The organism is Pseudomonas sp. EZ-C24 (genome assembly GCF_014525325.1).
Taxonomy (GTDB): Bacteria; Pseudomonadota; Gammaproteobacteria; order Pseudomonadales; family Pseudomonadaceae; genus Aquipseudomonas; species Aquipseudomonas shirazensis.
Genome location: NZ_JACDIU010000008.1, coordinates 1 through 57671, shown reverse-complemented (window position 1 = coordinate 57671; position 57671 = coordinate 1). Strand labels below are relative to the sequence as shown.

Here is a 57671-nt window from a genome sequence, read left to right as displayed (position 1 = left end):
GTTTCACCAAGCCCCACCGAGGTGCCGGTGGCCGGCATGTTGGCCACTTCATCGGTAGCATCCTGCTGCCACACGGAAACGCGCGCCTCAGCGCCGTCGGACGGGCGGAACTTGACCCCCAGTTCTTTGCCGGTATTGATCGACGGGTCATAGCTGGCCTGGCCGGCGCTCAAGTAGGCCGGGAAACTGCTACCGGTAAGAATCTGGAACGTGCGTCCCCAGTTGGCGTAGACGTCGACGCTTTCGCTGACGCTGTAGACCACGCTCAACTTCGGCTGCTGGATCCAGCCGTAGTCCTGCAACGAGGCCTTCTGGCCGCCGAGGGTGGTGGTATTGCCGTCGAACTTGTCGACACGCATGGCCGGGATGATCTTCAGTGACTCGATCGGCTGGATGATCGCCTGCACATAGCCACCGAGGTTGCGCAAGGTGTAGTGGTCGTCGTCCTGAATGCGCGCGGGGGCTGCATCGAAATCGGTCGGCACGCCAAAGCTGTAGCGTTGCCGGCGATAAGTGTTGTCCTGCTCTTCAACGTTAATACCGCCGTCCAGGGTCAACAGGTCGTTGGCGCGCCAGGTCAGCGTGCTCAGCAGGCCGGTCTGCTGCTCGTCCCACATGCGGCGCTGGCGCGGGGCGTTGCCCAGCGGGTAGTCGGTGAAGGTGATGGTGCGATCATCGTTGTAACTGTTGTAGTAGAGCTTGTTGCTCATGCTCAATTGATCGCTGAGTTGCCAGTCCATGTGCAGGCTCAGCTGCTTCATGTCGCGGTCGTCGCCGTCGTTGGCGTTCTTGGCGGGCGACTGGGTGCGGCTGGCGCGCAGCTCATCGCGGGTGAGAAACCCGCTCTCCTCGGCCTGGTGGTGATACAGCCGGGCGATCAGACCAACGCGCAGGGTCTGCGCGTCATCAGTAACGAACCATTTGCCGCCGAGGGCGTATTTATTGGAGTTGCTGTTGTCGCGAAAGCCGTCCGAGTCCTGCTTGGCCAGAATGTAGTTCTGGGCGAAGTTACCCGCTTCATGGCCGATCGCCAGCTGTACTTCACGGGTATCGAAACTGCCGTAAGTGACTCGGCTGTCGATGTAGTTGCCACCCTGGCGGGTGACGTAGTTGATGTTGCCGCCGATGTTGTGCAGGCCGTAGCGCGGGTCGTTGGTACCGCGGACCACTTCGATGTAGCTGATGTCGAGCGGGAACACCATGTCGACAAAGCGCTGGTTGCCGCTGTTGACGTTGCTCGGGATGCCATCGATGAGCATCTTGATGCCGTTGATGTAACCCTCACCGTTGAAGGCGCGGAAAGTCGCCTTGCCCGACTCGGCGCCCTGCCCTGTCTCAGTCAACTGGATGCCCGGCATCTGCCCGAGCAACTGCCAGCTGTTCATCACGTTCTTGTCTTCGACCTGATCGCCGCCCAGCACATCGACCGAGGTCAGCACGTTCTCGGTGCGCAGCGCCGTGCCGGCTGCCTGCGAGACCTTGATCTCGCCCAGGGTGATGATCGAGCTACCGGTTTGATTGGCATGAAGGTCGGTCATGACCAGCGCGGTCAGCGCGGCAAGTGATAGCGGGGCGGTTCTCATTACAACTCCTGATCGAGCACAAGTGCGGCTAAAGACGAGGCGCGATTCTACGGTTGTTATAACGTAACAATCCACAATAAATTTTATGCCTGCACACCGTCCCCTGTAGGAGCGGCCTTGTGTCGCGAAAGGCCCGCAAAGCGGGCCCGGCGATTTTGCGGTGCTGCACAAATCCTGAGGCCGCTACACAGACCGCGTACCGCTGGCAAACGCGACCAACGCCTCCCCGCTCAAGCGATAGCCAATCCACTCATCCTGCGCCTTGGCGCCAATGGCTTCGTAGAATTCGATCGCAGGGGTATTCCAATCCAGCACCGACCATTCAAAGCGTCCGCACCCGCGTGCCACTGCCATCTTCGCCAGATGGCGCAGCAATGCTTTACCCGCGCCTGCACCACGCTGTTGCGGCGACACGTACAGGTCCTCCAGATACAAGCCGTGCTTGCCCAGCCAGGTCGAGTAATTGAAGAAATACACGGCAAAACCAATCGGCTCGCCGTCCAGCTCGCAGATCAGGCCATGGGTCGTACTGTGCTCGCCGAACAGGCTGCTCGCGATCCCGGCGACGTCGGTCTTGACCTCGTGTTCGGCCTTTTCATAGATCGCCAGTTCAGTGATAAAACGCAGGATCAGCGCAGCATCGGCGCGCTCGGCAGGGCGGATTGTCAGCGTCATTGCGAGGGTTCCGGTAGGGAGTGGCGGCTCAAGCTTAATTGAAAACGCTGCCGACAAGCGCTTGCCAGTCAACTGCATGCCTCCATGCAAGTGACTGGCAAGGCTCAAGCCCTGATGTTCGCGGCTTACAGCTTGAAGGTGCTGACCAGCTGATTGAATGATACCGCCAGGCGCGACAGCTCCTGGCTGGATGCGCTGGTCTGGTTGGCGCCTGCTGCGGTCTGGGTGGAAAGATCCTGAATGTTGACCAGGTTACGATCCACTTCCCGCGCGACGTTGGCCTGCTCTTCGGATGCGGTGGCGATCAGCATGTTGCGGTCGTTGATGCCAGCGATGTTCTGAGCAATGCGCTCAAGCGATTCGCCAGTGGCCTTGGCCAGTTCCTGGGTATTACTGGCCAGGGCACGGCTGTTGCCCATGGCCTTGACCGCGTCGTCGGCGCGCGATTGCACGCTGGCGATCATCGCTTCGATCTCGCCGGTGGAGGCTTGGGTGCGCGCGGCCAGCGCTCTGACTTCGTCGGCCACCACAGCAAAACCGCGGCCCTGCTCACCTGCCCGCGCCGCCTCGATGGCCGCGTTGAGTGCGAGCAAGTTGGTCTGCTCGGCGATACCACGGATGACGTCAAGGACTTTGGCGATATCGCGCACGCTGCCTGCCAACTCATCGACAATCACGGTCGACTGGCCGATCTCGGCATTCACACTGGTGATCGCCTTGACCGCCTCACGCGCCTGATCGCGGCCGCTGGCTGCTTCATTGCTGGTGTGGCGGGAAGCCTCGGAGGTCGATGTGGCGTTGCGCGCCACTTCGTCAACCGCAGCGCTCATTTCGGTGACGGCGGTAGCCGCCAGCTGGATTTCATCATTTTGACGGATCAGGCCGCGGCTGCTCTCTTCGGTCACCGCGTTGAGCTCTTCGGCCGCCGAGGCCAGTTGATCTGCCGCACTGGCAATCTGCTGGATAGTGCCCTTGAGCCCGCTTTGCATCGCGCCTAACGCCGCGAGCAACTGGCCGCCTTCGTCACGATGGCCGCTTTCAATGGTTTTGCTCAGATCGCCACCGGCAATTCGCTGCGCGTTGCCAACCGCCAATGCGATCGGCGCACTGATCACCCGGCTGATGAAAATACCCAGCAGCAGCGCAGTGATGAAGGAGGCACCGATGCCAAGGTAGAGGTTGAGCTTGGCAGCAGCCTCGCTGTCGCGAGCATCCTGTGCACCTTCACCGATCTGCCGGTTGTTGGACTTGACCATGATCTCCAACTCGTCCATCACGGTGCGATACGCCTGGTGCATTTCTCCAGCCATCAGCTGCTTGGCTGCGGCCAGATCACCACGCTCAATGGTCGCCGCCACACGCTCAATGATGGCCTGATACGCTGGCCAGTCCTTTTCCATGCGATCGCCCGCGGCACGCTCGTCATCCGCCAGCGGTGTGGCGCGGTAAACGGCGAAGGCGCGCTCGCTGGTTTGGCGGTTTTCATTCATGGAAGCAACAATGGCGCTGCGTTCAGCGGCGTCGCTGCCTGCGATGGAAGCTGCCAGCAGACGATACAAATCGCGGTTTTGGGCAATGGCATCGGACCGCGCCTCTGCGGTCTTGGCCACCGACACCAGGTTGTTGCTGAAGACCAACTGCAAGTTTGTAGACAACGAGCCAATTCCCTGGCTACCGATAATCCCAACGATCAACGTGATGGAAGCGCATAGCGCGAATGCAACATACAACTTGGTTGAAATCTTGGCGTCGTGGAACCAGTTCATATACGGACCTGCACGGGGAGAACGAGCTGCGATCGCCGCGGCGGGCGCATCGTCAGGCTATCGACCGTTCCCAGCAAGCCTGAAGGCCGTGGCGGGCTGTTTATTTCATCCTGAGCGGGGCGTGTTGGCGTGCCAGGGATCATCTGGCTCTGTAGTATCGGTAGACGTCGCGCAACTTGCACCAACCGAGCCAGACTGCCACTCCAAGCAACCATAGAAGTATCAATATCTTGGCTACGGCAGAGGCCACCTCGATCTGGAAGCCGGCGAGCTATTAAATATCAGCCATGGTAATCCACAACCGATGAGCAATAGATACGCCCCCTACTCTCAGGCACTGGTCTACCTCGGTAAAGCCTGGCTAGTGGTCATAAGCGCGCTGCTTGTGGCCTGCCAATCGCCACGCGAGGCGTTGCAGCACCTGGCTGACGCACAGGGTCGCCAGGTTGAGGTGCTGCCGGGACGCGCCTTCCCGCTGCTGGTACTGACACCGCACGCTGCAGGCAACCAGACTCGCCTGCGCGTCTACCTCGAAGGCGACGGCCATGCCTGGGCCACGGCCAGTCAACCCAGCCTGGATCCGAGCCCGCACAATCTGTTGGTGGCCCGGCTGGCGCTGGCCGACCCGGCACCAAACGCCTACCTGGCACGCCCTTGCCAGTTCGTCATGAGCGCGGCGTGCCGCCCAGAACTGTGGACCAACAAACGGTTTTCTCAGGACGTGGTCACTCGCCTCAGCCAGGCGCTGGACCAATTGAAACAGCGCTATGGCAACCAGGAATTCGAACTGGTGGGGTATTCAGGTGGCGCCGCGCTTGCCTTGCTGTTGGCAGCCCAGCGGACTGATGTGACCCAGGTGCAGACACTGGCTGGCAATCTCAGCCCGCGCTTGTGGGCCGCAATGAAAAACCTGTCGCCACTCGACGGCTCGCTGGAGCCACTGGACTACCGGTCTCAGCTCGCCTCTGTTCCACAGCGGCATCTGGTTGGAACAGCGGACCAGATCATTCCAGCGACTCTGGCTGACAAATACCAACAAGCGCTTGATTCCCCACTGTCCCACACAGTCCGCATTTACGGCGCCAGCCATGACCAGGGCTGGGAAGCGGCATGGTCTGAGTGGCTTGAAACTCCGCTGAAAAATGAGGCTTGGCAAAAAAAGACTACTGTTGACCATCTCACGAACAGCAAAGTTCCGGTTATTGCTGATTAATCCTGTATTTCTCTAGAAAATAGCTAGCTGGTCGCATTTCTTGGATTTTTCCCCTTAAAAAACCCGATCAAGGATGAATCATTCTAATGGTTTGGTGTAAATTCGCTCGCGCTTGACTCAGCACTTCACTGACAAGCTGGCAGGGATGCCTGAAACAGACGCTGACGCGTAGGTCCTCCCATGTCAGTTTCTGCCCTGTAAGGATACTGCCTTGAACATTTCTCCTATGCGTCGCTCATTGCTCGCGCTCGCCATTGCGGCTACCACGACTACCGCAGCCAATGCCGTTCCCGTGGCCGACGTCAATTACGACCTGAGCACCGGCCAATTCATCAGCATCGATGAGACCTTTGGCAACGCCACTTTCACCGGAACGTCGACGGGCGCGGGTGTATACCTGCAAGATGTGACCCTGGGTGGCAATCTGGTCAATCAGGGCAATATCAACCTGACAACCAAGAGCCTGACCGACTACGCGGGCGGTGTCTCCATGACCCTGAGTTCCACCGTCGCTGGTGACGTGGTAAACCAGGGCAACATCACGGTGGACGGCCCCGGCGCGATGGGCTTGGATCTGTACGGAGCGGTCATCGCCGGTGAAGTGAACAACAGCGGCAACATCAGCGTCACGGGTGAAAACGCCAACGGCATGATGATCACCTCGACTCAGGCACGCATCAACAACACCGGCATCATTACCGCGCGCGGCCTCGACTCGGCCGGTATCGAGATCGACCATGCTCAGTTCACTGGCCAGATCAACGACGTCTTCAAGACCGACGTCAATAATAGCGGGACCATCTCGGGCGAAGGCTTTGGCATTCACTTCGTCGGCCTGGATCCCGCTGCCGGTTTCGATACCTTCGCCATCACCCAGACAGCTGGCCTGATCGAAGGCGGCGAGGCTGCAATCAAGGCCAATGACGGTGCCGCTCCATCGTATTTTTACTGGCAAGGCGGCCAGGTAAAGGGTGATGTACTGGGCTTGAGTGGCGTGCTGGTGCAAGGCGAGGCGATGTTCGATGGCTCGACCATCCGCGCCGGCTTCGTCGATATCGACGGCGGCCGCCTGACCCTGCTGCGCCCGCAGACGACGATTGACGGCGACCTCGACATGGACAGCGACACCGCCCGCCTGCGCCTGCTGCTGGACAACGACACCCTGCCGAACAGGCCGATCCTGACTGTCACCGGCAATACCTTCTTCTCCGCCGGCAGCCAGATCGAACTGCAGGCGCGCTCCGACGACTTCCGCACTTCGGCCCAGGGCACCCGCTACACCCTGCTCAACTCCGGCACTTGGGAGGACCCAGAGAACCTCTCGGTGGTCTCCTCCTCGGCGCTGCTTGAAGTGAAGAACTTCGGCATCGAAGGCCAGGATGTGAAAGCTCTGGTTGCCACCCGCAGCGATGAGGTGATCACGGAAAACCTGCTGGAAGCGCGTGGTTCGCGCAACGCAGTGAACGCCATCAAGCCGTTCAAGAACACCGTCATGGGCCAACTGGACGAAAGCGACCCAGTGTTCCAGCGTTTCGCCAACGCCGCCACCAGTGAAGAGCTGGCCAAACTGGCCGAAACCCTGACCCCAGACGTCAGCGGTGGCGCAATCCACGCCGCCACCAACAGCCAGAACCTGGTCGCCGGTGCCATCAACCGCCGTGCCAGCAAGGCGCGTAGCGGCCTGTCCTCCGGTGACGTGCTGGCCGAGCAAGGCGTATGGCTGCAAGCGCTGACCAGCGATGCCAACCAGGACCGCCGCCACGGTATCGACGGCTACGACGCCAACACCAACGGCATCGCCGTGGGTGCCGACGGCAAGCTCAACGCCGACACCACCGTGGGCCTGGCCTACAGCTACCTGACCAGCGACGTCAAATCCGACCTGGGCAGCAAAACCGATGTCGAAGGCCATGCACTGACCTTGTACGGCAACTGGACCCACGACAACTTCTTCGTCGACACCTCGCTGATGTATGGCTGGAACGACAACGAGTCCAAACGCTACATTGCCGGCACCCGCGCCAAGGCCAGCTTCGACAGTGACATCTTCGGCGTCAACGCCCTGGCTGGCTACACCTTCCAGCTCGACAAGCAATGGCTGCTGGAACCTCAGGTCGGTGCACGCTATGCCAACGTGTCGATTGATTCGTACCGTGAAAAAGGCAGCTCGGCCGCCCTCAACGTCGGCAGCCAACGCTACGAAATCGGCGAAATGGGCCTCGGCGCTCGCCTGGCAGCAGCCTTTGATGTAGGTGTGGGCACGCTGGAACCAGAAGCCAAGCTGATGGCCTGGCACGACTTCATCGGCGACAAGACCGCCACCACTTCCACCTTCGTCCTCGGCGGTACGCCGTTCACCACCACCGGTGCGACACCTGCGCGTGATAGCTACGAGCTGGGCCTGGGCGCCAACTACCGCGTCGGCGCGTGGAGCGTGGGCGGTAACTACAGCTACCTGACCAGCAGTGGGTTCGACGCGGATACCTTCACCGCAAACGTGCGTTACGACTTCTGATAGAGGTCTGCGCCTGAAACGACAAAGCCCGCGAATGCGGGCTTTGTCGTTTCAGGCTGTGGTTGACTTGAGGACGCCAGGGCTGCTTCGTAGCCCTCGCTTACCGCCCGCAGATAGAGAAAAACCGGCCTAAGCCGGTTTCTCAATCGCTGCGCTAGCAGATCATTCCCACTCAATCGTCGCCGGCGGCTTGCTCGACACGTCATAAGTAACGCGCGAGATGCCTTCGATCTCGTTGATGATCCGCCCGCTGACCGTTTCCAGCAGCTCGTAAGGCAGGTGTGCCCAACGTGCGGTCATGAAGTCCACGGTCTCGACGGCGCGCAGGGCCACGACCCAGGCGTAGCGACGGCCGTCACCGACCACACCAACCGACTTGACCGGCTGGAACACTACGAAGGCCTGGCTGGTCTTGTGATACCAGTCGGCTTTGCGCAGTTCTTCGATGAAGATGTGGTCAGCGCGACGGAGGATGTCGGCGTATTCCTTTTTCACTTCACCAAGGATACGTACGCCCAGGCCCGGGCCTGGGAACGGGTGGCGGTAGACCATGTCGTACGGCAGGCCGAGTTCCAGGCCGAGTTTGCGCACTTCGTCCTTGAACAGCTCACGCAGTGGCTCGACCAGCTTGAGGTTCATTTCCTCTGGCAGGCCGCCGACGTTGTGGTGCGACTTGATCACGTGGGCCTTGCCGCTCTTGGCGCCAGCCGACTCAATCACGTCGGGGTAGATGGTACCTTGGGCGAGGAACTGGATGTTTTCCAGTTTGCTGGCTTCGGCATCGAACACGTCGATGAAGGTGCGGCCGATGATTTTGCGTTTTTTCTCCGGGTCGGCTTCGCCTTCCAGGTTGCCCAGGAACTGAGCTTCGGCGTTGGCGCGGATCACCTTGACGCCCATGTTCTCGGCGAACATGGCCATCACTTGCTCACCTTCGTGCAGGCGCAGCAGACCGTTGTCGACGAATACGCAGGTCAGCTGGTCGCCAATGGCGCGGTGCAGCAGCGCAGCAACCACCGACGAGTCGACGCCGCCGGACAGGCCGAGCAGAACGTTGGCAGTGCCGACCTGGGCGCGAACCTGAGCGATGGCATCTTCAACGATGTTGGACGAGGTCCACAGCGCTTCGCAGCCGCAGATGTCGAGGATGAAGCGCGACAGGATGCGTCCGCCCTGCTTGGTGTGGGTCACTTCAGGGTGGAACTGCACGCCGTAGTAGCCGCGGCTGTCGTCGAACATGCCGGCGATCGGGCAGCTTGGGGTGCTGGCCAGAACGTGGAAGTTCTCTGGCATGCGGGTGACCTTGTCACCGTGGCTCATCCAGACATCGAGACCGAATACGCCGTCGGCGTCTACATGGTCTTCGATGCCGTCGAGCAGGCGGCTCTTGCCGACCACGTCGACGCGGGCGTAGCCGAATTCGCGCAGCTCGGAGCCTTCAACCTTGCCGCCCATCTGCTCGGCCATGGTCTGCATGCCGTAGCAGATGCCCAGCACTGGTACGTTGAGGTCGAACACCGCTTGCGGTGCACGCGGGCTGTTGGCTTCGTGGACCGACTCTGGGCCGCCAGCGAGGATGATGCCGCGCGGGTTGAATTCGCGGATCGCTTCATCGTCCATGTCGAACGGGTGCAGCTCGCAGTAGACACCGATCTCGCGCACTCGGCGGGCGATCAGCTGGGTGTACTGGGAACCGAAGTCGAGGATCAGGATGCGGTGAGCGTGAATGTCGAGGGCCATGACTCAATCTCGTCAGTGGAAATCGGAAACAACACGGGGCTGTCGTAACAGCCCCGCTTGCTAATGATGCTGGAAGCCTCAGCCTACGCGGTAGTTTGGCGCTTCCTTGGTGATCTGCACGTCATGCACGTGGGACTCGGCCATGCCGGCACCGGTGATGCGTACAAACTCCGGCTTGGTGCGCATCTCTTCGATGGTGGCACTGCCGGTGTAGCCCATGGACGAACGCAGACCGCCCATCAGCTGGTGAATGATTGCAGCCAGTGCGCCCTTGTACGGTACGCGGCCTTCGATGCCTTCCGGGACCAGCTTCTCGGCGCCGGCCGAGGAATCCTGGAAGTAACGGTCGGACGAACCTTGCGCCTGAGCCATTGCACCGAGCGAACCCATGCCGCGGTAAGCCTTATAGGAACGACCCTGGAACAGCTCGACTTCGCCTGGTGCTTCTTCAGTACCGGCAAACATCGACCCCATCATCACGCATGAGGCGCCAGCGACGATAGCCTTGGACAGGTCACCGGAGAAGCGGATGCCGCCGTCGGCGATCAGTGGTACGCCGGTGCCTTCGAGGGCCGCGGCAACGTTGGCGATAGCGCTGATCTGCGGCACGCCGACACCAGCGACGATACGCGTGGTGCAGATCGAGCCTGGGCCGATACCGACCTTGACTGCGTCAGCGCCGGCGTCAGCCAGGGCCTTGGCGGCAGCACCAGTGGCGATGTTGCCGCCGATCACCTGCACGTGTGGATAGGTTTCCTTGACCCAGCGAACGCGGTCGATCACGCCTTTGGAGTGACCGTGGGCGGTGTCGACCACCACCACGTCAACGCCGGCAGCAACCAGCGCAGCAACGCGCTCGCCGGTGTCCTTGCCGGTGCCGACCGCAGCGCCGACGCGCAGACGACCCTGGTCGTCCTTGCTCGCCAGCGGGTAGGCCTTGGCCTTTTCGATGTCCTTGACGGTCATCATGCCCTTGAGGCTGAAGTTGCCGTCTACGATCAAAACTTTTTCCAGGCGGTGCTTGTGCAGCAGCTCGCGGACTTCGTTCTTGTCGGCGCCTTCGCGGACGGTGACCAGACGCTCTTTTGGCGTCATCACATCACGCACCTTGGCGTCCAGACGGGTCTCGAAGCGCACGTCACGGGAAGTGACGATACCGACCAGGTCGCCATTGGCCAGCACCGGAACACCAGAGATGTTGTTCAGGCGGGTCAGGTCGAACAGGTCACGCACGGTGGCGTCGGCTTCGATGGTGATCGGGTCCTTGACCACGCCAGCCTCGAACTTCTTGACCTTGCGCACTTCGCTGGCCTGTTGTTCGATGGTCATGTTCTTGTGGATGATGCCGATACCGCCTTCCTGCGCCATGGCGATGGCCAGGCGGGCTTCGGTAACGGTGTCCATGGCAGCGGATACCAGCGGAATGTTCAGCTCGATGCCACGGGTCAAACGGGTCTTGAGACTGACTTCATTGGGCAGTACCTCGGAATAACCAGGTACAAGGAGAATGTCGTCGAAGGTCAGTGCTTCTTGGCTGATACGCAGCATCGCGGGGGCTCCCGGGCGGGAAAATTGGAAGCGCGCCATTATACTCATCCACGGCGCGCCACTCAATGCAAAATAAGGGCCTTCGGTCAGGCCTGTGGCAGTTTTACCTGCACCACGGCTACCGGATGGTCGAGCCAGTCGGCAAACGCGGCGAGGAAGGTCGAGGTAAAACCGGCCTCGCCCCAGTTGTTGAAGATGAACCCCAGGTTGGAAAAGGCACATGGCTGCAGGAATAGAAAGCCATTGATATCGTCTTCGAAGGCGCACAGCGGGCAGGTGAAGTTGTCGCTCACCCCCGGCATCCACTCCTCCAGGCTGTCGAACAGCGGCTCGCCGACTTCGCGCCGGCACTCCGGGCAGCCGGCTTCTTCAAGAAAGCCTTCGGTCGGCGTATAGATGCAGCGCTTGAGCATGACTTCCAGGCCGTTGACCGGCTGATCGAACGGCAGCAGGTCAGGTCGCAGGGCGATCTTGCGCGCGCCTGGCGCCAGCGCGTAGGCCATGCGGTTGCCGCTGCGCCCACAGGTGCTCAACTGCTCCTCGACGATTTTCTCCCTGACCAGCCAGCGCAGGATCGCCCGCGCGCGGGCCTCGTGCACCGGGACGGTGGACAGTTTGGGGACGATGATGCTCTGGGTGTTCATGAACAAGGCAGGCCTGGGACTTCAATAATCGGCCAATTCTACCCCCTGCTCAGCTCGTCAGGTAGCGAACAATCAAGGCCACACCGCTGGCCAGTACCAGCCAGGTCACCAGCCGCACGAAGGCTTCGCGGGAGAGTTTGAAGCTCAACCGACGGCCAATCCAGGTGCCCAGAAACATCACTGGCAGCAAGCACGCCGCCAGCAACAGCAGGCTTAGGTCGGCATACACCCCGGCGATAACGAACAACGACAGGCGCACGATGGTGCTGCAGCTGATCAGGGCGCACTGGGTCGCGCGGGCCTCATCCTTGGAATCCAGCCGTGCATTCAGGTAGATCGCATAAAGGAAACCACCACTGCCGAACATGGCGCCGAACAGCCCGCCGACGGTTCCCATGGGCACCGCCCAGAGCGGATTCAGACGTGTCGGCCGGGTTTTGATCGCCAGGCCATAAATGGCATAGGCCGTAACAAACACGCCCATCAGCAGCAACAGCAGGTCTGATTTCAGCTGCAACAAAAACACCACGCCCAAAATGCAACCGATGGCCATGAACGGCAGCAGCCGCAGCAACTCGGCGCGGGCGACGTCCTTGCGCGACGGCAGCAAGTTACCGAACGCCGCGATGAAGTCGAGCAGCACCAGCAGCGGCACCACCTTGGACAGCGGCATGAAATGAATCAACACCGGCGCTGCAATCAACGCCGTACCAAAGCCGGCAATGCCGAACACAATGTAAGCCGCGCTGACCGCGAGCAGCACGGGTAGCCAGTCGAGGCCGGTAAACGGCAATTGAGCGAGCATGCAAGTCCCTCCCTGGGCAATGCGCAAAGGTAGCATTCCAGCGCATGCTCGGTGCAGAGGGCGATGCACAAGCTGGCCTTGTCCTTTATGATGCCGAACATGATCAAAGACCCTTTCGAACGACTCGGCCTCGACCGCGAGGTCCTCACCGTCAGCCAACTCAACGGCCGCGCCCGCGTGCTGCTCGAGGACGTGTTCCGCAACGTCTGGGTTGAGGGCGAGATTTCCAACCTGGCCCGGCCCGCCTCTGGCCACATCTACTTCACCCTCAAGGACAGCGGCGCGCAGGTGCGCTGTGCGCTGTTCCGGCAGAACGCCACGCGCGTGCGTCAGGCACTGCGCGATGGCCTGGCAGTGCGCGTGCGCGGCAAGGTCTCGCTGTTCGAGGGGCGTGGCGACTATCAGCTGATCCTCGATACGGTCGAACCGGCTGGTGACGGCGCCCTGCGCCTGGCCTTCGAAGCGCTGAAAGAGAAACTCAGCGCCGAAGGCCTGTTCAGCACCGAGCGCAAGCAGCCACTACCGGCGCACCCACAACGCATCGGTATCATCACCTCGCCGACCGGCGCGGTGATCCGCGACATCATCAGTGTGTTTGGCCGGCGCGCGCCGCAGGTCGAGCTGAACCTGATCCCGACTGCCGTGCAGGGTCGCGAGGCGATCAACCAGATCGTGCGCGCCCTGCGCCTGGCCGACAGCCGCGGCTTCGACGCCCTGATCCTGGCCCGTGGCGGCGGTTCTCTGGAAGACCTCTGGTGCTTCAACGAAGAAGCGGTAGCGCGTGCGATTGCCGCCTGCGTGACGCCCATCGTCAGTGCCGTAGGCCATGAAACCGACGTTTCGATCAGTGACTTCGTCGCCGACGTGCGCGCACCCACGCCGTCCGCTGCCGCCGAGCTGCTGGCCCCGGACAGCAGCGGTTTGCAACTGCGCCTTGAGAGCCTGCAACGGCGGCTGTTGCTACGGATGCAGAACCGCCTGAGCCATGACCGCCTGCGCGTCGAAGGCCTGGCCCGCCGCCTGCGACATCCCGGCGAACGCCTGCGCCAACAGGCGCAGCGTCTGGACGATCTGGACATGCGCCTGCGCCGCGCCTTTGCGCTGAACATGCGCGCACGTCAGGAGCGCCTCGGCCGCCTCGACACGCGCCTGGCCGCGCAGCACCCTGGACGCACGCTGAAGTTGCTCGGCCAGCGCCTGGACAGCCTCGCCGAGCGCCTGCCACGAGCCATGCGCGAAATCCTCAAGGACCGCCGCCAACGCTTCCAGGCCCAGTTGCAGACCTTGCAGGTGGTCAGCCCGCTGGCGACCCTGGCGCGTGGCTACAGCATCCTCCTGGATGAGCGCGGCCAGGCCATCCGCAGCGCGGCGCAGACGCGCAACGGTCAACGCCTGACCGCTCGCCTCAACGAAGGTGAGCTACAGGTGCGGGTCGAAGACAACCACCAGACTCCGGTCACCCTTTCGCTATTGGATTGACACATGCCCCGTTTGCTCGCCCCGCTGCTTGCCCTGTCCTTGCTGCTGCTGACCACTGCGGCCCAGGCCAGCTACATCACCCGCACCCTCAACAAGCCAGTGCCGGGCGGCGTCGCCGTGGTCGACCTGGGCCCTGCTGCCAACGCCCCACAAGCGCGCTTTGACGGCAAGCCGGTGCTGGTGGTCAAGGAGCAGGACAACTGGCTGGCGATCGTCGGCATCCCGCTGACACAGAAACCCGGCACTGCCACCCTCAGCCAGGGCAACCGCAGCCTGCCGTTCACCGTCGGCAGCAAGAAGTACCCCGAGCAGCACATCACCCTGAAGAACAAGCGCCAGGTCAACCCAGACCCGGCCGACCTCAAGCGCATCGACCGCGAGCTGGCCGAGCAGATCAAGGCCTACCGCAGCTTCAGCCCGGCCCTGCCGAGCAACCTGATCCTCGACAAACCGGTCAACGGGCCGCTGTCTAGCAAGTTTGGCGTGCGCCGCTTCTTCAACGGTGAAGAGCGCAATCCGCATGCCGGGCTGGACTTTGCCGTACCCGCCGGGACGCCGATCAAGACCCCGGCCAACGGTACGGTGATCCTGATCGGTAACTACTTTTTCAATGGCCAGACCGTGTTCGTCGACCACGGCCAGGGCTTTATCAGCATGTTCTGCCACATGTCGAAAATCGATGTGAAGAATGGCCAGCAGCTGCGCCGTGGCGACGTGGTTGGCCGGGTCGGCGCGACCGGTCGCGCCACCGGCCCGCACATGCACTGGAACGTCAGCCTGAACGATGCGCGGGTTGATCCGGCGATTTTCATCGGGGCATTCCAACCCTGAGCGCAGGCCAGGCAAGAGCTCCCCTGCCACCGGGAAGCTCTTGCGCTGATGAAATGGACTGCGCAATTTAATCGGGCTCTGAATTTGATCGCGGCGATTCAATCTCGCCAACTGCACATTCTTGAACATTTATCTCAATTTTTTTTCAAGGCTTGCCAACCCTCACCGCTGTGGTTAGGGTTGAAGCCATGAAAACCTCTAGCACCCTCATTTTGCTCCGCCAACACCGCAGCCTCTGCCTGGTCAGTGCCCGACTACCAGGGTGAATCGCGTCGCCTCGCCTATTCATCTCGTTATCGTCCGGCAGGCCCGATCTCGGCCGCACCCAAAAGGATTATTCGCATGACCATGCTCAAAGACCCGTCGAAGAAATATCGCGCCTTCCCCACCATCGATTTGCCCGACCGCACCTGGCCATCCAAGACCATCACCGAAGCGCCGATCTGGTGCAGCTCGGACCTGCGTGATGGCAACCAGTCGCTGATCGAGCCGATGGACGCGGAGAAGAAGCTGCGTTTCTGGAAGACGCTGGTGCAGGTTGGCGTGAAAGAAATCGAAGCGTCGTTCCCGTCTGCCTCGCAGACTGATTTCGACTTCGTGCGCACCTTGATCGAAGGCGGCCACATCCCGGATGACACCACCATCCAGGTACTGACCCAGGCCCGCGAAGACCTGATCGCACGCACCTTCGAGTCGCTGCGTGGGGCGAAAAAGGCCATTGTCCACCTGTACAACGCCACCAGCCCGTCGTTCCGCCGCATTGTCTTCAACCAGGACAAGCAAGGCGTCAAGGACATCGCCGTCAACGCCGCCAAGCTGTTCGTCAAATACGCAGCGCAGCAGCCCGAGACGCACTGGACCTTCCAGTACTCGCCAGAGACCTTCAGCGCCACCGAACTGGAGTTCGCCAAGGAAGTCTGCGACGCCGTGACCGAAGTGTGGAACCCGACGCCTGAGCACAAGATCATCTTCAACCTGCCAGCTACCGTTGAAGTGGCCACGCCGAATATCTACGCCGACCAGATCGAATGGTTCTGCCGCAACGTCAATCGCCGCGACAGCGTGATCATCAGCCTGCACTGCCACAACGACCGTGGCACTGGCATTGCTGCCACCGAGCTGGGCCTGATGGCCGGTGCCGACCGCGCCGAAGGCTGCCTGTTCGGCAACGGCGAGCGCACCGGCAACGTCGACCTGGTGACCCTGGCGCTGAACCTCTACACCCAGGGTATCGACCCACAGCTGGACTTCTCCGACATCGACGGCGTACGCAAGGTCGTCGAGGAGTGCAACCAGCTGCCGGTGCATCCGCGTCACCCGTATGTTGGCGACCTGGTCCACACCGCGTTCTCCGGCTCGCACCAGGACGCCATTCGCAAAGGTTTCACCAAGCAGCAGGAAGGCGAGCTGTGGGAAGTGCCGTACTTGCCGATTGACCCGGCCGACATTGGCCGCAGCTACGAGGCGGTGATCCGCGTCAACAGCCAGTCGGGCAAAGGCGGCATCACCTACCTGCTCGAGCAGGAGTACGGCATCAGCCTGCCACGCCGCATGCAGATCGAGTTCAGCCAGGTCGTACAGGGTGAAACCGATCGCCTGGGCCTGGAAATGACCGCCCAGCAGATCTACAAGCTGCTGCACAAGGAGTACCTCCAGGCCAACGCCCCGTACGCCCTGGTCAGCCACCGCCTGCAGGAAGAAAACGGCAGCAGCAAGGTCGAAGTGGAAGTAGCCGGTGAAGGCGAAACCAACCTGCACTGGCACGGCAAGGGCAACGGCGCGCTGGAAGCGCTGGCTGCCTGCATGCCGGTTGCGGTAGAAATCATGGACTACAACGAGCATGCCATCGGTGCCGGCACCAACGCCAAGGCTGCCGCCTACATCGAGCTGCGCGTTGCCGGTGGCCGCCCGGTGCATGGTGTAGGTATCGATGAAAACATCACTACTGCAAGCTTCAAGGCGCTGTTCAGTGCCCTGAACCGCTCACTGAGCCAGGAACAGGCGCAAGCCGCCTAAGGCCACGGCCTGTGCAAAAGCCCGCAGCGATGCGGGCTTTTTTGTGCGCTTGGGTTTTATTGCCGGGGCCATCATTTTGCCGCGAAGACTGGATATAATGCTGCAGCCTTTTCCCACTCATGCAAGGACCCCCATGAGCCAGCTGCAGGACTGCTACCGATGAGTGTCTCGCTAAGCGATCAGATGGCGGCAATGGCAATTGTCGACCAGCTTCGCCATCGCGAGATGGAAATCCAGGAGCACCTCGACCTGCCGCAACGCCGCACCGATGTGGCCGAGCGCATCCGTACCTACTACAAGAACAACGGCATCCGCTTTAACGACGCCCAGATCGAACAAGGTGTGCACCAGTTCTTCTCGAGCAGGCTGATGTTTGAAGCACCGCCCCTGAGTCGCAAGCAACGCCTGCTGGTGCGCCTGATCATGGCACGGCGGTTGCTGCTAACCTGGGCCTTCACCCTACTGCTGTTTGGCCTGCTGATCCTCGGCGGCAACGCCCTGATGGAGCAGCGCGAGAATCTCAGTGCGCTCAATGTCAGCGCAAGCCAGGACTATCAGCAGCGACTGCTTACCCGGCTCAACGCCACGGCGCTGCCCGCCAGCGACCGCCAGCGGATCTTCAGATGGAGCGAGAAAGCCAGCGAGAACATCGCTGCGGGACGCCTGAAGGCAGCCAACAGCAACCTCGATTCGCTCAAGTATTACCTCGATTACGCTGCCCAGCCGCTGACTATCCAAATAGTTGATCGCCCTGGGGTCAAGTCTGGGGTCGAACGCTGCTACGAGGCGGCTGGCTGCAGCAGCAACAGCACGCGCGGCAAGGCCTGGTACTTGGTGGTCGAGCCGCTCGACGTCGCTGGCAAGCCGGCGCTGATGGAGGTGACCAGCATAGAAACCGGTGAGACCCGCTGGAGCAAACTGTTCGCCGTGCGCGTCGGCTATGACAGCTACCTCAAAGTGCGCGAGGACAAGCTCGACGACGGCCATATCAGCGACCTGATGATGGGCATAAAACCCGTCAACAGTCTGGTGCCTTACTTCCCTAAGGGCACCATTCCCCTTCAAATGATCCTGGAGTGGTAACCATGACCCCGAGCGAACTCGCGCGCGCCCTCGAAGACAACTCACACCGGGCCGAACAGCGACTGCGCGAGGCCGAACAGGCGCTATATGCAGGGTCCGAGCACGAGGCCCAGCTCGAACACCAGATAGCCTCGAAGCTGGGCGACATCGCCAGCCTGCAATTGCACGACACCGCCGCACTGGATGCACGCACCCGCCAGCAGCTGGAACAACGCGAGCAGGCCCAGACCGCACTGGTTCAGGCCTTGAAGCAGGCTGAGCAAGTCATCGGCAATACGCTGCCCAAACACGATGCGCTGCGCCAGGATATCGCCCAGCTCGAAAAGCAGGTGCAGGAGCAGCTTGAACAGAATCCTGAGGCGCGCCTGTTGCTCACGCAGCTTGAGGCCGCCCAGCAGGCCGAACAAGGCGGCCGCAGCAGCTACGAAGAGATTCGCGATGAGTGCGAGACCAAGTTGCAAGGCTACGCCGGCAGCCGGCTGTACAGTTACCTCAAAGCGCGCGACTACGGCACCGACCGCTACCGCCCCAAGCCACTGCAGCGCCCGCTCGACAACTACCTGGCCAGGTGCGTCGACTTTCAGCGCAACCAAGCCAACGAGCAGATCCTGCTGACCATGCAGGCGCGCAACGAAAGCGCGCGCCAGGCCCGCAGCGCGATACGCGAGCAACTGCAGGCGCAGTATCAACCGCACCTGGAGCAAGCCTGCGAAAAGCTCGGCATGCCAAAACTGCAGACCGAGGAGCAGGCGCTGAGCACTCTGCTGAGCGAATCCAAGGCCCGCGCCACGTCCCTGCAGGCGCAGTTGATCGAATTCGCCGAACAGCGCGACCCCTACCTGACGGGCATCCGCCAGACCATCACCGAGCGGCTCAAGGCGCGCCCAATGGCCGAGCTGATCGCCGCCGCCGCACAAACGCCGGACCCTCGTGACGACGTGTTGGTGAGCGAGCTGCAACTGCTGCACGGGCGCCTGAATGCGTTCCGACAAGGCCAGAAAAGCCTGCAGGACCGGGTAGCGGATCGACGCCACTACTACGAACGCGCCAAGGCCATCGAGCACGGCCTGCGCGACCAGGACTTCCTGGACGATGAATGCGAGTACACGCTGGATCAGCCAATCAAGCACATTCTCGGCGAATACATGCGCGGCGCGCTGGATCAGGAGGCGGTTGAAGAAATACTTGATGAGGGCCGCGACTACGAGACGCAGTACTCTCGTAAATCTTCGTACATCTCGAACTCGTACTCCTCCGGAGGCTTTGCCGGCCGCTCCAGCAGCAGCGGCAGCGGCTTCAGCACCTCGCGCAGTTCCGGTGGCGGCGGATTCCGCACCACCGACAGTTTCTAGGCTATCCCATTCAGACCCCTACTCATGCAAGGACTCCCATGAGCCAATACCTCGAACGCGCCCTCGAAGGCCTGCGCAAACTTGGCATTTCCTTCGGCCAGCCAGCGCAACCTGCACCGGTACTGATGCTGCTGAACAAGGTCGCGCACTATGACAACCAGCGCATCACCGGCATCGCCGCAGTGTTGCAGCAGGCCACCCTGTTCAACCAGACCGTGCGTGAACAGATCGCCGGCATGGACATCTCCGACCGCTACATGAACGTCACCGACAGCTTCACCTCGATTCGTGAAGATGCCGCCGCCATGGCGTCGTGGATGGACGACGGTCGCCTCGACACCCTCGAGCGGCTGAAGATGGGCTGGATGCACATGGTCCGTGGCTCGATCCCGAGCCGCTTCGAGGACATCCGCAAGCACTACCTGGACGTCAGCGCAGCCGCCAGCGACCAGATCAGCCGCGAAAGCCAGATTCTGGAGTCGTACACGGACTTCCGCCTGGCGATGAAAACCGCCGAAGTGGACGCACAGGAAGTGCTCACCCTGGCCGCCAAGGCACTGCAGCAGCGCACCGAGGCACTGGACGCAGCCAACGTCAGCGTAACGGCCGCCGAAGGTGCAGAACCTGCCCGCCGCGCCGCGCTGGAACTGAGCCGCGACGAGGCAGTTCGGGCGTTGCAGGACGAAGACAAGCGCTACCAGATCATCAAGGACATCGCCGATGATCTGCGCGTGGGCTACAACACCGCCGAGATGGTGTTTGCCCGCATCAGCCAGGTGCATGTGGTCAAGGAGCGCCAGTACCAGCGCATGGTGTCGTTCTTTGCCACCAACGAAGTGGTGCTCACCAGCCTGGCCGTGTCGTTCACTGCCAACAAGGGCATGGCCGAAGCCACCCACACTCTGAACGCCACCACCGACGGCATCAACAAGGGCCTGGAAACCTTGGGCGAGTCGGGCAGCAAGCAACTGGAAGCAGCAGTCAAAGCCAGCTATGGCTCGACCCTGAGGGTGGAATCGGTGCGCGCCCTGGCCCAGGCTACCCTGGAGTTCCAGAGCGAAATGAAAGGCCTGACCGCCACCTACCGCGCCGAGTCGACCAAAGCCGCGCAGGAAATCGCCGACGCCGTCGAAGATGCCAAGCGTGCGTTCTCTGCGCTGCTGACCAAAGCAGCGCAGTAACACCCCGCTACCTGGCGGCCCCGTCCGGGGCCGCTTCTGGATTTGTCTGGAAACACCGCCCGCGCGCATACCCTGGCAGCGCTAAACGTCCAGCTATTTACTGTGACACGACAACTAATTAAACATGCACTGACATGGATCAACACTTTGTTTATTGCACTAAAGTTGGGCAGCAAATTCTCCGACGAAATACGTCGCTTATTACCTTCGCTTTATTTGATTAAACATTTAACATAGTGGCTGCGTGCCACCAATGACAACAACAGCTTCGGCACTCGCCATATTTACTTCTGCTCACAAGTATATCGAGGCCAAAGCCAATGTTGACCAACGCACCGCTACGCCAGAAACTGTTGTTGATATTGCTGTTCCCCCTGCTCGGCTTTCTGGTGCTAGCCGGCCTGTTTCTGAACGACAACCTGCGCACCCTGCGGGACATGCAGGCCACGGTCAGCGCCAGCGGCACCGCCCAGTCGATCAGCCAGCTGATCACCCGCCTGCAACGCGAGCGTGGCGCCAGCGGCGTGTTCATCGGTAGCCAGGGCAAGAACATGGGCGATCGCCTTGGTCAGTTTCGCCAGGACAGCAGCGCTGCACTGGAAACACTGCGCAACCTGCCGGAAAAATCCGCTGAGTTGAGCCAGACACTAAGCAGCCTCGAGCAACTTTCAGCGCTGCGTGGCCAGGTCGACGGTTTGAGCATCGACAGCACGCAATCCAGTCTGCGTTATACCGAACTTATTCAACAGCTGATCGGCTATACCCATTCATTGGAAAACCGCGTCACCGATACTGCCGTGGTACAAGCGCTCAGCGCGCTCAATCAATTTATCGAACTCAAGGAGCGCGCGGGCCGTGAGCGCGTTATCCTCGGCCTGGCATTCAATCAGGATCACTTCGATGCGGCACTGTTATCGCGCTTTAGCCGTAACCTGGGTGAATTCACCGCTTATAGCGAAGGTTTTATGCGCAAGGCACCCGCCGGCGTATTGAGCCAATACCAGAACGCTCTGCAAAGCCCGGCAGCTCTGGAAGTGGCAAAACTGCAGAAACTGGGTTTCGACGTACCGCTGGGCCAGCCTCTGAATACCAAGCCTGAAGCCTGGTTTGAACTTGCGACCCAACGCATCGACCAAATGAGCGAAGTCGAAACCAGCCTGGCGCAGACCGTCGGCCAACTTGCCGAGCAGGCCCGCAGCGGCGCCGCCCGCGCGCTCTGGCTGACCGCTATTGGTGCAGCGCTGGCGCTATTCTGCGTGGCTCTACTGGCATCGCTGATCATCCGCAGCATGGGCCGGGCGGTGCATGACATCAACGCCACCCTGAATGCCCTGGCCGGCCGCGATCTGACCGCACGCACCCACTATCGCAGCCAGGACGAATTCGGCCAGATCGCCGCCAACCTCAACCGCATGGCCCAGGAGATCACCGAGATCGTCCAGGAGATCGGCAGCGCGACTGCTCAGGTGGCCACGGCTGCCGAAGAGTCGTCGGCCGTCACCCTGCAAACCAGCCGCAGCGTCGAACAGCAACGCCAGAGCACCGAACTGGTCGCCACCGCGATCAATGAAATGAGCGCCACCGTGCGCGACGTGGCCCAGAGCACCAGCGATGCAGCCAACCTTTCCCAGCAGATCCATGGCAGCACCGTGGTGGGCCGCGAGGAGATCGAAACCACCATCACGCTGATCCGCGAGTTGTCCAGCCAGGCCCAGCAGACCGCCACCATCATCGATGAGCTCAAGGACGAAAGCGACGCCATCACCTCGGTGCTGGACGTGATTCGCGGCATCGCCGAGCAAACCAACCTGCTCGCCCTCAACGCCGCCATCGAGGCCGCCCGCGCCGGCGACCATGGCCGTGGCTTTGCTGTCGTCGCCTCGGAGGTGCGCACGCTGGCTCAGCGCACTCAGGAGTCGACCGGCAATATCCAGCAGATGATCAGCAACCTGCAGGCAGGCTCGGACCGCGCCAACGCCTCGATGCTGGAGACCCTGAGCAAGGCGCAGTCAGGCGCCGAACGTATCGGTCGGGCCGGCGAATTGCTCGGCAATATCGCCGAAGGCGTGGCCACCATCAACGACCGTACTATCCAGATCGCCTCGGCCGCTGAAGAGCAGAGTGCGGTCTCGGAAGACATCAGCCGCAACGTCAACGAGATCAACGACCTGGTCATCCAGGTCAGCGCCGGCGCCCAGCAGACCGCCGTCACCAGCCAGGAACTGGCGCGCCTGGCCGAGCATCAGCAGCAACTGGTCAGCCGCTTCCGCCTGGCCTGACCAATCCGCCCGTAGGAGCGGCCTTGTGTCGCGAAAGGGCTGCGCAGCGGCCCCTCGATTTGCGCAGCGCCGCGAGATTGCTGGGCACGCTACGCGCGCCTTTCGCGACGCAAGGCCGCTCCTACACAGAGCCGTTCGGCCCAAAAAAAAGGGGCGCTGACCAAGCGCCCCATAAGCCGTGCAGCACACAACGAATTCAATCAGTCGAACAATGCCAGCGCCTCGGCGCTGCATTCGGTAATGCGGTTCCAGTCGCCGTTCTTGATCCAGCTGCTGTCAAGCATCCAGGTGCCACCCACGCACATCACGTTGTTCAGCGCCATGTAGTTGCGCACATTGCCTGGATTGACGCCGCCGGTCGGGCAGAAGCGGATATCGCCAAACGGCCCGCCAAAGGCCTTGATCGCTGCCACGCCACCGCTGATCTCGGCCGGGAACAGCTTGAAGCGGCGGTAACCGAGGGCGTAGCCCTGCATGATCTCCGACGGCGTGCTGATGCCTGGCAACAGCGGAATGTCACTCTCTACACCGGCAGCGAGAATGTCGGCAGTGATCCCCGGGGTCACCACAAACTGCGCGCCTGCGGCCTGGACAGCAGTGAACATACCGCGATCGAGCACAGTGCCGGCGCCGATGCACAGTTCCGGGCGCTGCTCGCGCAGCACTTCAATGGCCTTCAAGCCATGCTGCGAGCGCAGGGTTACTTCCAGCGTGCGAATGCCGCCAGCGGCCAGCGCATCGGCCAGCGGCAGGATGTCCTGCTCACGGGCGATGGTAATCACCGGCAGGATCCGTGCAGCGGCGCAGATCACATCGATCCGCGCGGTTTTTTCGGCCATCGACAGCAAAGGCTGGGGGCGTTCAAGGGTGGTCATGACAGTGGATCCTTGGCTCATGGGCACCAGTAGATGCTCAGGGGGTCGTGAAGAAAGGCGCGAATCGGCATTTCGCTGGGGTCATCGCCCGCCAGCGCGGCGCGCAGGGTCGCCAGCTTGCCGGCCCCCTGCACAGACAAAGCAGTAAAGGCAGCGCTGGCCAGCAAGGCGCGGGTCATGCTCAGGCGCTGATGCGGGACGCTGGGCGCAAGCATCGGCAACACTCGCTGCTCGCCGACCTTGGCCAGGCCCTGGCGCAACAACGGGCTGGCCGGGAACAGCGAGGCGGTATGGCCATCGTCACCCATGCCCAGCACCAGTACGTCGATCGGCGGCAACTCGGCGAGGGCTTGATCGGCCTGCTCGGCGGCGGCCTCAAGGTTGCCGGCGTTTTGATACAGGCCGATGAAACGGGCCTTGGCCGCCGGGCCTTTGAACAGGTGCCGGGCCAACAGGCCAGCATTGCTGTCGGCATGCTCGACCGGCACCCAGCGCTCGTCGGCGAGGCTGACGGTGACTTTGCTCCAGTCCAGCTCGGCGCTGGCCAGCTGTTCGAGAAACGGCACCGGGCTACGCCCGCCAGACAACACCAGGCAGGCCTGGTCTCTACTGGCAATGGCCTGGCGCAGACGCTCGGCGACATCCGCCGCCAGGCGTGCAGCCAACGCCTTGGCATCAGCCAGTTGGTGCGTCGTGACGACGCTTGGCAGTTGCAGTTCAGATATCGCCATACCATGACCTCCCATCACGTGTGATCAGTGCAATCGAGCTCATCGGCCCCCAGGAACCGGCCGCATAGGGCTTGGGCGCGTCGCCGGCGTTTTTCCAGCCAGCGATCAGCTGATCGCACCACTTCCAGGCATATTCGATTTCGTCCTTGCGCACGAACAGGTTCTGGTTGCCGCGCATCACTTCCAGCAGCAAGCGCTCGTAGGCATCCGGAATCCGCGCACTGCGCCAGGTGTCGGAAAAATTCAGTTGCAGCGGGCCGCTGCGCAGTTGCATGCCCTTGTCCAGGCCCTGCTCCTTGGTCATCACCCGCAGCGAAATACCTTCGTCCGGCTGCAGGCGGATGATCAGCTTGTTGCCGATCTGCAAGCGCTGTTCCGGAGCGAAGATATAGTGCGGGGTTTCCTTGAAGTGGATGACGATCTGCGACAGCTTGCCGGGCATACGCTTGCCGGTGCGCAGGTAGAACGGCACCCCCGACCAGCGCCAGTTGCGGATATCGGCACGCAGGGCGACGAAGGTTTCGGTGTCGCTCTGGGCGTTGGCATTGTCTTCTTCGAGGTAGCCCGGCACTGGCTTGCCATCGCTGTAACCGGCGATGTACTGGCCGCGGACCACGGCGGTGCTGAGGGCCTCGCCAGTGATCGGCGCCAGAGCCTTGAGCACCTTGACCTTCTCGTCGCGGATACTGTCGGCCGAGAGGTCGCTGGGCGGGTCCATGGCAATCAGGCAAAGCAGCTGCAGCAAGTGGTTCTGGATCATGTCGCGTAGCTGGCCGGCCTTGTCGAAGTAGCCCCAACGGCCTTCGATACCGACCTTTTCGGCCACGGTGATCTCCACATGAGAGATCGAATTCTGGTTCCACTGAGTCTCGAACAGGCTGTTGGCGAAGCGCAGGGCGATCAGGTTCTGCACCGTCTCCTTGCCCAGATAGTGGTCGATGCGATAGACCCGGCTCTCGGGGAAGAACCGCGCCACCGCGTCGTTGACCCGCCGCGATGACTCAAGATCGTGCCCGATGGGTTTTTCCAGCACCACCCGGGTGCGCTCGACCAGGCCGGCCTTGTCGAGGTTCTCGCAAATCGCGCCGTACACCGCCGCCGGGGTGGCAAAGTAGGCGATCAGCGGCACGCCTGGGGCGGCCTGTTCAGCGAGGGTCTGATAGCCCTCGGGTTGGAGGAAATCCAGATGCAGGTAGCTCAGCCGGGCCAAAAAGCGCCCAAGCGTAGCCGCTTCAATATCGGCATCGGGCACAAACCGGCGCAGGTGCGCTTCGATGTTGGCCAGGTGCTGCTGGCTGTCACCGGCCTCGCGGGCCAGCGCCAGCAAGCGCGAATCGGCGTGCAGGAGGCCGGCACGGTCGAGCTGATAAAGCGCGGGGAACAGCTTGCGCAGTGCCAGGTCGCCCAAGGCGCCAAACAAGGCAAAGGTGCAAGGTTCAACACTGATCGCAGCCATGATGTTGGTTCTTTCCTAAAGTTGGCCTAGGAATATCGTTTTCAACCGCACTTTTCAAGAGGTAATGTAGTAAAAACCACAACATTACCGACAAGTGTTACAGACAAGTGGTAGATCAACCCCTACCGACAGTACGATAGACAACCCTGCAAAAAGCCTGCTGTAACGCCAGCCGGCTGTCTTCTCGACCCAAGGACATACCATGGACCGCGTGCGCAACCTCCTGGAACAGATCCAGGGACGCCTCGATGAGCTGAACAAGGCCGAACGCAAAGTCGCCGAAGTCATCCTGCTCAACCCGCAACAGGCCACCCGTTTCAGCATCGCCGCACTGGCCCAGGCGGCCAAGGTCAGCGAGCCGACCGTCAACCGCTTCTGCCGCTCGTTCGGCGTCAGCGGCTACCCGGAACTCAAGCTGCAGCTGGCGCAGAGCCTGGCCAGCGGCGCCGCCTACGTCAGCCGTGCGGTCGAGGCTGATGATGATCCGGCTGCCTACACCCAGAAGATCTTCGGCAGCGCCATCGCCTCGCTCGACAGTGCCTGCCAGCAACTCGACCCGCAGCAGGTCAGCCGCGCCGTCGACATGATGATCCAGGCCCGCCAGATCCACTTCTTCGGCCTCGGCGCCTCGGCCCCGGTGGCACTGGACGCCCAGCACAAGTTCTTCCGCTTCAACCTGGCCGTGTCGGCCCACGCCGACGTGCTGATGCAGCGCATGCTCGCCTCGGTAGCACACACCGGCGACCTGTTCGTGATCATCTCCTACACCGGACGCACCCGTGAGCTGGTCGAGGTTGCCCGCGTCGCTCGCGAAAACGGCGCCTCGGTGCTCGGCCTGACCGCCGCCGGCTCGCCGCTGGCCAACGCCTGCAGCATGAGCCTGCATATCCCGCTGCCGGAGGACACCGACATCTACATGCCGATGACTTCGCGGATCATCCAACTGACCGTGCTCGACGTACTGGCCACCGGCATGACCCTGCGCCGCGGCGTCGACTTCCAGCCGCACCTGCGCAAGATCAAAGAGAGCCTCAACGCCAGCCGCTACCCAATCGAGGACGACGAGCTCAATTGAGCCGGTGCGCCTGCAGGCTCAGGTGCGCCTGCTCGCCCGGCGCCAGGCTCAGGCCAGCGGTGCTGCCGCTGGCGGCTTCGACACAGACGAAGCGCTGACTCTCGCGGCCACTGACGCCCATCAGCGGACGGCTGCCGGGGTGCCAGACCACGGTGTCGTCGCTGTCGCCGGTATCGATGCACAGCTCGCGGTCCCAGGTCGGGTCGTGCAACTGCACCGATGAGGTGCCTGGATACACTCGCTGGCACCCGCCACCGACCTTCAAGGCGCCCTTCTGCCGGCAGCTCTGCCGGCTCAGCTGGTCATAACCTTCAATGTTTTCGAGCCCAGACAGCGCTATCTTGGCAACGTCACTAATACGCCAGTAAGCCAGCAGAGCATGACTCAATTGGCAGGTTTCACTGTCCTGATGCACGGTGCTGAGCTTGAGCTCCATGTTCTTGCCGAGCCGCGCGTGCAGGTCGACCTGCCACTCACACAGCTGCAACTGCCACACCAGGGTCACACCGTCATCGTCGGATGTGCTGCTCAGCAGCTTCCAGTCCAGTAGCCGGGCCCAACCATGGGTAGGCCACAGGTCTTCGCTGGGGTGACGCCCGTACCAGGGCCAGCACACCGGCACTCCCCCGCGGATCGCGCCAACTTGCGGCCATTGCTCGGCGCACCACAACCACGGCCGTTCGCCGCTCGGCTGAAAGTGCAGCAATTGCGCACCCTGACGGCTGAACACCGCCTGGCAATGCGGGTGATCGATGACAAGGACATCGCGCTGTTGATGACGCTCCCACTCGAAGACGGGCCTGGGCCGCTGCGGGGTGAACAAGCAGTGGAGCGGATGTTCGGGCATGGCTGGTAACTCTTGTTGTCATTAGGGCCGCGGTTGCCGGCCAAACGCGTCGCCACGCACTGCTGAAACAGCCTGCGTGACAACGGCTGGGCGACAAGCGACCGCAGTGCGGTCGCTACGATGGCGTAAATTTACAACATTTAGCCTCAGAATGACGACTGAATCTTCAGCCCTGCGACCAGCGCGTTGTCGACTTCATCAACCCCACCTGGGCTTTTGATGTACTGCAGGTTGGGCCGCACGGTCAGCCAGTTGGTGACGTGGAAGCCGTAGTACAGCTCGGCGTTGTACTCGGTGCGCTGCAGCGGCACAAAGCCCATGTCGTTGTAATCACTGATACCGCTCTGTGCGTTGAGCTGCTCGGCGCGCTTTTTCACGTCATCGTTGACGTGGATCCGAGCGATGCCGAAGCCGATGTCATCCTTGGGCCGTGAATCGAAAGCGCCTTTGTAGACCATGCCGACTTGCTGGTAGTTGTCGACCACGTTGGTGGCCTTGTCGTGCACGGTGAAGTTGGCGAACAGGCTCAGGCCGCGGTTGACGTCACCGGCATGTGCAGTGACTTGCTGCTGGGCCACCACCCACCAGCCGTGCTTGCTCGAGTGCGACTTGAAGCCGACGCCGCTGATGCCCTGGGCGTTGCCGTTGACATCCTTGTAGACGTCATCGGCCGAGGCCGTGCTGTAGTAATAACCCAGGCGGTATTCACCCGGTAGGCCATTGACCTTGGGCTGCCAGACCGCCTCGACCGGAATGATCGCGCCTTTGGTGCCACTGCCGCTGAGCTTGAAGCCGTTGCCGGTTTCGAGGTTGGACGGGTTCTGCTCGAACGCACCGACCTGCACGAAGACTTCCGGGGTGATGTTGTACTTGACCCGCAATGCCCACTGGCTGACCGGCCAGTTGTACCAGATGCCGCCGACCCAGTTACCCACCTGCGAGCCGCAGAACGCCAGGTTCTGGAAGTCGCAAGGGAAGCTGTTGAAGTCCTCGCCCGGGCCGTAGCGGCCGAATTTGACGTCCAGCGCGCCATCGAAATACTTCTGCTTGATCCACATCTGGGTCAGCCGCCAGGTCTGGCCGCGGCCCCAGACTTCCTGCACCGAACTGAACTGACCGGCGCGCGGGTCGCTGATACGGTCGTTGGACAGGTTGCGGCCGCTGCGCTCGGTGACCGCCAGCTTGAACTCGGTGTCGTGCCAGCCAAGGATTTTCTCCAGGTCCAGGTGCATGCCGAGGGCGAACTGGTCGCTGTAGCGCGCAGTCTTGTCGTCGTTGTAACCGCCATTGAGGTTGCCGGCGACCTCACCGACGTAGTCGAGGGTGAAGTCGTAGCCCTTGTCGAGCAGCTCGGTGCGGGTGCCGCCCCAGTCGCCACTCATCCATTTCGATTCGCTGGAGAAGGCCTCGGCGGCCTGTACGCTGCTGCTGCCGACCACGGCCAGCAAGGCCAGCGAACCCAACGTGCTGATGCGATTGCGATGTTCCATCCCTGTGCGTCCTCTTTTCTTGTTATGAAGGGTCCAATCAACGGCCCGCGATGTGGGCAACGTTGTCTTGCAAGGGTGCGGCGTGGCGAGCCAGGTGCAGGCGCTCACCGGTTTGCGCGTCGAACAGCAGCACCCGTGCCGGGTCCAGCTGCAGGTTGAGGGTGTCGCCGACCTGGCAGCTGATATCCGGCGCCAGCCGGCAGCACAGCTTGGTCTGGTTGACGGTGACGAAGACCAGCAGGTCCGGCCCGGTCGGCTCGGTGATCTGGACTTCGGCGCGCAACAGCGACAGGCCGTCGCACTCCCCTGCACCGAGGCTGATCTGCTCGGGACGAATGCCGAGAATCACTTCACGGCCATCGAAGCCTTGGCTGGCCGCGCCCAGCACCAGCTCGCAGCGCGCCTGGCCACTGTCGAGCAGCGCCAGCACACGCCCGCCCTGCTCGCGCAGGTGCACCGGCACGAAGTTCATCGGCGGCGAGCCGATGAAGCTGGCGACAAACTGGTTGGCCGGGTCGTTGTAGATCTGCTGCGGGGTGCCGAACTGCTGGATAATGCCGTCCTTCATCACCGCCACCTTGTCGCCCAGGGTCATCGCCTCGATCTGGTCATGGGTGACGTACACCGTGGTGGTTTTCAGCCGTTGGTGCATCAGCTTGATTTCGGTGCGCATCTCAACCCGCAGCTTGGCGTCGAGGTTGGACAGCGGCTCGTCGAACAGGTAGATCTTCGGCCGCCGTGCCAGCGCCCGGCCCATCGCCACGCGCTGCTGCTGGCCGCCGGAGAGCTGGCCCGGCTTGCGCGTGAGCAGGTGTTCGATCTGCAGCAGCTTGGCTACCCGCGCCACTTCTTCGTCGATGGCTGCCTGGGGCAGCTTGCGGATCTTCAGACCGAAGGCGATGTTGTCGCGCACGCTCATGGTCGGATACAGCGCGTACGACTGGAACACCATGGCGATGTCGCGATCCTTCGGGCTCATGCCGCTGACGTCGTCGCCATCGATCAGGATCGCCCCGCCGCTGATGCTCTCCAGGCCAGCGATGCAGTTCATCAAGGTCGACTTGCCGCAGCCGGAAGGGCCGACCAGGATCAGAAACTCACCGTCCTTGATCGCCAGCTGGATGTCTTTCAGTGTGTCTGGCACACCAGTGCCGTAGGTCTTGTTGACGTTGCGAAGTTCGAGTGTGGCCATGACTTACCCCTTGACTGCGCCGGCGCTCAGGCCGCGCACGAAATACTTGCCTGCGACCACATAGACCAGCAGGGTTGGCAGGCCGGCGATCATTGCCGCGGCCATGTCGACGTTGTATTCCTTGGCCCCAGTGCTGGTGTTGACCAGGTTGTTGAGGGCCACGGTGATCGGTTGCGAATCGCCGCTGGAGAACACCACGCCGAACAGAAAATCGTTCCAGATCTGGGTGAACTGCCAGATCAGGCAGACCATGATGATCGGCGTCGACATCGGCAGAATGATCCGCCCGAAGATGGTGAAAAACCCGGCACCATCCAGCCGCGCCGCCTTCACCAACGCATCGGGGATGGTCACGTAGTAGTTGCGGAAAAACAGCGTGGTGAACGCCAGGCCATACACCACATGCACCAGCACCAGGCCAGCGGTGGTGTTGGCCAGGCCGAGCTTGCCGAGGGTGAACGAGGCTGGCAGCAGCACGGTCTGGAACGGCAGGAAGCAGCCAAACAGCAGCAGGCCGAAGAACACCTGCGAGCCACGGAAACGCCACATCGCCAGCACGTAGCCATTGAGTGCGCCGAGCGCGGTAGAGATCAGCACCGCCGGTACGGTGATCATGATCGAGTTCCAGAAATAGCCACTGACCGTGGCCCAGGCCTTGGCCCAGCCGATGCTGGTGACCACCGCCGGCCAACTGAGCAGGTTGCCGCTGCCGATGTCTTCCGGGGTCTTGAAGCTGGTCAGCAGCATCACCACCAGCGGCACCAGGTACAGCAGCACGGCAAACAGCAATACCGCATGAATGGCCAGCCGACTGAGGCTGATGGCCGGTTTGTCGAGGCGGCTAGTCATGGCGTTTGTTCCTCAGTTCCGAGTACAGGTAAGGCACCAGAATCGCCAGGATCGCGCCCAGCATGAGGATCGCGCTGGCCGAACCCATGCCCATCTGGCCACGGCTGAAGGTGAACGAGTACATGAACATGGCCGGCAGGTCGGACGAGTAACCCGGGCCGCCAGCGGTCATCGCCGCCACCAGGTCAAAGCTCTTGATGGCGATGTGCGAAAGGATCATCACCGCACTGAAAAATACCGGGCGCAGGCTGGGCAGAACCACCTGCCAATAGATCCGCGGCAAGCTCGCACCGTCGATCTGCGCCGCGCGGATGATCGACTGATCGACCCCGCGCAGGCCGGCCAGAAACATTGCCATGATGAACCCGGAGGCTTGCCAAACGGCAGCGATCACCAGGCAGTACACGACCCGGTCGGGGTCGATCAGCCAGTCCAGGCGAAAGCCTTCCCAGCCCCAGTCGCGCATCAGCTTGTCCAGGCCCATACCCGGGTTGAGCAGCCACTTCCAGGCGGTGCCGGTGACGATCATCGACAGCGCCATCGGGTACAGATAGATGGTGCGGATAAACCCTTCGCGGCGGATACGCTGGTCCAGCAGGATCGCCAGCAGTACTCCGATGACCAGGCTGATGCCGATGAACAGGCTGCCGAACACCAGCAGGTTCTTGCTCGCCACCCACCAGCGGTCGTTGTCGAGCAGGCGTGCGTATTGCGCCAGCCCTGCCCATTTGTAATTGGGCAAAAAGGTCGAGGTGGTGAACGAGAGGACAAAGGTCCACAGGATATAACCGTAGAAGCCCACCAGGATGATGACCATGGTTGGCGCCAGCACCAGTTTAGGTAACCAGCGCTGCACGGCGTCCAGGGGTGAGGCCCGCAGTTGCGCGGTCGCAGTAGTCATGGCAGCGATACCTGTCAGTACAGAACGTTAACTGAGGGTGGCGTACAGCCGCCGCGAGGACGGCTGCGCCGGACCAGCCGTTACTGGGCGGACTTGATCGCCGCGCCGAGCTTTTTCGCTGCATCGGCCGGGTCGGCCTTGGGGTCGTTGATGTAGTTGGTGACCACATCGAAGAACGCGCCCTGCACTGCCAGGTTGGTCGCCATGTTGTGCGCCATGCTTGGTTGCAGGCCGCCGGTCTGGGCGTCGGCAAGGAAGTCCTTGGCCGAGGTCTGCGCGCAGGCATCGAAGCCATGCTTGGCCATGTCGACGAGCATGTCCTTACGTACCGGGATCGAGCCCTTGTTGCTGCTGAACAGCTTCTGGAAGTCCTGGCTCATCACCACTTTGGCGATGTCCTGCTGGCCAGCCGAAGTGCCGGCGTCCTTCTGCTTGAACACCACCAGCGAGTCAATGTTGTAGGTAAAGGCCTTGTCGGTACCCGGGAACGGCACGCACTGGTAGTCCTTGCCGGCGACCTTGTTGGCCAGGGTCCACTCGCTCTTGGCCCAGTCGCCCATGACCTGCATGCCGGCCTTGCCGTTGATGACCTTGGCGGCTTCCAGGTTCCAGTCCTGGCCTTTGCCGTCAGCGTCCATGTAGGTAGCGACGCGCTTGAGTTCGGTCAGCGCCTTGACCATGCCCGGCCCGGTCAGCACCTTTTGGTCAAGATCAACCAGCGCCTGCTTGTAACCGTCCGCGCCCATTACCGACAGCACCACCGCTTCGAACACGGTGCTGTCCTGCCATGGCTGGCCGCCGTGGGCGAGCGGGATGAAGCCGGCTGCCTTGAGTTTTTCGGCTGCGGCGTAGAACTCGTCGAGGGTGGTCGGCGCCTTGTCGATGCCGGCCTTGTTGAATACTTCGGGGTTGATCCACAGCCAGTTGACACGGTGAATGTTGACCGGCACAGCGACATAGTCGCCCTCGTACTTGACGGTGTCGGCGACTTTTTGCTCCAGCAGGCCGTCCCAGTTCTGCTCTTTGGCCACGTCTTTGAGCACGTCACTGTCGAGCAGGCCGGTGGAGGCCCACTCCTGAATGTCCGGGCCCTTGATCTGGGCCACGCCTGGCGGATTGCCGGCCACGGCTCGGCTCTTCAGTACGGTCATTGCGGTGGCACCGCCGCCGCCGGCAACAGCGCCATCTTTCCAGATGAAGCCGTCTTTTTCGATTTGAGCCTTGAGTACATCGACAGCAGCCTTTTCGCCACCAGAGGTCCACCAGTGCACCACTTCGACCGAGCCTTTGGCATCGGCGGCAGACGCGCTCAGGGGCAGCAGGGAGGCGAGGGAAATCGCGGCGGCGAGACGCAGAGTGGAGTTCATCGCAATACCTTTCTTGTTGTTATGCAGGGCAAGACTGTCGCTTGCATTGCACAGGAGTGTAATAACCCGGCAAGGCGCCTCAGGTAACGAAGCGCTGCGCGATTGTCATCAGTTGGTTACATTCGCCGCGCGAGGCCCGTGGCAAGGCTTGGCGCCAGAGCCAGGGTGGGCAACAGTACGGCCTGATAAGCGTGATAGAGGTCCGGTTTGCCCGCCCATATCGTCGCACTGGAGAGGTTGTCCGGACTCAGTTCGTGGTGCCAGCTGCCGGCGTCGTTATCAATCAGATGGGCCTGGATGAACGCCCAGAAACGCCCGTACCAGCACTGGTATTGCGCCTCCCCCGTGCGCTGCCACAACGCAGCGGCAGCGGCGCTGGCCTCGGCATGCACCCAGTGCAGGCGCTGGCGTACTACCGGGCGTTGTTGCCAGTCGAGGGTGTAGACGATTCCGGGGGCGCCGTCGGCGTGCCAGGCGTGCTGACAGGCGCTGGCAAACAGGCCGCGGGCGTCGGCCAGTAGCCAGTCGGGTGTCGCTAGATCGGCCAATTGCAGCGCAGCTTCAAGGTGCAGCAGCAGCCGCGCCCACTCGAAGCCGTGGCCGGGAGTAACGCCGTAGGGTCGATAGCCATCGGCGTGGTTGTCGCTGTTGTAATCGGTGAGCGGCTGCCAGTGCAGGTCGAAGTGCTCGATCACATTGAAGCCATTGGCACGCGCATGGCCGTGGATCACCCGCTCGACGATGCGCAGCGCACGCTGCAACCAGATCTGCTCGCCAGTCACGTCGGCAAGGGCCAAAAACGCTTCGGTGCCATGCATGTTGCTGTTGGCCCCGCGATAGGCCTCCTGCTGCTGCCAATCGCGACTGAAGCTTTCGCGCAGGGCACCCTCGCTTTCACTCCAGAAATGCGCCTCGATGATCTCGATGGCTTGCGCCAGCAAGGCCGGCGCAGCAGCGCTGCCGGCCACCTGCGCAGAACTCGCAGCGAGGGCAACGAAGGCGTGCAGGTAAGCGGCTTTGATGCTGTCGCCAGCGGGGGCGGCGCTGGCGTACCAGCCGCCGTGCTCGACATCGCGCAGCGTGCCGGCCAAGGCGGCGATGCCGAGCTCAACCAGTTCCAGACAACCGGGCCTGCCTTGTAGATGCGCCAAGGCGAAGCTGTGGGTCATCCGCGCGGTGGTAATGGTGTCGGCAATTGCGTCGGCGGCGAGGTGGCCGTAGCTGTCGAGGTTGCCGAAGCCGAGTTCCAGCTGTGAGGCTCTGGCGAAGGCCAGCAAACGCTGCCCTTCGGCATCCAGCCAGGCACTGTGCGGCCCGTCGATCAACGGCGATTGAGCATGATTCATCGGCCTGCTGCGTCCTTGTCGAGAACAGGCACGGCGCCTGTCGTGGCGGCCAAGTCTAGCCAGGGTGCTACGGCCAATAGGTCACAAAGGCCGCCATTGCTGTCACTGGCTGGTGACCAAGCGTTGCTCACTCGGCGCTGCGCGGCAGGCACAGGGTCACCCGCAGGCCGCCCTCGCGCAGGTTGAGCAAACTGACTTCACCGCCATGACTGTGGGCAATATTGCGCGCGATGCCCAGGCCCAGGCCATAGCCTTGCTGCTGCCCGGCCAAACGAAAATGCGGCTCGAACACCTGCTCCATTTGCTGCTGCGGCACACCCGGGCCGTGGTCATCGACCTGCAGCACAAAGCCCTCCGGGCCATCGATGATGCGCAGGTGCGCGCGCTCGCCGTACTTGATCGCGTTGTCGACCAGGTTGCCGATGCAGCGGCGCAGGGCCAACGCCTTGCCCGGATACGGCGCCAACGCCCGCCCCTCGACGGTGATACGGCCGTCACGCAGGTACGGTTCAGCGAGAATTTCCAGCAGCTGGTTGAGATCGATCGGCTCGATGTTCTCGTGGATATCCGTGTCTTTGACGCACTGCAGTGCGCCTTTGACCAACAGCTCCAGCTCGTCCAAATCACGGCTGAACTGCGCTTGCAGGCGTTCGTCTTCAAGCAGCTCGACGCGCAGGCGCAGGCGCGTGATCGGCGTGCGCAAGTCGTGCGAGATCGCGCTGAATAGCTGGCTGCGCTCGGTCAGGTAACGGCTGATGCGCTCGCGCATACTGTTGAAGGCGCGACCTACCTCGACCACTTCGCTGCCGCCACCCTCGGTCACCGGCACCACATCGGCGCCCAGCGACAGATCGCGGGCCGCGCGGGCCAGACGCTTCAACGGTCGACTTTGCCAGTGCACCAACAGGCCGATGAACAGCAGCAACATGGCCGTGGTCAGGGCAATGAAGCCGATCTGCTGACGCGGCAGGCGCTCGGCCTCAAGGCTGGTGTAGGGCTCCGGCAGCAGCGAGGCGATGTATAGCCACTCGCCTTCGGCCAGGCGGATCTGGTTGACCAGCACCGGTGGGTTGAGCGGTTCCAGGGTCAGCGAATAATGCGCCCACGAGCGCGGCAATTCATCGAGCTTGAGGCCGCTGTTGAAGATGCGCAGTTGATCGGGGCTGACGAACTCGACCGAAACTTCCACCTGCTGGCCAAGGCGCTCGTGCAGCACTTGCTGGAACACGTCGATGACTGCCCGCTTGCGCGGAGTGATCGGCAGCGTGGCCATGTCCAGCGGATTGTCGTTGAGCGATACGAAAAAGCGCGTGCCGCCCATGCTGCGCAATTGGTCGAGGACCATTGGCCGATAGGCCACCGGCAACGAGCGGAAGTAACTGACACTGGCGCTCATCGAGTGGGCCAGGCTCTGCGCGCTGGCGCGCAGGCCCTGCAACTGGCTGGCGCGCAACTGCGCCACCCAGATCAAGCTCGACAGGCCCTGCGCCAGCAATACCACCAGCAGGGTCAACAGCAGCATGCGCCCCAGCAGCGAGCGCGGCAGCAGGCGCCAGCGGCGCTCAGTGGCTGCGGTTGACATGTGCCGCCAGCAGGTAGCCACTGCCGCGCACGGTGCGGATCAGCCGTGGCGGTTTGTCGGTATCGCGCAGGCGTGAACGCAGGCGGCTGACGGCCATGTCGACGATACGGTCGAGCGGCATCGGCTCGCGGCCACGGGTAGCATTGCCGATGGTGTCGCGGTCGAGGATCTGCTGCGGGTGGTCGAGAAACAGCTTGAGCAAAGCAAAGTCGGCGCCCGACAGAATCACCTCTTCACCGTCGCGGTGGAACAGTCGATGGCTGACGGTATCCAGCTGCCATTCGTCAAACGCCAGCACGGCACTGGCGGGCGCTACCTGGCCAAACTCAGCACGGCGCAGCAAGGCCTTGATCCGCGCTTGCAACTCCCGTGGGCTGAACGGTTTGCCGAGGTAGTCATCGGCGCCCAGCTCCAGGCCGATGACCCGATCGGCCTCGTCGGAACTGGCGGTGAGCATGATGATCGGCACCCGCGACTGGCGCGGGTGCTGGCGCACCCAACGGCATAGGCTGAAGCCGTCTTCGTCGGGCAGCATCACGTCGAGAATCACCAGGTCACACGTCGTGCTGTCCAGCGCCTGGCGAAAACCCTGGCCATCGGCCTCGGCGCGCACCTGAAAGCCGGAGCGGCTCAAGTAGGTCTGCAGCAGTTCGCGGATGTCATGGTCGTCATCGACCATCAGGATCGATCGGGGGGCAGTGCTCACTGAAGTTCTTCCGTGTTGTTGGGCCCGCTCTGCGGCCCTTCGCGGGTGAACCCGCTCCCACAGGGTTATGAGCTGCGCTTGAGAACGGCGCGGTCCTTGTGGGAGCGGGTTCACCCGCGAAGAGCCGCGCGGCGGCCCCAAGAAATCTAACGAGCCATCGCTTGCTGCAGCGCCACACCGGCACCCAACAGGCCAGAAAACTCAGCGGTGACCAACCATACCGGGATCCCGGCAAAATAGCCGCTCATGCAGCCCTTGTCGGCAAAGCTGGCAGCAAAACCGCTGCGCAGGAACAGCTCGGCAAACCGCGGGATCACGCCACCGACGATATACACCCCGCCGCGCGCGCCGAGGGTGAGTACGTTGTTGCCGGCAACCCGGCCAAGGAAGCAGCAGAACTGTTCGATCACGGCCAATGCCTGCGGCTCACCAGCCAGCGCAGCCTCGGTGACTTCAGCTGGGCTCAGGTGAACTGGCTGAACACCATCCAGCGCGCACATCGCCTGATACAAGCGCACCAGGCCGCCGCCGCTGAGTACGGTTTCGGCACTGACATGACCAATCTGGCTTTGGATCTGCTGATGGATCGCGGCTTCACGCGCGTTACCGACGGGCAGGTCGACATGGCCGCCCTCGCCTGGCACCGCCATCCACTGTTGCTGGTTGAGGTGCAACAAGCTGCCGACGCCCAGCCCGGTGCCAGGGCCGATCACCAGCGCCGGACGGGCTGGGTCGGCGTCACCGGCGCATACCGCCTGGAATTCACCAGGCAGCAAACGGGTCATGCCCAGCGCCATCGCCGAGAAGTCGTTGAGCAATAGCAGCTGCTTGACCTGAAGCATGTCGCAGAACGCCCGTCGGCTCAGCCGCCAGTGGTTGTTGGTGAACTGGAACTCATCGCCATCCACCGGCCCGGCAACCGCCAGACATACCGCCGCAAGCTCACCGCGTGCGATGCCCTGCTCCTGCAGGTACGCCTGGATCGCCTGCTCCAGGCTGGTGTAGTCAGCCGTCGGCAACACCCGCACGGCGTGCAGCTGGTTGTCGCGCCAAAGGGCAAAACGTGCGTTGGTGCCACCGATGTCGCCAACCAGCAACTCATTCACTTGAGATTCTCCAGGCCAGAGGTAAAGGCGCTGGCGCCCTGTTCCGCTGAACTGAACGCCATGCGCATGAAACCAAACAGTTCGCGCCCGCAGCCCAGGTCATTGCCCTGGGGTGCAGGCGGCAGATCGCGGCTGGCCAGCTCTTCGGCCGAGACCATCACCCGCAAGGTGCCTTCGACACCATCAACGCGCACCATATCACCATCGCGCACACGTGCCAGCGGGCCGCCGTCGAACGCTTCCGGGCAGACGTGGATCGCCGCCGGGATCTTGCCCGAGGCGCCTGACATACGCCCATCGGTGACCAGCGCGACCTTGAAGCCGCGGTCCTGCAGCACGCCGAGAAACGGCGTCATCTTGTGCAGCTCGGGCATGCCGTTGCAGCGCGGGCCCTGGAAGCGCATCACCGCGACGAAATCGCGCTCCAGCTCACCGGCCTTGAACGCATCGGCCAATGCCTGCTGGTCTTCGAACACTCGCGCCGGCGCTTCGACCACGCGGTGCTCGGGCGCCACGGCGGAGACTTTCATCACGCCGCGGCCGAGGTTGCCTTCCATCACCCGTAGGCCGCCCTCGCTGGAGAATGGCCGCGAAGCCGGGCGCAGGATGTTCTCGTCCAGGCTTTGCAACGGGCCTTCGCGCCAGACCAGTCGGCCATCCTCAAGGAACGGCTCCTGGGTGTAGCGGCGCAGGCCGGGCCCGGCCACGGTGTTGACGTCGTCGTGCAGCAGCCCGGCATCGAGCAGCTCGCGAATCAGGAACGACATGCCGCCGGCGGCCTGGAAGTGGTTGATGTCGGCTTTGCCGTTGGGGTAGACGTTGGACAGGGTTGGCACGACCTCGGACAGGTCAGCCATGTCCTGCCAGGTCAACTGGATGCCGGCAGCCTGGGCAATCGCCGGGATGTGCAGGGTGTGGTTGGTCGAGCCGCCGGTGGCATGCAGGGCGACGATCGAGTTGACCAGAGCCTTTTCATCGACGATTTCGCCCAGCGGCATGAAGCTGCCGCTGGCTTTGGTCATGCGCGTGACCTGCTGCGCAGCTTCGGCGGTGAGGGCATCACGCAATGGCGTGTAAGGATTGACGAACGAGGCGCCGGGCAGGTGCAGGCCCATCACTTCCATCACCAGCTGGTTGGTGTTGGCGGTGCCGTAGAAGGTGCAGGTGCCGGGGCTGTGGTAGGAGTTCATTTCCGACTCGAGCAGCTCTTCGCGGCTGGCCTTGCCTTCGGCATAGCGCTGGCGCACATCGGCCTTCTGCTTGTTGGAAATGCCCGACGGCATTGGTCCGCCAGGGACGAAGATGGTCGGCAGATGGCCGAAGCGCAACGCGCCCATCATCAGGCCAGGGACGATCTTGTCGCAGATGCCGAGCATCAAGGCGGCGTCGAACATGTTGTGCGACAGGGCAATCGCGGTGGACATCGCGATCACTTCGCGGCTGGCGATGGCCAGCTCCATGCCCGGCTCACCTTGGGTGACGCCATCGCACATGGCCGGCACACCGCCGGCAAACTGACCGACCGAGCCGATCTCGCGCAGCGCCTGTTTGATCTGCTCGGGGAAATGCTGGTACGGCTGATGCGCCGAAAGCATGTCGTTATAAGCCGAAACAATTGCCACGTTGGCGGCATTCATCATGCGCAGGCTGTGTTTGTCTTCGCTACCGCAGCCGGCCACGCCGTGGGCGAAGTTGGCGCACTGCAGGCTGGCGCGCATCGGGCCGTCACTGGCCGCACCGCGAATCAGTTGCAGATAACGTTCACGGGTAGGACGGCTACGTTCGATCAGCCGTTGGGTGACCTCTAGGATGCGCGGGTGCATGTACTGAACTCCAGGCTGACGGTAAGGGTGATCTGAAGCGGGATTTCCCCTCCCCCCGATTGCGACCTAGGCTCAAGTGAAACCTGCCTGGTGCAACGTGGAAGTAGCTCGCCCGACCACTCGTTGTATGTTTACACAAAATACTGCCATCAAAAGGGCTTGTTTTCTATCCCATAACGCATAATCTTGTAATTCCAATAACAAAATCGTTTCAGTGAATGCGTGCTCCACGGCAATAGGCCTTGTGCCACAGCCTTCACCCGACTGCCAGAGGTATTACCATGACCCTACGCATCGCCATCAACGGATTCGGCCGTATCGGGCGCAATGTCCTGCGCGCACTGTATACCCAAGGCTACCGGCAAGACCTGCAGGTCGTCGCCATCAACGATCTGGGCGACAGCGCAATGAACGCCCACCTGCTCAAGTACGACAGCGTCCACGGCATTTTCGATGCACAGGTCGAGGCCGATCATGAAAGCCTGACCGTCAACGGCGACCGCATCGCGGTCAGCGCCATCCGTAATCCGGCCGAGCTGCCGTGGAAGGCCGAAGCCATCGACGTCGTGTTCGAATGCACCGGGCTGTTCACCGACCGCGCCAAGGCTGCAGCACATTTGAGCGCCGGCGCCGGCAAGGTGATCATTTCGGCGCCGGGCAAGGGCGTTGACGCCACCATCGTCTACGGGGTCAACCATGATGTGCTGCGTGCCTCGCACCAGATCATCTCCAGCGCCTCCTGCACCACCAACTGCCTGGCGCCGATTGCCCAGGTGCTGCACCGCGAGTTCGGCATCGAGCAGGGTTTGATGACTACCATTCACGCCTACACCAACGATCAGGTCCTGACCGACGTGTACCACAGCGACCCATACCGGGCGCGTTCGGCCACCCAGTCGATGATCCCGAGCAAGACCGGCGCCGCCGAAGCGGTCGGCCTGGTGCTGCCGGAACTGGCGGGCAAGCTGACCGGCATGGCCGTGCGCGTGCCGGTGATCAATGTGTCGCTGGTGGACCTGACCGTCAACCTCAAGCGCGAAGCCAGCGCCGAGCAGGTCAACCAGCTGTTCCTCGAAGCCAGCCGCCATTCGCGGGTCCTGGGTTACAACGCCCTGCCGCTGGTGTCATGCGACTTCAACCACAACCCGTTGTCGTCGATCTTCGATGCCAACCACACCCGCAGCAACGGTCGCATGCTCAAGGTGCTGGCCTGGTATGACAACGAGTGGGGCTTCTCCAACCGCATGCTCGACAACTGCCTGGCGCTGCACAACGCGCAGTAAGGTGGCTCGCCCAGCAGCAGCGCAGACATTGCGCTGCCTGCTCGGGCCGGACATACGCCTCGCAAGGGATCAGTTTTAACGCTTGACCAATACAGGTGATGATAAGCATTATCATTAACCTCCGTATCGGCCAGGTCGCCCCGTGAGTCAGTCACGCTTCAATATCGTCTTCCTAACCCAACGCCTCAGCCTGCTGCGCACGCTGCAAGGCATGGTGGGCAACCCCAGTACCGCTGAAGACCTGCTCCAGGAAACCTACCTGCGGGTAACCCGCGCCCTCGGTGAACGGCCGGTCGAACACCTTGAGCCGTTCGTGTTCCAGACTGCCCGCAACCTGGCCCTGGATCACCTGCGCGCCCGCCGCGTACAAGCGCGCACGCTGGTCGAGGATGTACCCGAGCAAGTCCTGCACAACGTCGCCGCCCCCACCAGCAGCAGCGAGGACGCCGCCCACGCCGAGCAGTTGCTCAAGCACCTGAGTGTCAGCCTTGGCCAACTGAGCACGCGCCAGCAGCGCATCTTCATCCTCAGCCGCCTGCACGGCGCCAGCTACCTGGAGATTGCCGAGCAGTTGCAGGTTTCGGCGAGCACGGTGCAAAAGGAACTGAAACTGATCATGGCCATCTGCATGGGTGTGGCCGAGCGGCTCAAGTAAGCCGACCGCTGGCCCGCCAGGATCGGTAAAGCGCTTGCCTTGGCCCGTTGCAGCCCCGATCATTCGGCAAAATCCCCCAAGCAAGGACCCTTCGTGACCGACAGCCCCAGCCCACGCCCGACACCTGCCGGGCCCGATGCCCGCGCGCGTGCCATGGACGAGGCACTGGACTGGCTGCTGCGCCTGCAATGCGCCAACGCAGCAGACACCGCAGCCTTCGAGGTCTGGCTGAGCGCTGCGCCGGAAAACGCCGAGGCCTATGTCGAGGCCGAAGCGGTGTGGAACGGTGTACCCCTGCGTCAGGCCGCCGGGCAGATCCACCAGACCCAGCGCAACGCTCCAGCCGCTCGCCTGCGCCGCCACTGGAAGCCACTGGCCAGCGCAGCCGTGCTGCTGGTCGGCCTGTTCAGCTTCGGCAACCTGCCGGTGCGCCTGCAGGCCGATCACCTGACCGTGGTCGGCGAGCGCCAGCGGCTGCAACTGGACGACGGTACCAAGGTCCTGCTCAACACCGACTCGGCGTTTGCCAGCGATGTGCGCGACGGCCAGCCAGTGGCCCTCCTGCTGCAAGGCGAGGCGTATTTTCAGGTAAGCCGTGCCGGTGAGCAGGCGCTTGAGGTGCAGGCCGGGCCGATGCGTGCGCAGGTCCGCGACACCGACTTTGCCGTGCGCTACCTGGATGGCCAGGCGCAGGTCCGCGTGCAGCGCGGCGATGTCGACCTGCACGCTGCCAGTGATCAGCACATTCGCCTGCGCGCCGGTGACAGCATCAGCGTTGGCCCGCAGGGTTTTGGCCAGCCCAGCCGCCCCGATATGCGCCAGGATCTGGCCTGGGTCGAGGGCCGCCTGGTGTTCGAGAACTGCCCGCTGAGCGAAGTGCTGGCCGAGGTGCGCCGTTACTATCCGGGCTGGATCATCAGCCGCAACGGCGCGCTCGAGCAGGTTGCCGTGACTGGTAACTACCGCCTCGACCAACCGCTGGAAACCTTGCGCGCGCTGGCCCAGATCACCTCAGCCAGGCTGCATGAATACCCGGCGCTGGTGATCCTCAACTGAATCGCTGACTGCCGCCTGAATTATTTTTACGCGATCGCTACCGACAACACGTCTCGTTATAGCCAATGCAACTGATTCTTGTTTTTAAACAAGAACAAGCATCACCTATAACAGTTCGCGCGTCTGGGAGCGCTTTCGATGTCCACAGCTCAACTCCGCCCGTCACCCCGCCGCCTGGGGCAGCTGTCTCTGCTGACCTTGGCCCTGATCGCCAGTGGCGCCGTCAGCCTGCCGGCCCTGGCCGCAGAGCCGGCCCAGGCCAACAGCCCGCGCATGGGCGATTACCGCTTCAGCATCAGCCAACAGCCGCTGGTTGCGGCCATCAACGCCTTCAGCCAGGTTACCGGCTGGCAGGTCGGCTTCAGCGCCGAGGTCGCCGAAGGTATCTCATCGCCCGGCGTCCAGGGCTCGCTACCAGCCGAGCCTGCGCTGCAGCGTTTGCTGCAAGGCACCGGGCTGAGCTACCGCAAGATCGGTAACGGCAACGTGGTGCTTGAACGCCAGTCGGCCAGCAGTGTGATTGCCCTGCAGCAACTGACCGTCAGCGCCACCCGCAGCGCCCAGGATGTCAGCCAGGTACCGAGCACCGTCACTGTGCAGTCCCGCGAGCAGCTGGATCGACAGAACGTCAACGATATCCAGCAATTGGTGCGTTACGAGCCGGGTGTTTCGGTTGGCGGCACCGGCCAGCGCAGCGGCCTCAATGGCTACAACATCCGCGGCATCGACGGTGAACGGATCCTGACCCAGATCGACGGAGTGTCGATCCCCGACAGTTTCTTCTACGGCCCCTACGCGCAGACCCAACGCAACTATGTCGACCCGGAAATCGTCAAGCGCGTAGAGATCCTGCGCGGCCCGGCTTCGGTGCTGTACGGCAGCAACGCCATCGGCGGCGCGGTCAGCTACTTCACCCTCGACGCGGACGACATCATCAAACCGGGCAAGGACATCGGCGCACGCTTGAAGACCGGCTACAGCTCGGCTGACGAAAGCTGGCTGACCTCGGCCACCATCGCCGGCCGTCAGGGCGATGTCGACGGCCTTCTGCACCTGAGCCAGCGTAACGGCCATGAGACCGAGTCCTATGGCGAGCACAACGGCACTGGCCTCGATCGCACCGCCGCCAACCCGGAGGACGTGCGCACTACCAACGTGCTGGCCAAGGCCGGCTGGAACTATGCCGATGATGCGCGGCTGGGTTTCACCTACGAAAACTACAAGGATGATCGCGACCAGAACATCCTCAGTGCCGTGGGCGGGCCATTCATTCCAGGGCGTGGCCCGATGAACTCGTACCGCGATCGCCAGGGCAATGACACGGTTACCCGCGAGCGCTTTGGCATCAATCACGAATTCGGCCTCGACAGCCTGTTCGCCGACCGCGCCAAGTGGAGCCTGAACTACCAGATCGCCAAGACCGACCAGCGCACCGAAGAGCTGTATGTCGCCTCGGGCCGCCAGGTAGCGCGTGATCGCAAGACCACTTACAAGGACCGCCAGTGGGTATTCGACGGGCAGTTGGACAAGTCCTTCAGCATCGGCCAGACCGACCATCTGCTGACCTACGGCACCACCCTCAAGCACGAAGAAGTCACCGGTACGCGCAGCGGCAGCGGCACCTGCCTGAACGTCGGCGGCAGCTGCACGGCAGTAGGCCAAGCCAGCGATGGCCAAGTGCTGGTCAGCGACTTCCCCGACCCGACCGTCGACACCTACAGCCTGTTCGCCCAGGACGAAATCCGCTGGAACAGCTGGACCTTCCTGCCCGGCGCGCGCTACGACTACACGCGCATGCGACCGGAGATGACCGACGCCTTCCTGCGTGGCATTCAGGGCACCGGCGTTGCTCCGACTGCAATCGACGACTCGGACAAGAAGTGGCATCGCCTGTCGCCCAAGCTGGGCGTGACCTACGCCTTTGACGACAACTACACCTGGTACGGCCAGTACGCCGAAGGCTTCCGCACGCCGACGGCCAAGTCGATGTACGGGCGCTTCGACAACCCGATTGTGGGCTACCGGGTGGAGGGCAATCCGGGCCTGGAGCCGGAAAAAAGCAAGAGCTATGAAACCGGCCTGCGCGGCAACTTTGCCGCAGGTAACTTCGATGTCGCGGTGTTCTACAACAAGTACCGGGATTTCATCAACGAAGACGCCGTGCAGTCGGCCAACCTCGGCACCACCTTCCAGGCCAGCAACATCAAGCACGCCACCATCAAGGGCGCCGAGTTCAAAGGCCGCTTGAACCTCGATCACTTTGGCGCACCGCAGGGCGTGTATGGCCAGACCTCGATTGCCTATGCCAACGGTCGCAACGATGACAATGGCCAGCCGATCAACAGCGTCAACCCGCTGACCGGCGTGTTTGGTCTCGGTTATGACCAGGCCGACTATGGCGCCCTGCTCAGCTGGACTTTGGTCAAACGCAAGACCCGCGTCGACGACAGCGCCTTCTTCGCCTCGGACGGCGCCAGCACCCAGTTCCGCAGCCCGGGCTACGGCGTGCTCGACTTGAGCGGTTTCTACAAAGTCACCGACGACGTCACCGTCAACGCCGGGCTGTACAACCTGACCAACAAGAAGTACTGGCAGTGGGATTCGGTGCGTGGCTACGACGGCCAGGGCGAAGCGGCGGTGACCCAGCCGGCCAACCTCGACCGCCTGACCATGCCCGGGCGCAATTTCGCCGTGAACGTCATCTGGGATATCTGACCTGCGCCGGCGCGATGCCCCGGCGAAACTGATATCTGGCGGGCGCCGCGTTCCCTGTAGGAGCGGCCTTGTGTCGCGAAAGGGTCGCGTAGCGGCCCCGGCATTCTGTGGTGCTGCGCAGATCCTGGGCCCGCTACGCGCGCCTTTCGCGACACGAGGCCGCTCCTACCTAGACCCGCGCTGCCAGGACTATTGAGCATGAATTTTTACTGTGTTCAGCCCGCTTGTTCGTCTCGTAACTAGACCGCCCTTTTTCCAAGGATCCACCATGACCAACGCCGCCAACGCCGAGCGCCCGCTGCTGCGCTCGCAACGCCTGAATCAAGCGACCAACGCCCCTCACACCGAGCTCGACGCACTGGTCAAAGCCCACGCGCCGTTTGCCAACCGTGACAACTTTGCCCGCTTCGTGGTCGCCCAGTACCTGTTTCAGTCCGAGCTGCAGGCGCTGTACAACGACCCACAACTGATCGCTATCGTGCCCGACCTGGCCGCACGCTGCCGCGCCGATCAGGCTCGGCTGGACCTGGCCGATCTCGATACCGCAGTACCGGCGCCCGTGGCTGGCGCGTTACAGGCGCCGAGCCTGGGCGAGGCACTGGGCTGGATCTTCGTCTCCGAAGGCTCCAAACTGGGCGCCGCTTTTTTGATCAAGCGTGCAGTGACACTGGAGCTGTCCGACAGCTTTGGCGCACGTCACCTGGGTGAGCCGGCCGGTGGCCGTGCCGAAGGCTGGAAACAGTTCACGCGCATCCTCGACGGCCTGGAGCTGTCGGCTGAAGAAGACGCAGCCGCCGAGCGTGCTGCAGTCGCCGCCTTCGAGCGCTTCACCGAGTTGCTCAAGCATGCCTACGCGGCAGAAGTCGCGCCGGCCTGATACGCTTTACCCGGTCACCGCGGTGGTGGCCGGCCGTTTTTGCAGTGAGACCATGACCCAACTTGCCCGCTCGAAACTGACCCGCCTGCTGTACGCGATCCTGGCTTATGTGAGCCTGGGGATCGGCTTGGTGGCGATTGTCATTCCGGGCCTGCCGACCACCGAGTTCATTCTGCTTGCAGCCTGGGCCGCGACGCGCAGCTCGCCGCGCCTGAGCGCCTGGCTGGAGAACCATCGGCTGTTCGGGCCGATCCTGCACAACTGGCGCAACGGCCGGGTGATCCAGCGCCGGGCGAAAATCAGCGCCACCGTGAGCATGCTGATTTGCGCCTGCCTGATGCTGACCTTTCTCGAGCACCGTTGGCCGGTGTTTCTGGCCATCGCCGGCATGAGCCTGGGCAACCTGTGGATCTGGTCACGCCCGGAGCGCGTTCAGCCCGCAGCCTCCAACTGCAACGCCGGCTGAGCTAGAGCGTCAACAACCCCGCGTACAGCGCATACGCGGCCACGCCTGCACCTGCCAGCACCGCAGCGAAAATCAGCTTTTCCCAGCCGGTGAAGAGCGCCTGGCCCTGCTCGTGCTTGGCCCTTGCAAACAGAATCACCCCTGGCGCATACAGCAACGCCGACAGCAGCAGGTACTTGAGCCCGCCGGCGTACAACAGCCAGATCGCGTAGACCAGCGCCAGGCCGGCCACCGTCAGGTCCTTGCGGCGCAGCCCGGCTTGCTCGGCATAGCCTTCACCGCGCCGCGCCAGCAGCACAGCATAGGCCGCCGACCACAGGTACGGCACCAGAATCATCGACGACGCCAGATAGATCAGGCTGGTGTAGGTGCCTGCCGAAAACAGCGTGATCAGCAAAAAGCCCTGGATCATGCAGTTGGTCAGCCACAGCGCGTTGGCCGGCACGTGATTGGCGTTCTCGACGGCGAGAAAACGCGGCATGGTCTTGTCCTTGGCCGTGGCGTAGAGGATCTCTGCACACAACAGTGCCCACGACAGCAGCGCGCCCAGCAGTGACACCGCCAGGCCAAGGCTGATCAGCAGCGCGCCCCATGGGCCGACGATATGCTCCAGCACCGCTGCCAGCGACGGGTTCTGCAACCCCGCCAGCTCCGGCTGGGTCATCACCCCAAGCGACAGCACGTTGACCAGCACCAGCAAGGCGAGCACGCCGAGAAAGCCGATCACGGTCGCCTTGCCCACGTCTGAACGGCGCTGGGCCCGCGCCGAGTACACGCTCGCGCCCTCGATGCCGATAAACACGAACACGGTCACCAGCATCATGTTGCGGACCTGCTCCATGACGCTGCCGAACTGCGGGTTGCTCGCGCCCCAGAGGTCGCGGGTGAAGACTTCGGCACGAAACGCCACGGCGGCAATCACGATGAAAATCAGCAGTGGCACTACCTTGGCCACGGTAGTGATCAGGTTGATGAACGCGGCTTCCTTGATCCCACGCAGCACCACAAAGTGCACGCACCAGAGCAACACCGAGGCGCAGCCGATCGCCACCGGCGTATTGCCCTCGCCGAACATCGGGAAATAAAACCCCAGGGTGCTGAACAGCAGTACGAAGTAGCCGACGTTGCCCAGCCAGGCGCTGATCCAGTAGCCCCACGCCGAAGAGAAACCCATGTAGTCGCCAAAGCCGGCCTTGGCGTAGGCATACACCCCCGAGTCGAGTTCGGGTTTGCGGTTGGCCAGGGTCTGGAACACGAACGCCAGCGCCAGCATGCCTACGGCGGTGATGCCCCAGCCGATCAACACAGCGCCGGCGTCGGCGCGGGCGGCCATGTTCTGCGGCAGCGAAAAGATTCCGCCACCAATCATCGAACCCACTACCAGCGCAATCAATGCACCGAGTCGCAGTTTATTTCCAGGCTCGCTCATTGGGCGCCCACCGTTGGTTGATGTCATCTGCACGCAAAACTTTTGAGCCCATATAAATAGCGCTGTATATGCGCTGTCACCCTTAAACGCTATAGCACTAATAGCAACACTGTCTATAGGCGATCCTGTGCGCCAGTGGGAGGTTGCCGGGCAACTATAGCCTGCTGCAGTAATAATTTTTATTTACGCTGAAAATTTGCCTATCCAGTAAAAGCGGCTAGTTTGAAGCATCGCAGGCAGAACAGAGTGTTTACTCTACCTAGACATGGAGTTGCCGGTGCAAAGGCCTGCAGCAGAGCGGTCGGCACACTCCAGGAGACACGTCTGGCCCAGGCCTTACGTTGCCATGAACTGATCTACATCAGCGAATGCCGGCGGCGTCAGGTTTACCATGACGTCAACTTTCTCCTGGTACGGAGTCGTTAAATGTCTGATTCTCCCGAAAAACTTAAACTCGGCGCACTGGTCGCACTTGTGGTCGGCTCGATGATTGGTGGCGGGATATTTTCCCTGCCGCAAAACATGGCCGCCAGTGCCGGTGTTGGCGCGGTATTGATTGGCTGGGCAATTACCGCAGTAGGCATGTTGACCCTGGCGTTCGTATTCCAGACCCTGGCCAATCGCAAGCCCGATCTGGACGGTGGCGTGTATGCCTACGCCAAGGCTGGATTTGGTGACTACATGGGCTTTTCCTCAGCCTGGGGTTACTGGATCAGTGCCTGGCTGGGCAACGTCGGTTACTTCGTGCTGTTGTTCAGCACGCTCGGTTATTTCTTCCCGGTATTTGGCGAAGGCAACACGCCGGCGGCGGTGATCGGCGCCTCGATCCTGCTCTGGGCCGTGCATTTTCTGGTGCTGCGCGGGATCAAGGAAGCCGCCTTCATCAACCTGGTGACGACCATCGCCAAGGTGGTGCCGCTGGCCTTGTTCGCGCTGATCTGCCTGTTCGCGTTCAAGCTCGACGTGATCACCGCCGACATCTGGGCGGTCGGCTCGCCGGACCTGGGCAGCGTGATGAACCAGGTGCGCAACATGATGCTGGTCACCGTGTGGGTGTTCATCGGCATCGAGGGCGCGAGCATCTTCTCCTCCCGCGCAGAAAAACGCGCCGACGTCGGCAAGGCCACGGTAATCGGCTTTATCACCGTGCTGCTGTTCCTGGTGCTGATCAACGTGCTGTCGATGGGCGTGATGACCCAACCGGAACTGGCCAAGCTGCAGAACCCGTCGATGGCGGCAGTGCTTGAGCATGTGGTCGGCCACTGGGGCGCGGTGCTGATCAGCGTCGGCCTGATCATCTCGCTGCTCGGGGCGTTGCTGTCGTGGGTGCTGCTGTGCGCCGAGATCATGTTCGCGGCGGCCAAGGACCACACCATGCCGGAGTTCCTGCGCCGCGAAAACGCCAACCATGTCCCGACCAACGCCCTTTGGCTGACCAACGCGATGGTGCAGGTGTTCCTGATCATCACCCTGTTCTCGGCCAGCACCTACCTGTCGCTGATCTACCTCGCCACCTCGATGATCCTGGTGCCCTACCTGTGGTCGGCGGCCTACGGCTTTCTCATGGCGCTGCGCGGCGAAACCTACGAACAAGCACCCGGTGAGCGGCGCAAGGACCTGCTGATCGGCGCCATCGCCCTGCTCTACGCGATCTGGCTGCTGTATGCCGGCGGCATGAAGTACCTGCTGCTGTCGGCGCTGCTGTATGCGCCTGGGGCGATCCTTTTCGCCAAGGCCAAGCGTGAACTGGGGCAACCGATCTTCACCAGCATGGAGAAGCTGATCTTCGCCGCAGTAGTCGTCGGCGCGCTGGTGGCGGCCTACGGCCTGTATGACGGTTTCCTGACCCTTTAATCACCGAATCTGCATCATGGAGGCAATCACCATGTCCACCGAAAACCTCAAGTATGGCGTCCATTCCGAAGCCGGCAAACTGCGCAAAGTGATGGTCTGCTCCCCAGGCCTGGCACACCAGCGGCTGACCCCAAGCAACTGCGACGACCTGCTGTTCGACGATGTGATCTGGGTCAACCAGGCCAAGCGCGACCACTTCGACTTCGTTACCAAGATGCGCGAGCGCGGCATCGAAGTGCTGGAAATGCACAACCTGCTGACCGAGACCGTGCAGATCCCTGAAGCTCTGAAGTGGATCCTCGACCGCAAGATCACCGCCGACACCGTCGGCCTGGGCCTGACCAACGAAGTGCGCAGCTGGCTCGAAGGCATGGAGCCGCGCCGTCTGGCTGAGTTTCTGATTGGCGGCGTGGCCGGCGAAGACCTGCCTGAAAGCGAAGGCGCCAGCGTGATCAAGATGTACCGCGACTACCTCGGTCACTCCAGCTTCCTCCTCGACCCGCTGCCCAACACCCAGTTCACCCGCGACACCACCTGCTGGATCTACGGCGGCGTCACGCTGAACCCGATGTACTGGCCAGCGCGCCGTCAGGAAACCCTGCTGACCACCGCCATCTACAAATTCCACCCACAGTTCACCAACGCCGAGTTCGAAATCTGGTACGGCGACCCTGACCAGGACCACGGCAAGGCCACCCTGGAAGGCGGCGACGTGATGCCGATCGGCAATGGCGTGGTCTTGATCGGCATGGGTGAGCGCACTTCGCGCCAGGCCATCGGCCAACTGGCGCAGTCGCTGTTCGCCAAGGGCGCGGTAGAAAAAGTAGTGGTCGCCGGCCTGCCCAAATCGCGCGCGGCGATGCACCTGGACACCGTGTTCAGCTTCTGCGACCGCGACCTGGTCACGGTCTTCCCGGAAGTAGTCAAAGAGATCGTGCCGTTCGTGATCCGTCAGGACAGCAGCAAGCCGTATGGCCTGGACGTGCGCCGCGAGCACAAGAGCTTCATCGAAGTGGTCGCCGAGTCGCTCAACCTGAAAGAGCTGCGCGTGGTGGAAACCGGCGGCAACGCCTTTGCCGCCGAGCGCGAGCAGTGGGATGACGGCAACAACGTGGTCGCGCTCGAGCCTGGCGTGGTCATCGGCTACGACCGCAATACCTATACCAATACCCTGCTGCGCAAGGCGGGAGTGGAGGTCATCACCATCAGTGCCGGCGAACTCGGCCGTGGCCGTGGCGGCGGCCACTGCATGACCTGCCCGATCATCCGCGACCCTATCGATTACTGAAATAGCCAGCACCCCGGCCGCGCTCACCAGGCGCCGGCCGGGTACCTCACCGAATCCAAGGAGAACTGTCATGGCGTTCAACATCCACAACCGCAACCTGCTCAGCCTGGAACATCACACCACGCGCGAGCTGCGCTACCTGCTCGACCTGTCCCGCGACCTCAAGCGCGCCAAGTACACCGGCACCGAGCAGCAGCACCTGAAGGGCAACAACATTGCCCTGATCTTCGAAAAGACCTCGACCCGCACCCGCTGCGCGTTCGAAGTGGCCGCCTACGACCAAGGCGCCAACGTCACCTACATCGACCCCAATTCGTCGCAGATCGGTCACAAGGAAAGCATGAAGGACACCGCACGGGTGCTCGGGCGCATGTACGACGCCATCGAGTACCGCGGCTTCAAGCAGGAGATCGTCGAGGAGCTGGCCAAGTTTGCCGGAGTACCGGTGTTCAACGGCCTGACCGATGAATACCACCCTACCCAGATGATCGCCGACGTGCTGACCATGCGCGAAAACAGCGACAAGCCGATCCACGACATCAGCTACGCCTACCTGGGCGACGCACGCAACAACATGGGCAACTCGCTGCTGCTGATCGGCGCCAAGCTGGGCATGGACGTGCGCATTGCCGCGCCCAAGGCGCTGTGGCCGCACGATGATCTGGTCGAACGCTGCCACAAATACGCCGAAGAAAGCGGCGCGCGCATCACCCTCACCGAAGACCCGAAAGCGGCGGTCAAAGGCGTCGATTTCGTCCATACCGACGTCTGGGTATCGATGGGCGAGCCAGTCGAAGCCTGGGGCGAACGCATTCAGCAACTGCTGCCTTATCAGGTCAACGCCGAGCTGATGAAGGCCACCGGCAACCCGCGGGCCAAGTTCATGCACTGCCTGCCGGCGTTCCACAACTCCGACACCAAGGTCGGCAAGCAGATCGCCGAGCAGTACCCGCACCTGGCCAACGGTATCGAAGTGACCGACGACGTGTTCGAGTCGCCGGCCTGCATTGCCTTCGAGCAGGCGGAAAACCGCATGCACACGATCAAGGCGATCCTGGTCTCGACCCTGGCTGATCTCTGACCGACCCGCTGGGCTGGCGTGGCCGCTGCTGGGTGAATTGCTGCTTGTCAGCAGGTTCACGTGCAGCGGCCACGCCGTCTGCTCCTCTCTGCCAAAGGACACTTCACCATGCGTATCGTTGTTGCACTGGGCGGCAACGCCCTGCTCCGCCGAGGCGAGCCTCTGACCGCTGACAATCAGCGAAGCAACATCCGCACCGCCACCGAACAGATCGCCAAGATCCACCCCGGCAATGAACTGGTCATCGCCCACGGCAACGGTCCGCAGGTCGGTTTGCTGTCGCTGCAGGCCCAGGCCTACAAGCCGGACGAAGCCTACCCATTGGACGTGCTTGGCGCTGAAACCGAAGGCATGATCGGCTACATGATCGAACAGGAGCTGGGCAACCTGCTCGACTTCGAAGTGCCGTTCGCCACTCTGCTCACCCAGGTCGAAGTCGACGCCAACGACCCGGCCTTCAAGGATCCGACCAAGTTCATCGGCCCGGTCTACAGCAAGGAGGACGCCGAGCGTCTGGCCAAGGACAAGGGCTGGGTGGTCAAGCCTGACGGCGACAAATACCGCCGGGTAGTCGCCAGCCCGAAACCCAAGCGCATCTTCGAAATCCGTCCGATCAAATGGTTGCTGGAAAAACGCAGCATCGTGATCTGCGCCGGTGGCGGCGGCATCCCCACCATGTACGATGAAAACCGCAAGCTCAAAGGCATCGAAGCGGTGATCGACAAGGACCTGTGTTCGGCCCTGCTGGCTGAACAGCTGGACGCTGATCTGCTGGTCATCGCCACCGACGTCAACGCCGCGTATGTCGACTTCAACAAGCCCACGCAGAAGGCGATTGCCCAAGCTCACCCGGATGAATTGGAGCGGCTTGGCTTTGCCGCAGGCTCGATGGGACCCAAGGTGCAGGCTGCCTGCGACTTCGCCCGCAACACCGGCAAGGTCGCGGTGATTGGCTCGCTGGCCGACATCGAAGAGATCGTCAAAGGCACCGCCGGCACTCGGGTATCCACCGCCAAGCCTGGAATAAGCTACCGTTGATTGCAGTTGGCGGGTGCCGGTCGCCCGCCGTTTTCACACCTTTGCGAGGAGCTATCATGGCCAAGTTCGAGCCAGGTCACGTGCATATCGAGCGCATGGCGCTGCACAACCAGGATCACAGCTACGACCTCAACATCAACTACGAAGTGGCCACGGACCCCAAGGACGGCGCCGGCATCCAGTTTCGTATGCACGGCAGCATCGAAGGCAAGCCGGTCGATGAGACGTTCTTTCTGGCCAAGGACCAGGTCCTGCCGAGCTTTCTCAGCATCGCCACGCGCAAGGCCCAGAGCTACATGCCGCAGCCGAAAAAATTCGAAAGCATGGGCTCGTCGCACAAAATCTATGACCTGATGTTTGAAGACATCCGCCAGAAGCTCGCGGTCAAATCCGGCGACTGCGTCAAGCCTGAGCATCTGGAATAGCCTCTACGGCGACAGTACCGCCGGCAGTTTTGTTGATGCACAAGGCTTGAAGCCTGAGGCGGGCGCGGCATACTGAGCGCCTCTGCGGCCACAGCCTTGTACGCTCCCCATGCGCATTCACGTCAGCTTCATCGACCGCGTCGGCATCACCCAGGAAGTCCTGGCCCTGCTCGGTGCCCGCCATCTCAACCTGGACGCCGTGGAGATGGTCCCGCCCAACGTCTACATCGACGCCCCGACCCTCAGCCCGGCGGTGCTCGAAGAACTGCACGATGCCCTGCTGGAAGTGCACGGCGTGCAATCGGTGGAAGTGGTCGACATCCTCCCAGGCCAGCGCCGCCACCTGCAGCTGGATGCCTTGCTGGCAGCCATGAGCGACCCGGTGCTGGCCGTCGACAGCGCCGGCAAGGTGTTGCTGGCCAACCCGGCGCTGATCGCCCTGTGCGGGCGCGAGTCGGCCGGGCGTTCGGTTGGCGAGCTGTTCAAGGACCCGGCCCTGCTGCAGGCGCTGCTGGACAACAACTTCCACCTGCCGATGCGCGAGATGCAGTTCGACGGCCACAGCCTGCTCCTGGATGCCACGCCGATCACCCATGCCGGCGGCCTGCTGACGCTGTACCCGCCCAAGCGTATGGGGGAGCGCTTGTCGGCGCTGCACCATGATCACGCCGAAGGCTTCGATGCGCTGCTCGGCGACTCGCCAGCCATTCGCACCCTCAAGGCCCGTGCCCTGCGTGTGGCGGCGCTGGATGCGCCGTTACTGGTGCATGGCGAAACCGGCACCGGCAAGGAGCTGGTGGCCCGCGCCAGCCATGCCCTGAGCAGCCGTCAGGGCGCGCCGTTTCTGGCTCTCAACTGCGCCGCATTGCCTGAGAGCCTGGCCGAGAGCGAACTGTTCGGCTATGCCCCGGGCGCGTTTACCGGCGCGCAGCGCGGTGGCAAGCCGGGGCTGATGGAGCTGGCCAACCAGGGTACGGTGTTTCTCGACGAGATCGGCGAAATGTCGCCGTACCTGCAGGCCAAGCTGCTGCGTTTTCTCAACGACGGCAGCTTTCGCCGGGTCGGTGGCGATCGCGAGGTCAAGGTCGATGTACGCATCATCAGCGCCACCCACCGTGACCTCGAGCGCATGGTCAGCGAGGGCAGCTTTCGCGAGGACCTGTTCTACCGCCTCAACGTGCTCAACCTGCAAGTGCCGCCGCTGCGCGAGCGCGGCCAGGACATTCTGCTGCTGGCGCACTACTTCATGCAGCAGGCCTGCACACAGATCCAGCGCCCGACCTGCCAGCTCGCCCCAGGCACCCATGCAGCGTTGCTGGCCAACCCGTGGCCGGGCAACGTGCGCCAATTGCAGAACGTGATCTTCCGCGCTGCGGCCATCTGCGACAGCGACCTGGTCGACATTGGCGACCTGGACATCGCCGGCACCGCGGTGCGCCGAGGCCAGGACACCGAGGTGGCCAGCCTTGAGCAGGCAGTTGGCGATTTCGAGCGTGAGCTGCTGCAGCGCCTGTACCCCAGCTATCCCTCGACCCGGCAGCTGGCGGCACGGCTGAATACCTCACATACTGCGATTGCTCAGCGCCTGCGCAAGTACGGGATCCCTGCCAAACCCTGAGGCTTGACCACTGGTCGCGTTGACCGTGCATGCACTCCAACTCCCGCGGATGAGCTCCTTCCAATAACAGGAGCCTTTCATCTCAACAGGAGTACCGACCATGCGCGATTACCCTACGCCACCGTTTCCGGCACAACCGCAGGACGTACCCGGCGAGCAGCAGAAGATGCAACCGCTCCCCGATTGCGGCGAACACAGCTACAAAGGCAATGGCCGCCTGCAGGGCAAGATTGCCCTGATCACTGGCGGCGACAGCGGCATCGGCCGCGCCGTGGCGATTGCCTATGCCCGTGAAGGCGCCGACGTTGCCATCGCTTATCTGAATGAACACGAAGACGCCCAGGAAACTGCCCGTTGGGTCGAACAGGCTGGCCGCCAGTGCCTGCTGCTGCCAGGCGATCTGGCGCACAAGGCGGTGTGCTACGAAATTGTCGACAAGACGGTGGAGAAGTTTGGCCGCATCGACATCCTGATCAACAATGCCGCGTTCCAGATGTCCCACGAAAACCTCGAAGATATCACCGATGACGAGTGGGTGATGACCTTCGATGTGAACATCACTGCCATGTTCCGCATCTGCCAGAGAGCGCTGCCGTCGATGGCCAAGGGCAGTTCGATCATCAACACCAGCTCGATCAACTCCGATTCGCCCAAGCCGACACTGCTGCCGTACGCGACGACCAAAGGTGCGATCGCCAACTTCACCGCCGGGTTGGCGCAGATGCTTGGAAGCAAGGGCATTCGCGTCAACAGCGTCGCACCTGGCCCGATCTGGACACCATTGATCCCGGCGACCATGCCGGTCGAAGAGGTCAGCGAATTCGGTACGCAAACGCCGATGGGCCGCCCTGGCCAGCCGGTCGAAGTCGCCCCGATCTACGTGCTGCTGGGCTCGGATGAGGCCAGCTACATTTCCGGTTCGCGCTATGGCGTGACCGGCGGTAAGCCCATCCTGTAAACCCTGCAAAAAAAGCGGCGCGCATCCCGAGAGATGCGCGCCGCTTTTTCATTTTTACTTGCGCTGCTGGTCTTCCTGACGTGCAGTTTTCTGCGCGGTCGAATCATGCTCGGTGCCCGTCGAGCCGTCTGGCCGGAGTGCATCGTTGTCGCGCTCGGCTTCTCCGGCGGACTTGCTCGGTGCTTGTTGCTGGTGTTGTTTATCGGCGGGGTTGTGCATACATTTTTCTCCTAGCCTTTGCTGTAGTCGGGCGATACCGCAGAACCGCGTCATCTACCTATTGGGAGAAAAACGGTTAGAGATCGTGCCCTATTTTTATCAAAACAAGACGAATGGTCAGGCAATGAACGTTCAAAAATTGAATTCAACTAACGCTACCGTAATCTTTAGCGCGCCGATTACTCGGTGCCGTTATGAGTGCGCCAACCTAACCAAACTGTAATGGCCCACTCACCCTCGCGTTAACTTCGCCTGGTTAACCTGCATGCGAGAGAAACCGCCGTTCCCGGCAGGTTGACGATAGCGAGGTTAATTATGAAACTGCTGAAGTGCATGGCCATGGCCAGCCTGCTGATTGGAATGACCGGCACCGCATATGCTGAAGGCGGGCATGAGCGCGCCAAGCAATTCAATAAGGATTTTCGGACTGAACAGGCACGACTTTGGGATAGCAAGTCGTTGCAGCAGGATGACAAACAAAAAGTTGCGCAACAGCAGAAACAGCCGCGCACTGAAAGTAAGTAAGTTGTCATACCAATAACGGGGCCGCTGCGCGACCCTTCGCGGGTGAACCCGCTCCCACAGGTTGATAAGTTAACTCACAACCCTGTGGGAGCGGGTTCACCCGCGAAGGCCGCGCAGCGGCCCCGCTC

The 57671-nt window shown here is 62.3% G+C and carries 47 protein-coding genes and 1 pseudogene (1 of these 48 running past the window's edge); 25 read left to right on the top strand and 23 right to left on the bottom strand.

Annotated features, from left to right (window positions below; translation table 11 throughout):
• The 3 genes from IDM28_RS05050 to IDM28_RS05040 all read right to left on the bottom strand — a co-directional run.
• On the bottom strand, positions 1 to 1583 hold the 5' portion of the coding sequence (locus IDM28_RS05050; RefSeq protein ID WP_188035491.1) for a TonB-dependent receptor. Its footprint begins 469 nt before the window's first position; 1583 of the gene's 2052 nt are visible here — the first part of the coding sequence; the start codon lies at positions 1581 to 1583; its stop codon lies beyond the left edge, outside the window.
• A gap of 183 nt (positions 1584 to 1766) precedes the next feature.
• Positions 1767 to 2258 (bottom strand): GNAT family N-acetyltransferase, encoded by a 492-nt coding sequence (locus tag IDM28_RS05045; RefSeq protein WP_188035489.1) that lies wholly within the window; start codon positions 2256 to 2258, stop codon positions 1767 to 1769.
• A 125-nt stretch (positions 2259 to 2383) separates the two neighbouring features.
• A complete protein-coding gene (locus IDM28_RS05040; RefSeq protein WP_101317015.1) occupies positions 2384 to 4024 on the bottom strand; it encodes a methyl-accepting chemotaxis protein in 1641 nt (546 codons plus the stop codon).
• Positions 4025 to 4328: 304 nt separating this feature from the next.
• On the opposite strand from IDM28_RS05040, the gene IDM28_RS05035 reads away from it, so the two are divergent.
• Positions 4329 to 5237 carry a dienelactone hydrolase family protein gene (locus IDM28_RS05035; RefSeq protein WP_157831730.1) on the top strand — a complete coding sequence of 303 codons (909 nt, stop codon included), beginning with the start codon at positions 4329 to 4331 and terminating at the stop codon, positions 5235 to 5237.
• 211 nt (positions 5238 to 5448) lie between these two features.
• Positions 5449 to 7752: an autotransporter outer membrane beta-barrel domain-containing protein gene (locus tag IDM28_RS05030; RefSeq protein ID WP_188035487.1), complete on the top strand. Its 2304-nt coding sequence runs from the start codon at positions 5449 to 5451 to the stop codon at positions 7750 to 7752.
• A gap of 162 nt (positions 7753 to 7914) precedes the next feature.
• Here the strand turns inward: IDM28_RS05030 and guaA are convergent, their stop codons facing one another.
• The 4 genes from guaA to IDM28_RS05010 form a co-directional block, all read right to left on the bottom strand.
• The gene (gene guaA, locus IDM28_RS05025; protein WP_103436237.1) at positions 7915 to 9492 is read right to left on the bottom strand and encodes a glutamine-hydrolyzing GMP synthase; all 1578 of its coding nucleotides are present in this window, start codon (positions 9490 to 9492) and stop codon (positions 7915 to 7917) included.
• Between the two features lie 78 nt (positions 9493 to 9570).
• A complete protein-coding gene (gene guaB / locus IDM28_RS05020; protein WP_101317008.1) occupies positions 9571 to 11040 on the bottom strand; it encodes an IMP dehydrogenase in 1470 nt (489 codons plus the stop codon).
• A gap of 86 nt (positions 11041 to 11126) precedes the next feature.
• The gene (locus IDM28_RS05015; protein ID WP_188035486.1) at positions 11127 to 11684 is read right to left on the bottom strand and encodes a sugar ABC transporter ATPase; all 558 of its coding nucleotides are present in this window, start codon (positions 11682 to 11684) and stop codon (positions 11127 to 11129) included.
• Positions 11685 to 11733: 49 nt separating this feature from the next.
• Complete coding sequence (locus IDM28_RS05010) at positions 11734 to 12489, bottom strand: sulfite exporter TauE/SafE family protein (protein ID WP_150571053.1); 756 nt, start codon at positions 12487 to 12489, stop codon at positions 11734 to 11736.
• A gap of 99 nt (positions 12490 to 12588) precedes the next feature.
• Between IDM28_RS05010 and xseA the strand changes: the two genes are divergently transcribed.
• The 8 genes and pseudogenes from xseA to IDM28_RS24140 all read left to right on the top strand — a co-directional run bounded on the left by xseA (position 12589) and on the right by IDM28_RS24140 (position 22710).
• Positions 12589 to 13968, top strand: a complete 1380-nt coding sequence (xseA, locus tag IDM28_RS05005; protein ID WP_188035485.1) for an exodeoxyribonuclease VII large subunit — start codon at positions 12589 to 12591, stop codon at positions 13966 to 13968.
• Between the two features lie 3 nt (positions 13969 to 13971).
• Positions 13972 to 14799: a M23 family metallopeptidase gene (locus IDM28_RS05000; RefSeq protein WP_150571055.1), complete on the top strand. Its 828-nt coding sequence runs from the start codon at positions 13972 to 13974 to the stop codon at positions 14797 to 14799.
• Positions 14800 to 15141: 342 nt separating this feature from the next.
• Positions 15142 to 16815: a 2-isopropylmalate synthase gene (leuA, locus tag IDM28_RS04995; RefSeq protein ID WP_188035483.1), complete on the top strand. Its 1674-nt coding sequence runs from the start codon at positions 15142 to 15144 to the stop codon at positions 16813 to 16815.
• A 159-nt stretch (positions 16816 to 16974) separates the two neighbouring features.
• On the top strand, positions 16975 to 17898 hold the full coding sequence (locus IDM28_RS04990; RefSeq protein WP_188035482.1) for a DUF6384 family protein: 924 nt from the start codon (positions 16975 to 16977) through the stop codon (positions 17896 to 17898).
• Positions 17899 to 17900: 2 nt separating this feature from the next.
• The gene (locus tag IDM28_RS04985) at positions 17901 to 19250 is read left to right on the top strand and encodes a hypothetical protein (protein WP_188035481.1); all 1350 of its coding nucleotides are present in this window, start codon (positions 17901 to 17903) and stop codon (positions 19248 to 19250) included.
• A 38-nt stretch (positions 19251 to 19288) separates the two neighbouring features.
• Entirely contained in the window at positions 19289 to 20431 is a 1143-nt protein-coding gene (locus IDM28_RS04980; protein WP_150571058.1) for a merozoite surface protein 3b, read from the top strand.
• Positions 20432 to 20751: 320 nt separating this feature from the next.
• Positions 20752 to 21849: pseudogene (locus IDM28_RS24145) on the top strand (nitrate- and nitrite sensing domain-containing protein); the annotation flags it as partial.
• The gene (locus IDM28_RS24140) at positions 21844 to 22710 is read left to right on the top strand and encodes a methyl-accepting chemotaxis protein (RefSeq protein ID WP_409035103.1); all 867 of its coding nucleotides are present in this window, start codon (positions 21844 to 21846) and stop codon (positions 22708 to 22710) included. The pseudogene IDM28_RS24145 and the gene IDM28_RS24140, both read left to right, overlap by 6 nt.
• A gap of 200 nt (positions 22711 to 22910) precedes the next feature.
• On the opposite strand, the gene IDM28_RS04970 is transcribed toward IDM28_RS24140, so the two are convergent.
• The 3 genes from IDM28_RS04970 to zwf are packed head-to-tail and all read right to left on the bottom strand — an operon-like array spanning position 22911 to position 25772.
• Positions 22911 to 23585: a bifunctional 4-hydroxy-2-oxoglutarate aldolase/2-dehydro-3-deoxy-phosphogluconate aldolase gene (locus IDM28_RS04970; RefSeq protein WP_188035479.1), complete on the bottom strand. Its 675-nt coding sequence runs from the start codon at positions 23583 to 23585 to the stop codon at positions 22911 to 22913.
• 17 nt (positions 23586 to 23602) lie between these two features.
• A complete protein-coding gene (gene pgl / locus IDM28_RS04965; protein ID WP_181108803.1) occupies positions 23603 to 24316 on the bottom strand; it encodes a 6-phosphogluconolactonase in 714 nt (237 codons plus the stop codon).
• A complete protein-coding gene (gene zwf / locus IDM28_RS04960; RefSeq protein WP_101316985.1) occupies positions 24303 to 25772 on the bottom strand; it encodes a glucose-6-phosphate dehydrogenase in 1470 nt (489 codons plus the stop codon). Before zwf ends, pgl begins: the two co-directional genes overlap by 14 nt.
• 211 nt (positions 25773 to 25983) lie before the next feature.
• On the opposite strand from zwf, the gene hexR reads away from it, so the two are divergent.
• The gene (hexR, locus tag IDM28_RS04955; RefSeq protein ID WP_178080816.1) at positions 25984 to 26847 is read left to right on the top strand and encodes a DNA-binding transcriptional regulator HexR; all 864 of its coding nucleotides are present in this window, start codon (positions 25984 to 25986) and stop codon (positions 26845 to 26847) included.
• Here the strand turns inward: hexR and IDM28_RS04950 are convergent.
• From IDM28_RS04950 to edd, 11 genes are all read right to left on the bottom strand, one after another.
• Positions 26840 to 27694, bottom strand: a complete 855-nt coding sequence (locus IDM28_RS04950; RefSeq protein WP_150573734.1) for a D-hexose-6-phosphate mutarotase — start codon at positions 27692 to 27694, stop codon at positions 26840 to 26842. The two genes, hexR and IDM28_RS04950, sit on opposite strands and share 8 nt — an antisense overlap.
• Positions 27695 to 27840: 146 nt before the next feature.
• Positions 27841 to 29184, bottom strand: a complete 1344-nt coding sequence (locus IDM28_RS04945) for a carbohydrate porin (RefSeq protein ID WP_101316979.1) — start codon at positions 29182 to 29184, stop codon at positions 27841 to 27843.
• Positions 29185 to 29221: 37 nt separating this feature from the next.
• Positions 29222 to 30376, bottom strand: coding sequence for an ABC transporter ATP-binding protein (locus IDM28_RS04940; protein WP_188035478.1), 1155 nt, complete (start codon positions 30374 to 30376; stop codon positions 29222 to 29224).
• 3 nt (positions 30377 to 30379) lie between these two features.
• Complete coding sequence (locus IDM28_RS04935; RefSeq protein WP_101316975.1) at positions 30380 to 31225, bottom strand: carbohydrate ABC transporter permease; 846 nt, start codon at positions 31223 to 31225, stop codon at positions 30380 to 30382.
• The gene (locus IDM28_RS04930) at positions 31218 to 32126 is read right to left on the bottom strand and encodes a carbohydrate ABC transporter permease (RefSeq protein ID WP_101316973.1); all 909 of its coding nucleotides are present in this window, start codon (positions 32124 to 32126) and stop codon (positions 31218 to 31220) included. The genes IDM28_RS04935 and IDM28_RS04930 overlap by 8 nt, the downstream gene beginning before the upstream one ends.
• A gap of 80 nt (positions 32127 to 32206) precedes the next feature.
• Entirely contained in the window at positions 32207 to 33493 is a 1287-nt protein-coding gene (locus tag IDM28_RS04925; protein WP_150571065.1) for an ABC transporter substrate-binding protein, read from the bottom strand.
• A 116-nt stretch (positions 33494 to 33609) separates the two neighbouring features.
• Positions 33610 to 34839 carry an AGE family epimerase/isomerase gene (locus IDM28_RS04920; RefSeq protein WP_188035477.1) on the bottom strand — a complete coding sequence of 410 codons (1230 nt, stop codon included), beginning with the start codon at positions 34837 to 34839 and terminating at the stop codon, positions 33610 to 33612.
• Positions 34840 to 34966: 127 nt separating this feature from the next.
• A complete protein-coding gene (locus tag IDM28_RS04915) occupies positions 34967 to 36421 on the bottom strand; it encodes an ATP-binding protein (protein WP_150571067.1) in 1455 nt (484 codons plus the stop codon).
• On the bottom strand, positions 36402 to 37127 hold the full coding sequence (locus IDM28_RS04910; protein ID WP_101316965.1) for a response regulator: 726 nt from the start codon (positions 37125 to 37127) through the stop codon (positions 36402 to 36404). The genes IDM28_RS04915 and IDM28_RS04910 overlap by 20 nt, the downstream gene beginning before the upstream one ends.
• A 146-nt stretch (positions 37128 to 37273) precedes the next feature.
• The gene (locus IDM28_RS04905; RefSeq protein WP_101316963.1) at positions 37274 to 38233 is read right to left on the bottom strand and encodes a glucokinase; all 960 of its coding nucleotides are present in this window, start codon (positions 38231 to 38233) and stop codon (positions 37274 to 37276) included.
• Entirely contained in the window at positions 38230 to 40056 is a 1827-nt protein-coding gene (gene edd, locus IDM28_RS04900; RefSeq protein ID WP_150571069.1) for a phosphogluconate dehydratase, read from the bottom strand. The genes IDM28_RS04905 and edd overlap by 4 nt, the downstream gene beginning before the upstream one ends.
• Before the next feature lie 281 nt (positions 40057 to 40337).
• Here edd and gap point away from each other — a divergent pair, with 281 nt between their 5' ends.
• The 6 genes from gap (at position 40338) to IDM28_RS04870 (ending at position 47108) form a co-directional block, all read left to right on the top strand.
• The gene (gene gap / locus IDM28_RS04895; RefSeq protein ID WP_101316958.1) at positions 40338 to 41339 is read left to right on the top strand and encodes a type I glyceraldehyde-3-phosphate dehydrogenase; all 1002 of its coding nucleotides are present in this window, start codon (positions 40338 to 40340) and stop codon (positions 41337 to 41339) included.
• Positions 41340 to 41481: 142 nt separating this feature from the next.
• Positions 41482 to 41994, top strand: coding sequence for an RNA polymerase sigma factor (locus IDM28_RS04890; protein WP_101316956.1), 513 nt, complete (start codon positions 41482 to 41484; stop codon positions 41992 to 41994).
• A 93-nt stretch (positions 41995 to 42087) separates the two neighbouring features.
• Positions 42088 to 43050: a FecR family protein gene (locus IDM28_RS04885; RefSeq protein ID WP_188035475.1), complete on the top strand. Its 963-nt coding sequence runs from the start codon at positions 42088 to 42090 to the stop codon at positions 43048 to 43050.
• A 138-nt stretch (positions 43051 to 43188) separates the two neighbouring features.
• Complete coding sequence (locus tag IDM28_RS04880; protein WP_188035474.1) at positions 43189 to 45765, top strand: TonB-dependent receptor; 2577 nt, start codon at positions 43189 to 43191, stop codon at positions 45763 to 45765.
• 268 nt (positions 45766 to 46033) lie between these two features.
• On the top strand, positions 46034 to 46642 hold the full coding sequence (locus tag IDM28_RS04875) for a biliverdin-producing heme oxygenase (protein ID WP_188035473.1): 609 nt from the start codon (positions 46034 to 46036) through the stop codon (positions 46640 to 46642).
• A 52-nt stretch (positions 46643 to 46694) separates the two neighbouring features.
• Positions 46695 to 47108, top strand: a complete 414-nt coding sequence (locus tag IDM28_RS04870; protein WP_103436217.1) for a YbaN family protein — start codon at positions 46695 to 46697, stop codon at positions 47106 to 47108.
• Between the two features lies 1 nt (position 47109).
• Here IDM28_RS04870 and arcD (IDM28_RS04865) read toward each other — a convergent pair whose 3' ends face one another.
• On the bottom strand, positions 47110 to 48537 hold the full coding sequence (arcD, locus tag IDM28_RS04865) for an arginine-ornithine antiporter (RefSeq protein ID WP_188035472.1): 1428 nt from the start codon (positions 48535 to 48537) through the stop codon (positions 47110 to 47112).
• A gap of 426 nt (positions 48538 to 48963) precedes the next feature.
• Here arcD (IDM28_RS04865) and arcD (IDM28_RS04860) point away from each other — a divergent pair, with 426 nt between their 5' ends.
• The 7 genes from arcD (IDM28_RS04860) to IDM28_RS04830 all read left to right on the top strand — a co-directional run bounded on the left by arcD (IDM28_RS04860) (position 48964) and on the right by IDM28_RS04830 (position 56799).
• Complete coding sequence (gene arcD, locus IDM28_RS04860) at positions 48964 to 50391, top strand: arginine-ornithine antiporter (protein ID WP_101316946.1); 1428 nt, start codon at positions 48964 to 48966, stop codon at positions 50389 to 50391.
• A gap of 31 nt (positions 50392 to 50422) precedes the next feature.
• Complete coding sequence (arcA, locus tag IDM28_RS04855) at positions 50423 to 51679, top strand: arginine deiminase (RefSeq protein WP_150572047.1); 1257 nt, start codon at positions 50423 to 50425, stop codon at positions 51677 to 51679.
• 70 nt (positions 51680 to 51749) lie between these two features.
• A complete protein-coding gene (locus IDM28_RS04850) occupies positions 51750 to 52760 on the top strand; it encodes an ornithine carbamoyltransferase (RefSeq protein WP_101316942.1) in 1011 nt (336 codons plus the stop codon).
• Between the two features lie 108 nt (positions 52761 to 52868).
• Positions 52869 to 53798 (top strand): carbamate kinase, encoded by a 930-nt coding sequence (gene arcC, locus IDM28_RS04845; RefSeq protein ID WP_101316940.1) that lies wholly within the window; start codon positions 52869 to 52871, stop codon positions 53796 to 53798.
• 56 nt (positions 53799 to 53854) lie between these two features.
• Positions 53855 to 54223 carry a DUF5064 family protein gene (locus IDM28_RS04840; protein WP_101316938.1) on the top strand — a complete coding sequence of 123 codons (369 nt, stop codon included), beginning with the start codon at positions 53855 to 53857 and terminating at the stop codon, positions 54221 to 54223.
• A gap of 109 nt (positions 54224 to 54332) precedes the next feature.
• The gene (locus IDM28_RS04835) at positions 54333 to 55841 is read left to right on the top strand and encodes a sigma-54-dependent transcriptional regulator (protein ID WP_101316936.1); all 1509 of its coding nucleotides are present in this window, start codon (positions 54333 to 54335) and stop codon (positions 55839 to 55841) included.
• A 100-nt stretch (positions 55842 to 55941) separates the two neighbouring features.
• Positions 55942 to 56799, top strand: coding sequence for an SDR family oxidoreductase (locus tag IDM28_RS04830; RefSeq protein WP_101316934.1), 858 nt, complete (start codon positions 55942 to 55944; stop codon positions 56797 to 56799).
• A gap of 54 nt (positions 56800 to 56853) precedes the next feature.
• Here the strand turns inward: IDM28_RS04830 and IDM28_RS04825 are convergent, their stop codons facing one another.
• The gene (locus IDM28_RS04825; protein WP_188035471.1) at positions 56854 to 57018 is read right to left on the bottom strand and encodes a hypothetical protein; all 165 of its coding nucleotides are present in this window, start codon (positions 57016 to 57018) and stop codon (positions 56854 to 56856) included.
• A 315-nt stretch (positions 57019 to 57333) separates the two neighbouring features.
• Between IDM28_RS04825 and IDM28_RS04820 the strand changes: the two genes are divergently transcribed.
• Positions 57334 to 57543 carry a hypothetical protein gene (locus IDM28_RS04820; RefSeq protein ID WP_101316932.1) on the top strand — a complete coding sequence of 70 codons (210 nt, stop codon included), beginning with the start codon at positions 57334 to 57336 and terminating at the stop codon, positions 57541 to 57543.
• The last annotated feature ends 128 nt before the right edge of the window (positions 57544 to 57671 follow it).

What these genes read in the sequence shown, in the direction of transcription:
- IDM28_RS05045 (WP_188035489.1), bottom strand. Translation starts at nt 2,258, where the DNA reads ATGACGCTGACAATCCGCCCTGCCGAGCGCGCCGATGCTGCGCTGATC.
- IDM28_RS05040 (WP_101317015.1), bottom strand. Translation starts at nt 4,024, where the DNA reads ATGAACTGGTTCCACGACGCCAAGATTTCAACCAAGTTGTATGTTGCA.
- IDM28_RS05035 (WP_157831730.1), top strand. Translation starts at nt 4,329, where the DNA reads ATGAGCAATAGATACGCCCCCTACTCTCAGGCACTGGTCTACCTCGGT.
- guaA (WP_103436237.1), bottom strand. Translation starts at nt 9,492, where the DNA reads ATGGCCCTCGACATTCACGCTCACCGCATCCTGATCCTCGACTTCGGT.
- guaB (WP_101317008.1), bottom strand. Translation starts at nt 11,040, where the DNA reads ATGCTGCGTATCAGCCAAGAAGCACTGACCTTCGACGACATTCTCCTT.
- IDM28_RS05015 (WP_188035486.1), bottom strand. Translation starts at nt 11,684, where the DNA reads ATGAACACCCAGAGCATCATCGTCCCCAAACTGTCCACCGTCCCGGTG.
- IDM28_RS05010 (WP_150571053.1), bottom strand. Translation starts at nt 12,489, where the DNA reads ATGCTCGCTCAATTGCCGTTTACCGGCCTCGACTGGCTACCCGTGCTG.
- xseA (WP_188035485.1), top strand. Translation starts at nt 12,589, where the DNA reads ATGATCAAAGACCCTTTCGAACGACTCGGCCTCGACCGCGAGGTCCTC.
- IDM28_RS05000 (WP_150571055.1), top strand. Translation starts at nt 13,972, where the DNA reads ATGCCCCGTTTGCTCGCCCCGCTGCTTGCCCTGTCCTTGCTGCTGCTG.
- leuA (WP_188035483.1), top strand. Translation starts at nt 15,142, where the DNA reads ATGACCATGCTCAAAGACCCGTCGAAGAAATATCGCGCCTTCCCCACC.
- IDM28_RS04990 (WP_188035482.1), top strand. Translation starts at nt 16,975, where the DNA reads ATGAGTGTCTCGCTAAGCGATCAGATGGCGGCAATGGCAATTGTCGAC.
- IDM28_RS04985 (WP_188035481.1), top strand. Translation starts at nt 17,901, where the DNA reads ATGACCCCGAGCGAACTCGCGCGCGCCCTCGAAGACAACTCACACCGG.
- IDM28_RS04980 (WP_150571058.1), top strand. Translation starts at nt 19,289, where the DNA reads ATGAGCCAATACCTCGAACGCGCCCTCGAAGGCCTGCGCAAACTTGGC.
- IDM28_RS24140 (WP_409035103.1), top strand. Translation starts at nt 21,844, where the DNA reads ATGGCCCAGGAGATCACCGAGATCGTCCAGGAGATCGGCAGCGCGACT.
- IDM28_RS04970 (WP_188035479.1), bottom strand. Translation starts at nt 23,585, where the DNA reads ATGACCACCCTTGAACGCCCCCAGCCTTTGCTGTCGATGGCCGAAAAA.
- pgl (WP_181108803.1), bottom strand. Translation starts at nt 24,316, where the DNA reads ATGGCGATATCTGAACTGCAACTGCCAAGCGTCGTCACGACGCACCAA.
- zwf (WP_101316985.1), bottom strand. Translation starts at nt 25,772, where the DNA reads ATGGCTGCGATCAGTGTTGAACCTTGCACCTTTGCCTTGTTTGGCGCC.
- IDM28_RS04950 (WP_150573734.1), bottom strand. Translation starts at nt 27,694, where the DNA reads ATGCCCGAACATCCGCTCCACTGCTTGTTCACCCCGCAGCGGCCCAGG.
- IDM28_RS04945 (WP_101316979.1), bottom strand. Translation starts at nt 29,184, where the DNA reads ATGGAACATCGCAATCGCATCAGCACGTTGGGTTCGCTGGCCTTGCTG.
- IDM28_RS04940 (WP_188035478.1), bottom strand. Translation starts at nt 30,376, where the DNA reads ATGGCCACACTCGAACTTCGCAACGTCAACAAGACCTACGGCACTGGT.
- IDM28_RS04935 (WP_101316975.1), bottom strand. Translation starts at nt 31,225, where the DNA reads ATGACTAGCCGCCTCGACAAACCGGCCATCAGCCTCAGTCGGCTGGCC.
- IDM28_RS04930 (WP_101316973.1), bottom strand. Translation starts at nt 32,126, where the DNA reads ATGACTACTGCGACCGCGCAACTGCGGGCCTCACCCCTGGACGCCGTG.
- IDM28_RS04925 (WP_150571065.1), bottom strand. Translation starts at nt 33,493, where the DNA reads ATGAACTCCACTCTGCGTCTCGCCGCCGCGATTTCCCTCGCCTCCCTG.
- IDM28_RS04920 (WP_188035477.1), bottom strand. Translation starts at nt 34,839, where the DNA reads ATGAATCATGCTCAATCGCCGTTGATCGACGGGCCGCACAGTGCCTGG.
- IDM28_RS04915 (WP_150571067.1), bottom strand. Translation starts at nt 36,421, where the DNA reads ATGTCAACCGCAGCCACTGAGCGCCGCTGGCGCCTGCTGCCGCGCTCG.
- edd (WP_150571069.1), bottom strand. Translation starts at nt 40,056, where the DNA reads ATGCACCCGCGCATCCTAGAGGTCACCCAACGGCTGATCGAACGTAGC.
- gap (WP_101316958.1), top strand. Translation starts at nt 40,338, where the DNA reads ATGACCCTACGCATCGCCATCAACGGATTCGGCCGTATCGGGCGCAAT.
- IDM28_RS04880 (WP_188035474.1), top strand. Translation starts at nt 43,189, where the DNA reads ATGTCCACAGCTCAACTCCGCCCGTCACCCCGCCGCCTGGGGCAGCTG.
- IDM28_RS04875 (WP_188035473.1), top strand. Translation starts at nt 46,034, where the DNA reads ATGACCAACGCCGCCAACGCCGAGCGCCCGCTGCTGCGCTCGCAACGC.
- IDM28_RS04870 (WP_103436217.1), top strand. Translation starts at nt 46,695, where the DNA reads ATGACCCAACTTGCCCGCTCGAAACTGACCCGCCTGCTGTACGCGATC.
- arcD (WP_188035472.1), bottom strand. Translation starts at nt 48,537, where the DNA reads ATGAGCGAGCCTGGAAATAAACTGCGACTCGGTGCATTGATTGCGCTG.
- arcD (WP_101316946.1), top strand. Translation starts at nt 48,964, where the DNA reads ATGTCTGATTCTCCCGAAAAACTTAAACTCGGCGCACTGGTCGCACTT.
- arcA (WP_150572047.1), top strand. Translation starts at nt 50,423, where the DNA reads ATGTCCACCGAAAACCTCAAGTATGGCGTCCATTCCGAAGCCGGCAAA.
- IDM28_RS04850 (WP_101316942.1), top strand. Translation starts at nt 51,750, where the DNA reads ATGGCGTTCAACATCCACAACCGCAACCTGCTCAGCCTGGAACATCAC.
- arcC (WP_101316940.1), top strand. Translation starts at nt 52,869, where the DNA reads ATGCGTATCGTTGTTGCACTGGGCGGCAACGCCCTGCTCCGCCGAGGC.
- IDM28_RS04840 (WP_101316938.1), top strand. Translation starts at nt 53,855, where the DNA reads ATGGCCAAGTTCGAGCCAGGTCACGTGCATATCGAGCGCATGGCGCTG.
- IDM28_RS04835 (WP_101316936.1), top strand. Translation starts at nt 54,333, where the DNA reads ATGCGCATTCACGTCAGCTTCATCGACCGCGTCGGCATCACCCAGGAA.
- IDM28_RS04830 (WP_101316934.1), top strand. Translation starts at nt 55,942, where the DNA reads ATGCGCGATTACCCTACGCCACCGTTTCCGGCACAACCGCAGGACGTA.
- IDM28_RS04825 (WP_188035471.1), bottom strand. Translation starts at nt 57,018, where the DNA reads ATGCACAACCCCGCCGATAAACAACACCAGCAACAAGCACCGAGCAAG.
- IDM28_RS04820 (WP_101316932.1), top strand. Translation starts at nt 57,334, where the DNA reads ATGAAACTGCTGAAGTGCATGGCCATGGCCAGCCTGCTGATTGGAATG.